The following is a 56,220-nucleotide window of genomic DNA, read 5'->3' as shown; positions in this document are numbered from 1 at the left end:
CATCCGCCAGTACGAGGACTTCTTCAATGCGTCCGGAATGGCGACTCCCGACGACCTCGAGGAGTTTCGGTCGTGCCAGCTCACGTTCCGGGCGCAAGCCGCGCCGTGGAACGACATGAGCCGCGGTGCCGAGCACTGGCTCACCGGTCCCGATCCCGTCGCCGAATCGCTGGGCATGACCGGGGTCATCTCGGCCGGCGTCAAGAACGAGGACGAGGGGCTCTACCCGGTCCAGCACGGTTACTGGCTCGAGCGGATGCGCGCAGCTGCCGCGAAGGAAGAGGCGGCGGCCGAACAAGCAGCGGCCCCAGCCCAGTAGACCGCCGCCCAGCCCACCGCCCTGAAGGAGAGCGCCATGACCACCGCTGAGACCAATTCCGCCGCTGTCGATCCCGCCGGGTCGGGCACATCCACCGGCGGAACGCTCATCACCCAGAACATGATCGAGCAGTTCCTGTACCGCGAGGCCCGCTACCTCGACGACCGCGAATTCGAGAAGTGGCTCGACTGCTACGCCGACGACGTCGTGTACTGGATGCCGGCCTGGGACGACCGTGATCGTCTCACCGAGAACCCGCACCGCGAGATCTCGCTGATCTACTACGGCAACAAGGGCGGCCTCGAGGACCGGGTCTTCCGCATCCGCACCGAGCGGTCGTCGGCGACCTCACTGCCCGAACCCCGGACGAGCCACAACATCGGCAACGTCGAGGTCATCGAGCGGCGCGGTGATCTCGTCGACGTCCGGTTCAATTGGCACACCATGTATTTCCGGTACAACACGGTGGACCCGTACTACGGGACCTCCTTCTACACGATCGACTTCTCCGGCGAGCAGCCGTTGATCCGGCGCAAGACGATCGTGCTGAAGAACGACTACATCCACCACGTGGTGGACATCTACCACTTCTAGGACCCGTCCATGACTGTCACCACCGACAACGGCTTCGGCGCCGACCTGCGAACCCCCGACGGCGAGGCCACCATCCATCAGGTGGCGCTGTCCTTCGAAGACGGTGTCACGCGGTTCATCTCGTGCCGCGAGGATCAGACCGTCGCCGACGCCTCCTACCGTCAGCGGATCAACATCCCGCTGGACTGCCGCGACGGGGCCTGTGGAACGTGTAAGTCGTTCTGCGAGTCCGGCGATTTCGACGGCGGGGTATACATCGAGGACGCGCTCTCCGACGACGAGTCCGCCGCGGGCTATGCGCTCCCCTGTTGCATGAAGCCCAAGTCCGATCTCGTGCTGCAGATTCCGGCGACCTCCGATGTCGCCAAGACCCAGGCGTCCCGATTCACCGGCACCATCGTCGAACTCGATCGACTCTCGGACTCGACCATGCGTCTCGAGGTCCTGATCGAGAACCGCGGGGAGCTGGCGTTCCTGCCCGGACAGTACGTCAACATCGAGATCCCCGGCAGCGACGACGGCGAGGGCACCCCGGTGACCCGGTCGTACTCGTTTGCCAACGGCCCGCACGAGGACTGTCTCGTCTTCCTCATCAAGCTGAGTCCCGGCGGCGCGATGTCGACCTACCTGACCGACCGCGCCGCCCGCGGCGAGGAGATCGCGTTCACCGGTCCGCACGGATCGTTCTTCCTGCGCGAGGCCACCCGCCCCGTGCTGCTGCTGGCCGGCGGCACCGGCCTTGCGCCGATCCTGTCGATGTTGCGGAAGCTGCACGCCGACAACAGCCGTCGAAAAGTCCACCTCATCTACGGGGTGTCCACCGACACCGATCTGGTTGCCCTCGACGAGGTCGAGTTCTTCGCCGAGAAGCTGCCCGGTCTGACGTGGGACCACTGTGTCTCGGACCCGGCCAGTTCCGCGGTCAACAAGGGCTACGTGATGAGCCTGATCGAGCCGGCCCACCTCTACGACGGGGATGTCGCGATCTACCTGTGCGGTCCGCCGCCGATGGTGGAGTCGGTTCGCAAGCACGTCGCCCAGGCCGGCATCGCGCCGACGGGCTTCTACTACGAGAAGTTCGCGCTCGCGGCGCGTCCGGAGGCCGGTGCCGACGACGGCACAGTCGACGAGACCGAGGTGCTCACCGACGAAACCGCCCGGGCGACTACCGCGGCGTCCGACTCGTCCGCGCCGGACGCCGACGACCCGATCATCGTGGCCGCGAACGCCCGGTCGATCGCCGGACAGCAGACTCTCCCGGCCGCAGACATGGCGGCCTGGTCGGGTGCACGTCCGTCGGTCGCCGGCGACGATTCACTGGTCCGGATCGCTGGACAGGTCGTGTGGCACACCGAATCCGATGACCGCGGACTGGAATCCGATGCGGGGTTGCTGCGACCGACGGCGTCGCATCCGGCGGGTCCGGCACGGTCGATCGCCGGGCAGGAGGTGTTCGCGCCGTCGAGCCTGGAACCGCTGCACGAAGCGGTTCCCGCGGTGGCGACCGAAACGCCCACCGTCGGGGACACCGTGGCGGGACCGGCAGTCGTCGGTTCGCAGGGCTACCAGATCGGCGAGGAGCATCCGGCGATCCACGAGTCGGACGCCCTGTTCGAGGCCCGGGCCGCCCTGGAACTGGGCGCACTCGAGCTGACGTTCGGGCGCTTGTCCATGCAACAGCTGGCCGGTTACCGTATGCTCGCCGACGCCACGGTGCCGTACGTGGACGGTGATCGCTTCGTCGATGCCGCGGAGTACACCGAGACCAACGCCGCGTTCCACGACTACCTCTTCGCCCAGACCGGTAACGATCACCTGCTCGAGGCCTACAAGGCGCTCGGCGTCAAGGGCCGCATGAGTGAGGTGCTACGGAACGCGACCTGGTGTCACCCGTTGTGCGCGCAGGACCACATCGATATCGTCTCGGCGTTCGAGGCCGGGGACCACGACGCGGCACGAGCACTCATCACCGCACATGCCGACCGGTCGAAGCAGACCATGCGCCGAGCGATGGCCGACGAATCGGTTTCGCGTCGACCGCGTTTCGTCACCCCGGGCCGGTTCGCCGGCAAGGTCGTCGTCATCACCGGTGCCGCGCAGGGGATCGGCGAGCAGACCGCCCGGCGAATCAGCGCCGAGGGCGGCAAGGTCGTCCTCGCCGACCGATCGGAACTGGTCGCCGAGGTGGCCCGCGATCTCGAAGCGAACGGTCCCGGCGCGGCAGCCGCCATCGCCGATCTGGAGGGTTTCGGCGGCGCCGAGTCGGTGATCCGGCAGGCGTTGTCCACGTACGGTCGGGTGGATGTGCTGATCAACAACGTGGGCGGCGCCATCAACTTCAAACCGTTCGTCGAGTTCACCGAGGAGCAGATCCGGGCCGAGATCGACCGGTCGCTGATGACGACGCTGTACGCGTGCCGGGCGGTCCTGCCGTCGATGACACGCGCCGGGGGCGGGGTGATCGTCAACGTCTCCTCGGCGGCGACGCGAGGCATTCACCGGATCCCGTACTCGGCGGCGAAGGGGGCGGTGAACGCGTTGACCGCGTCACTGGCGATGGAGTACGCCGACGACGGCATCCGAGTGGTCGCCACGGCGCCGGGAGGCACCGAGGCACCGCCGCGTCGGATCTCACGCGGTACACCGGAGCCGCGCAACGAGATCGAGTCACAGTGGTATCAGGCCCACATCGACCAGACGATCGCGTCGTCGTCGCTGCACCGGTACGGCACCCTCGACGAGCAGGCGGCCGCCATCTGCTTTCTCGCTTCCGACGAGGCGTCGTACATCACCGGGACCGTGCTGCCCGTCGCCGGCGGCGATCAGGGTTGAGCTGCTGACTAGTATGGACCGATGATGGTCACCGGCGGGTGCGTCGGCCGCGACCGCGAGATCGAATTGCTCTTCTCGCGGCTCGACGCCGTGTCGGAGTCGGGTTTTCTGGCCGTCACGGGAGATCCCGGAATCGGCAAGTCGACGCTGCTGAGGCACCTGGTCCGGCGGCGGCTGTCCGCTCCGACAACCGGTTCCACGTTGTGGGCCGCGGTCTCACCGTGGCGAGCGCACACGCCCGGCGCACTCATCCGGCAGCTGGTACAGGACCGGCCCGACGCCACACCCGCGACAGCTGCCGACCCGACCCCGGACGACCTGCTCGACGCACTACTCGCAGCGGTCACCACTCCTGCAGAGTCATCGACCGAGGTGCCCGGCGACACCGCCGGACTCATCGCCGTCGACGACGCCGACCTCGCCGACGAGGAGTCACTGCAGGCGTTGGTCTCACTCACCCGAGAACACCGGGATCGCCGAATCCTGGTCGTCCTCACCATGTCTCGGCCGGGTACCCGGCTCGTCGGCAACGCACTCGACGAGCTACGACTCGACGGCCTGGACCCAACGGGTACTGCCGACCTCGCCGCGCAGCGCGGCATCGTGCTGCACCCGGCGATGCGGGAGGAACTGGCCCGGCACACCGGCGGGAATCCCCGCGACATCGTGGCCCTGCTCGACGAGGTCCCGCCAGGCACCTGGTCCCGCACCGGCGTGGGACTGCCTGCGCCGGCCCATGTCATCGCGATGGTGCGGAAGCGATTGCCGGACAACGGCACCTCGGCTCGCGCGCTCATCGAAGCGCTCGCGATCCTCGACCCGGCCGAGCCCCTCGCCACCGCGATTGCGCTCGCCGGGATCACCGACCCCCTGGCCGCGATCGACGACGCGCGCGCAACCGGTCTGGTGACGGACGACAGGGCATTGACACCCGCGGAGGCGCAACCGCGTCTCGCGGGTCCCCTGGTGCGGGCCGCCGTCCTCGAGGTCCTCGGCATGAAGACCGTGGGCGACGCCCACCGTCGGGCTGCGGACCTCGTCGACGACCCTGCCCGACAGCTCCATCACCGCGTCGCGGCCACCTCGACGGTCGGCGCCGCCCTCGCCGACGCCCTCACCGATCTGGCACGCGCCCGCGGCGCCGACGGTGCGTGGGCCGAGGCCGCCGGGCTGTACGGGCAGGCGGGCCGGCTCACCCCCGATCCGTTGCAGCGCGACACTCGGGTGACGCTCGCGGTCGATTCACTTCTCGCCGCGGGCGACTGCACCGGTGCCGGCGCCCTCGTACCGACCGTGGAAAGCCTGCGCGAGACACCGCTGCGCAATGCGACCCTGGCGTACCTCGCCATCCTGCGGGGCCGGTCGGCGGAGGCACAGCTGCGTCTCGACCGGGCGTGGGCGATCGTCAACGTCGAGCGGGAACCCGATGTCGCCGCCCTGATCGCGCAACGTTTCGTCCTGCACAACCTGGTCCGATGCCAGGGCACCGAGTTGGTGGACTGGGCCGATCGCGCGGACGCGATGGCCGACGCCGGATCGGCCGCCCGAGTGGAGGCCGCCGTCATCCGTGGACTCGGACTGGCCTGGTCGGGACACCCGGATGCCGCACGCGCCGAGTACGAGACGGTGTCGGAACGGGTTCGATACGGCGCGCAGGCGCAGCGTGCGATCATGGGTCGCGGTTGGCTCGAACTCGGCCTCGACGAGATCGACGCGGCGCGTACCGATCTCGAAACCGCCGTGTCGATGGCACAGCTCGGCGGGTCCACTCGGATCACGTTGTGGGCGTTGGCCTGGCTCGCCCGGGTCCAGTTCCTCACCGGCGACTGGGACGATGCGCTGCGCGGCGTCGAGACCGGCCGCGCGCTCGCCCGCAACAGCGGCATCGCGCTCACCACACCCCTGCTCAACTGGACTGCGAGCCAGATCTATTCGCTGCGCGGGAACTGGGAGGACGCGCATGGAAGTATCGCGCAGAGCAGCACCTCCATCGGCGACTACGAGATCATGCGGATACCGGACCTGCTGGCCCGGGCCCAACTGGCGGAGGCCGCAGCCGACTACGGCAAGGTCCGGCGGATACTGACGCCGCTCGTCGCGATGGCCGAGTCCGTCCCGGCCCTGTCCGAGCCGGGCCTGTGGCCGTGGGTCGACGTCCTCGCCAACGCACTGGTCCTCGAGGGACGGCACGAGGCCGCCGACGATCTGCTGCGACGCTACGAGATCCGGTCCGCCGAACGGGGCCACCGGTCGTCGGCCGCCCGGATGAAGTACGCACGCGGCCGCCACCTCGGTGCGACCGGTGACATCCACGGAGCACGACGCACCTTCGAGGAGGGCATCGAACTCCTCGACGGTCTCGGCCTGCGCTACGACCAGGCGCGGGTGAACTTCGCCTACGGCCAGACGTTGCGACGTGCGGGCAAGCGCCGGGTCGCCGACGCCGTCATCGGGACTGCCCGCGACCTGTATCTGTCACTCGGCGCGACCACCTACGTCGAACGCTGTGAACGCGAACTGAAGGCGGGCGGTCTCGCGACGTCGCGTGGTGAGAACCACACCGCCACAAAGGGTACCGCCGAACTCACTCCGCAGGAGGAGGCAGTGACCGCCCTTGTCGCGCGCGGCCTGTCGAACCGGGAGGTGGCGGCCGAGCTCTACATCTCACCGAAGACGGTGCAGTACCACCTGACCCGGATCTACGCAAAGCTCGGTGTGCGGTCCCGCGCCGAACTCGCAGCCACCCGCCGGTGACGTCGACCGTGCGTCAGACTCCGTCGACCGTGCGTGTGTACCTGCAGGCGATCTATGCTCCGGCCGTCGCGTAGGCGGCGGTGCGGTCGGTGACCGGCGCACCGGTCCGGTCCTCGACCATCCCCAGGTCCACGCCCGGGGCGAACTCGACGACGTCGAATCCCGTTCCGGCGACGTCGAACACACCGAGGTCGGTGATCACGCGACTCACCACGTCGCGGCCGGTCAGCGGCAGCGCGCAGCCCTCGAGCAGCTTCGGGTCACCCTTCTTGGTGACGTGGTCCATCAGCACGATGACCCGGCCGGCGCCGTTGACGAGGTCCATGGCGCCACCGATGCCCTTGACGAGGGCACCCGGGACCATCCAGTTGGCCAGGTCGCCGTTCATCGCGACTTGCATGCCACCGAGGACCGCGACGTCGACGTGGCCGCCGCGGATCATCGCAAAGCTCGTGGCCGAATCGAAGTACGACGCCCCGGGCAGCACCGACACGGTCTGTTTGCCGGCGTTGATGAGGTCGGGGTCGACCTCGTCGTCGTAGGGAAACGGTCCGACGCCGAGGATGCCGTTCTCGGCGTGCAGGTGGACGCCGGAGTTGTCCGGCATGAGGTCGGGAATCATGGTGGGCAGACCGATTCCCAGGTTGACGTAGTCACCGGGGGTGAGTTCGCGGGCGGCGCGGGCGGCCATCTCGGTACGGGTCCAGGTCATGTCGACACTCCTAGGCTGACGGCGATGCGGTGGGACGTTCACGGACGGTGCGCTTCTCGATCCCCTTGCGCGCGACCTGCTCCGGGGCGAGTTCGACGATCCGCTGCACGAAGATGCCGGGCAGGTGGATCTCGTCGGGTCCGAGCTCGCCGACCTCGACCACCTTCTCCGCCTCGACGATGGTGATGCGCCCGGCCATCGCCGCCGGCGGATTGAAATTACGTGCGGCAGCGTGGAATCGGCAGTTGCCGTCAGTGTCGACGACCGCTGCCCGGATGAGTGCGTAGTCGGTGACGATCGACTCCTCGAGGACCATCTCCCGACCGTGGAAGGTCCGCACCTCCTTGGGCGGCGACGCCTCCGCGATGGTGCCGTCGGAATGGTAGCGCCAGGGCAGCCCGCCCTCGGCGACGAGCGTACCGACGCCGGTGGGGGTGAAGAACGCCCCGATCCCGCTTCCGCCGGCGCGCATGCGTTCGGCGAGGGTGCCCTGAGGCGTGAGTTCGACGGTGACCTCGCCGGACAGGAACTGGCGGCCGAACTCCTTGTTCTCGCCGATGTAGGACGCGACCACCCGGTCGATACGGCGGGCCTCCAGCAGCAGCCCCAGGCCGGCGCCGTCGGCCCCGCAGTTGTTGGAGACGATGGTCAGGTTCGCCGCGCCCTGCTCGAGGAGCGCGTCGATCAGGAAGCCCGGGATCCCGGCCAGCCCGAAGCCGCCGACCGCGATGCTCGCACCGTCGGGGATGTCGGCAACCGCATCGGCGGCCGACGCCGAGAGTTTGATCGGGCCGCCGGGCCGGTCGACGACCGTCTCCGTGGCGGCACTGTCGCGAGTGCTCATTGCTGCTCCAGATGTTCGATGAGTGCGGGAGTGATGGTGTCGGCTTGTTGCGCGTTGGCCAGGTGGGCCGAGTCCGGGACCACCAGCAGGCGGCCGTTCGGCACGGCATCGACGATGTCGCGCAACAGATCCGACGGGGTGGCCGGGTCGTCGGCACCGGCGATCGCCAGTGTGGGCGCGATGATCGACGACAGGTCGGATCGCTGATCCATGGCGGCGATCGCCTCGCAGCAGGCCGCGTATCCCTCCGCAGGAGTGGCGGCGACCATGGCCTCGAACTGTTGTCGGGCTTCGGTGTTCGCGGCGAGGTAGCCAGGAGTGAACCACCGCTGGACCACGGCCGCGGCGACCGCCGAGGTGCCGTCGGCGCGCACGAGTGCGGCACGGTCTGTCCAGCCCTGCGCCGGTGGCAGATACGCCGCCGTGCACAGCAGGGCCAGCCGATCCACTCGTTCGGGATTGCGTGCGGCGACGCGCATCATGGTCATCCCGCCGAGCGACAGCCCGACGAGGTGTGCTCGTTCGATGTCGAAGCGGTCCAGCAGCGCGATGACGTCGTCGGCCAGCTCGTCGATCGAGTACGGCCCCGGCGGCACCGGCGAATCGCCGTGCCCCCGGGTGTCATAGCGCACCACGCGGAATCGCTCTTCGAGCGCGGCGACCTGCGAATCCCACATCCGATGCGTCGAACCCAGCGAGTTGGACAGTACGACCGCCGGTCCGTCGGGACGTCCGGTGACGACGGCGTGGACCTGCGCGCTCATCGGGTCGCCTCGAAGATCGCGGCGAGTCCCTGTCCGCCGCCGATGCACATCGTCTCCAGGACGAATCGCGCGTCGCGCCGGCGCGCCTCGTAGGCCGCGGTGGCGAGGATGCGGGCGCCGGTGGCTCCGATGGGATGACCCAGCGAGATCCCGGACCCGTTGGGGTTCAGTCGTTCATCGGTCGGGTCGACCTTCCACTCCGCCAGGCAGGCGAGCACCTGGGCGGCGAAGGCCTCGTTGAGTTCGATGAGGTCGATCTCGTCCAGCGTGAGCCCTGCGCGGTCCAGTGCGGCGGCGGTGGCCCCGACGGGGCCGATTCCCATCACCTCGGGCTCGCAACCGGTGACGGCCCACGAACGCAGGGCGAGAAGGGGTTCGAGTCCGCGCCGTTCCGCCTCGGCGCGCGTGGTGACCACGGCCATGGCCGCACCGTCGTTCTGGCCCGAGGCGTTTCCGGCCGTGACCGTCGACTCGGCGTCGATCTTGAGCCTGATTGGACGCAACGCTGCAAGCGATTCCGTTGTCGCGTCCGCTCGCGGGTGCTCATCTCGGTCGACGACGGTGTCCGGACGGCCACGTCGGCCCGGGATGGTGACGGGCACCAGTTCGTCGGTGAAGCGGCCGCTGTCGTGCGCCGCGATCGCCCGTTCGTGGGATCGGGCCGCGAACTCGTCCTGCTCGGTCCGCGAGATGCCGTACCGCGCACGGAGATTCTCGGCGGTCTCGATCATCCCGCCCGGAACCGGGTGTGACTCGCCGCCCGCGGTCAGACGCCCGCGGTCGAGGCGATCGCGGAGTTCCACGCCACCCTGCTTGATCCCCGACCGAAGACCCAGCGCGTAGTGCTCGACGGTCGACATCGACTCGGCGCCACCGGCGACGACGAGGCGCGCACCGCCGGTCGCGACCATCGATGCCCCGGTCAGGATCGCCTGCAACCCGGAACCGCAGCGACGGTCGATCTGCATTCCGGGTACGCCGACTCCGAGACCGGCGTCCAGAGCCGCGATGCGACCGAGCGCCGGCGACTCACCGTTGGCATAGCCCTGCCCGAGGATCACGTCGTCGACATCACCCTCCCCGAGTCCGGTGCGTCGGACGAGGTCGCGAAGGAGGTCGGTGGCCAGTCGGGTGACGGGCACGGTCGACAGCGCCCCGCCCATGCGCCCGACCGGGGTACGCAGTGGCGAACAGACAACGATGTCGGTACCCGCGTCCGTGGTGAGAGAAGCCATGAGTCCACCCTAGGAAGCAACAGCGATATGCAGAAGTATCCATATCCCGGCATTTGATATGGAGCAGATATCAACGCTCTAGACTGACTCCATGGAACTGCGACACCTGCGCTACTTCCGCGCCGTCGCCGAGGAGCTGCACTTCGGCCGGGCCGCCGAGCGGCTCCACATGGCCCAGCCACCGCTGTCTCAGCAGATCCGCCAGCTGGAGGACGAGCTCGGTGTCGCACTGCTGGTCCGGTCGACGCGTCGTGTCGAGCTGACCCCGGCAGGTGCGGATTACCTGCAGCGCGCCGTCGCGATCCTGGACTCGGTCGACGCCGCTGCACGACAGGCGCAACGGATCGCCGACGGGCGGCAGGGCAACCTCGCGATCGGGTGCGTGGGTTCGGCCACCTACTCGCTGTTGCCCGCGCTCGTGCGCGCACTGAGCGACGAACTGCCCGATGTGGACGTCCACGTTCGCGGCGAGATGCTGGCACCGGCCCAGATCGCCGCGCTCGAGTCCGGGGACATCGACCTTGCCTTACTGCGCATGCCCATCAACACCACCGGACTGCGGGTCGAGTCGATCCGCAGCGACCGCCTCATCGTGGCACTGCCCCACGATCATCCGCTCGCCCACGGCGCATCGGATACGCCCGTCGACCTCGCGCTGTTGGGCGGCGACGACTTCATCGTGCACGCGGGCAGCGGGAAGTCGGTCATGCACGGGGTCCTGTCGGCGGCCGCCGGACGCGCGGGATTCGTCCCGCGCATCCGGCACGAGGTCGAGGAGACGTCGACGCTGGTGACACTCGTCGCCGCGGGGGTGGGGGTCGCCCTGGTCCCTGAACCCACCTCAGCGCTCGGTATACCCGGCGTCGTCTACCGCCCGCTCGACACCGACGACGAGGTCGAACTGGCCGTCGCGTTCCCCGACGGGCGCCAGTCCCCGCTCGTCGACCGGGTCCTGGCCGTGTTGCGCACCCTCTCCTGAACGCCGCAAACCCACCCCTTTTCGGTATATCCACCCACCACACAGGGGGTGGGAATGCCGAAAAACGGTGGGTCTGCGACTGTCTCGGATCAGCGGTGGGTGAAGTTCGGGTCCCGCTTCTCGACGAAGGCGGCCATGCCCTCGGTCTGGTCGTCGGTCGCGAACGTGGAGTAGAACAGCGCTCGCTCGGCGCGGACACCCTCGACGAGGCTCGACTCGAAGGCGCGATTGACCGCGTCCTTGGCGGCGGCGGAGGCGATCAGCGACTTGGAGGCGATGACCTCGGCGACCTCGATGGCGGCGGCGCGGCAGTCCTCCTTGGGAACGACGCGCGAGACGAGGCCGAGGCGTTCGGCCTCGTCGACCTTCATCTGGCGGCCGGTCAGCACCATGTCCATCGCCTTGGCCTTGCCCACGGCGCGGGTGAGACGCTGCGAGCCGCCGATCCCGGGGATGACGCCGAGGTTGATCTCGGGCTGACCGAAGACGGCGTTGTCGCCGGCGATGATGGTGTCGCACAGCATCGCGAGCTCGCAGCCGCCGCCGAGGGCGTAGCCGGTGACGGCGGCGATGATCGGCGTGCGCGCCCGCGACAGCTCATCCCAGGCACCGAAGAACTGCTCGTTGACCACGTCGGCGTAGGACTTCGACGACATCTCCTTGATGTCGGCACCCGCGGCGAACGCCTTCTCCGAGCCGGTGATCACGATGGCGCCGATCCCCTGGTCGACGTCGAACTCCCGGACGGCACCGACCACTTCGTTCATCAGCTCGGTGTTGAGGGCGTTCAGTGCCTTGGGGCGGTTGAGGGTGATGATGCCCACCCGGCCGCTGGTCTCGACGATGATGGTCTGGTGTTCGGTCACGGTCAGTCCTCTTTCGGTTCGGTGACGGGCGGGATGTTACGGGCTGACTCCCACCCGGGGAAGGTCTCGGTCAGACGGTCGGGAACGTGAGGTCGTCGGGCAGTGGCGCGAAGAAGGCGTCGACGGCGTCCCCGGAGAACGTGGCCCACTTCGGATCGCGGTCCTTGTCGATGACCTGGGCGCGGATGCCCTCGGCCATGTCGGGATGCAGCAGGCAACGCACCGACACGCGATACTCGCGCACCAGGGTGTCCTCCAGGGTCGCGTCGCCGGCCGCCTCGCGCAGCGAACGCAGGGTGACGGCCAGTGCAGTCGGGCTCTTCGCCTCGATCGCGTCGGCGGTCTTGTCCGCGAAGGGCGAGCCCACCGCGCGGCATCGTTCGATGATCTCCGAGACCGAATCGGCCGCAAACGCTTCCGCGATCCATCCGCGATGTTCGGCGAGTTCGGAAGCCGGCGCGTCGACGGCGTGCGCGGACAGTGCCGCCTCGATTCCCGACTCGCCGATCACGGCGAGGAACGCCGGCAGCGACTCCGACGGGACGAAGTGATCGGCCAGGCCCATCGCGATGGCGTCGGCGCCGCGCAGGTGACCGGCGGTGAGGCCGGCGTAGGTTCCGAGCCCATCCGGAACGCGCGAAAGCAGATGCGTACCACCGACATCGGGCACGAAGCCGATACCCACCTCGGGCATCGCGAGTTTCGTACGGTCGGTGACGATGCGGATGTCGCCGTGCGCGGAGACCCCGACACCGCCGCCCATCACGATGCCGTTCATGATCGCGACATACGGCTTGGGATAGCCCGAGATCAGCGCGTTCAGACGGTATTCGTCGAACCAGAACCTCGCCGACGGCGACTGCTCGGCGTCACGATCGGTCGACTCGGGATTACCGCTCAACGCGGACGCGTCGCGATGGATGGCGACGATGTCGCCACCGGCGCAGAGGCCCCGCTCACCGGCGCCGGAGAGAACGACGGCCTCGACCGCGTCATCGGCGGCCCAGGCCGCGAGGTGCTCGGCCATTGAGCCGACCATCTCGTGATCGATCGCGTTGATGGACTTCGGACGGTTCAGGATCAGCGACCGCGCCGACCCGTTCTCCTCCGTCAAGACCGATGGTTCCGACACGGGCGAACTCCTCTCCACACCGACAGTTCTCCGATGGTTGCATATCCTAGTAACCGGGGTCCAGCCCGACTCAGGTTAGGGTTACCTCATGGGCTATTCCAGAGCACGCGTTGCCGACGTCGCCGACCTGACGCCCAATCTGCGTCGCATCGTCTTCGACGTGAACGATCTGCCAGGACTCGGCTTGCCCGGCGGCGCCGACGAAGCCGTGGGCATCTACTTCCCACACGACCCCGAGCGTGTCACACCGGATATGGAATGTCGCGACGGCACGTGGGCCTATTACGACACCGACCCCGCACCCGACGGCCGCAACTACTCGATCCGCTCGGTCGACCACTCCGCCGGCACCATGGTCGTCGACTTCGTCATCCATGCCGCCGGCCCTGCAACGCTGTGGGCCCAGCGCGCCGAAGCGGGGCACGACGTGGTGATGACGCACGCGCGGTGCTGGTACGCACCACCCGCCGGCGTCGAACGCCTGATCCTCGCCGCCGATCTGGCCGGACTCCCCGCCCTGGCCCGAATCCTCGACGAACTGCCGTCGACCGACGGTGTCACCGCCGTGGTCGAGGTGCCCGCCCCGACCGAACTGGCCTATCTGCCCGAGCGCGACGTCGAGCTGATCACGCTGGTCGGCGGCAACTCCCGCACGCCGAGCCGTCTCGCGGACACGGTCTGCGGACTCACCCTGCCGACCTCGGGCGCGTACTGCTGGTTCGCCGGCGAGGCGGCGGAGTCGCGTGCGATCCGCAAGCACCTGCGCGGCAATCTTCGCTGGGACCGCCGGTCCTACGACGTCATCGGCTACTGGCGTGTCGACGCCGAGCGATGGACGCAGGCCTATGTGGAGCGGGGCGCGGAACTGTTCGCCGTCTACCGCCAGGCGCTCGACGACGGCAAGAGCGAGAAGCAGGCGTCGGAAGAGTTCGACGAGGCGCTCGAGCGGGCCGGCCTCTAGTACTCGGCGACCATGCCCTTGTCGGGGGCACGATACATCGTCCACAGGAACCAGGGTATGGCCCGCAGGGGCAGCCGAGCGGGCCAGTCGCGTGCGCGCATCAAGGCTTCGGTGCCGCCGTCGACGGTGACGACCGCGCCGGCCATGAAGTCCGCCGCCGGTAACAGCATCAGGATGACCCAGGCGGCGAGCTGGTCAGGAGTTCCGTACTCGCGCACCGGAACCGGAAACGACTTCACGTGCCCGGCCTGCGGACCGTCGAGTTGCGACTGCAACAGCGGCGTCATGACCGGCCCGGGAGCGAGGACGTTGACCCGGATGCCCTCACCGGCCCATTCGGTCGCCGTCCCGTGCAGGCGGCACCACTGCGTGACCGCGATCTTCGACGACGCGTACGCCACCGGGCCCGTGACGCCGCGCCGGCGTCGGATCACCCGGACGGCCCCCTCGGGGTCGCCACCCAGCAGGCGTCGGATGGCGGATTTCGGGACCAGCGGCGTGACCGTCGTCGAATTCGAACCGAAGACAACCACTTTCGCCTTCGCCGCGGCGGCCAGGGCGGGCCGCCAAGCGGTCAGCAGCTCGGTCACCCCGAACACGTTGACCTCGACGATCATCCGCTCCCGTCCGGCCGCGGGGCCCATGCCCGCGGCCAGCACGGCCCCGTCGAGTTGCCCGCCGGATCGGGCGAGGACCTCGTCGGCCGCGCGGCGTCGGCCATCGGGTGTCGACAGATCGGCGACGACGTCGGCATCGCGCTGATCGACCCCGATCACGGTGTGACCGTCCGCGCGCAAGGCGGCGGCCACCGACGCACCCATCCCCGACGCCGAGCCCGTCACCACGTATGTGCCGGCCGATGTCATGTCACGCCAATCCCCTCTTCCCGCGGTCGGATTCATCGGCCGCACCGTGCCGGTGCTGGGTCCGCTCGTAGGCGTCGTTGAAGGCACGCAGCTCGTGGAGCAGGGCCTGCGGCGAGCCCGGGGCCAGATCGGCGAAGACCTGCTCGAGCCGTTCGGCACGCAGCAGACCGTCGCGCCGGAACGCCTCTCGCCCGGCTTCGGTCGGGCGGATCAACTTCGACAACGAGTCCTCGACCTCGAACCGCTCGACGTAGCCGTGTTTGATGGCGGCGTTGACCTGCCGGTTGACCGTCGACTGCTCGAGCTGGAGGTCGGCGGTCAGCTCCCGCAACGTCCGCGGCCGACCGTCGGAGAGAATCCAGAGGATCGCGAAGGCCGAGCGTTCCAGCCCGACGCCGGGGTGTACCAGGCTGCGACGCCGCGACATCCGCAGCAACTCCTGCGCCAGGTCACGATGTACCGGCGACTGCCAGGGCGCATGGTCCTCCGACATCTCTCCTCCATCTGTCGACGTGGACAATCTACTGTCCGATTTGCTTGTGTACATTACATATGTATGCTGCATACCTCGAAGGAGGTCTCCCCATGAGCCAAGTACGAGGTTCCGCGCCCGAGCTGACCGACGACGCGTCCGACGCCGTCGAGAAGGCACCCGCCGGCGCGATCGGCAGCGTCGTGGTGTTGTGTTTCGGCGGCCTGGTCGCCTCGCTGATGCAGACGCTGATCATCCCGATCCAGCCCGACCTGCCCCGTCTGCTCGGGACATCGATCGGCAACGCATCGTGGATCATCACCGCGACCCTGCTCGCCGCCGCCGTGGCCATGCCGATCGCCGGACGCCTCGGCGACATGTTCGGCAAGCAGCGGGTCCTCCTGGTGAGTGCGGTACTGCTCACCCTCGGTTCGCTGATCTGCGCGCTGGGCGACTCGCTCATCCCGCTGATCATCGGACGCGGCGTGCAGGGTCTGGCCATGGGATTCATCCCCGTCGGCATGAGCCTCATCCGCGAGATCACCCCGCCCCGGATCACCTCGATGGCCGTCGCCGCAATGAGTGCCACGCTCGGCGTCGGCGGTGCGATCGGCCTACCGCTGGCGGCCTGGATCGTGCAGACCTGGGATTGGCACGCCCTGTTCTACGTGGCAGCCGGTCTCGGCGTCCTCGTCACGGTCGCAGTCCTCGTCCTGGTCCCGCGCGTGAACGACGCCGCGGGCGGCCGCATCGACATCCCCGGCGCGATCGGGCTGGCCGTGGGACTGTCCGCCTTCCTCATCGCCGTCTCGAAGGCCAACGACTGGGGTTGGACGTCCGGCGCCACACTGGGACTCGGTATCGGCGGAATCCTGGTGTTGATCGGATGGGGATTCTTCGAACTGCGACAGCGTGAGCCGCTCGTCGACCTGCGCACCACCGCACGGCCCGCCGTCCTGCTGACCAACATCGCCGCCGCGGCGATCGGCTTCGGCATGATGGCCCAGTCCATCGTGCTGCCGATGCTGCTGCGCCTCCCGGAGGCCACCGGTTATGGTCTGGGACAGTCGCTTCTGGCCGCGGGGCTGTGGATGGCGCCCGGCGGACTGATGATGATGATCTTCGCGCCCATCTCGGGCATCCTCATCAACCGGATCGGCGCCAAGATCACCCTGGCGATCGGCGCCGCCATCCTGGGATGCGGCTACCTGCTCGCCTTCTTCCTCATGGACGCGGCCTGGAAGCTGATGCTGGCCTCGATCGTGTGTGCCATCGGTGTGGGGGTCGGCTACGCGGCGATGCCGACCCTGATCATGGGATCGGTGCCGGCCACCGACGCCGGTGCCGCCGTGGGACTCAACGGACTCATGCGTTCGCTGGGCACCACCGTCGCCTCCGCCGTGATGGCACTGATCCTGGCCAGTGCCACGATCTCGCTCGGCGGCACCGAGGTGCCCGACCAGTCGACGTTCACCTGGTGCTTCCTCGTCGCCGCGGCCGCCGCCTTCGTCGGCATGGCGATCACACTGACCATCCCCTCGCGTCGCGGATCGTCGAATGTGCCGGAGGAGCAACCCCTCCCGGCTCGGGGCTGATGTAAAAAGTGCTAACTCGAGTCCCCGCGAGCCACCAACTGCTCCCTGAGGAGGCCGGAGCTTGCGGAGGCCGTCACGAAGGGTCCTGGTGAGATACGTCGCCAAGCCCTTCGTGGCTCGTCGCTTGCGCTCCTCGCACCTCAGGGAGCAATGGCTATGTCGTTCTTTCGGATAGGGAGCAGGGGGTCGCGCTCCTCAGGGAGCAGGGGGTCGCGCTCGCCAGGGAGCAGAGGGCGCCGGCTCACTCCGGCCGCGGGTCGGCGGTGCGACGGAGCGTCACCCGATACGTGTAGTGCTCGGGAAGGAAGTGGCTGACCGCGAGTTCGACTGCCCGGCCGCGTGAATCGGTGTACAACCGGTCCACCCGGAGCACCGTGTGCCCCACCGGGCATCCGAGCCGGGCGGCGGTCTCGGCATCGGCGACGGTGGCGGTGATCGACTGCGCACACTCCTCGATCGGGTGCACCAGGTGAGGTTCCAGCAGGCCGATAATCGTGTGATCACTCCGCGCTCCGGTCTCGATTTCCGGGGCGTCGATCACGAGGCGTGCGACCGACTCCGGCCACCACACGGTGGTCACCACGAACGGGACGCCGTCGTGGAATCGCTGGAAGACGATGCGGTACACCACGTCGGTGTCCAGTCTCAGGCGACCGGCCGCCTCGAGATCCACGCGACGCGAGGGTGATTCGATCACCTGCATCTCGGTGTCCGTCGACAGGTTCATGAGGTCCTCGATCGAACCCAGCTGGCGCAGGTACTGACCCGCGGTCTCGGTCGCGAATGTTCCCCGGCCGGGCACGCGGTACACCGAGCCCTCGGTCACGAGTTCGAGGAACGCGCGGCGGACGGTCTGCCGGCTGAGCCCGTACTCCTGGGAGAGCTCGGATTCGGTCGGCAGCCGCACACCGCCGGCGTATCTGCCCGCGACGATCTGCGCGCGCAATTCCGCGGCCAGCGTCTTGTACGCAGGTGCGGACTGCTCGGACTCGCGCATGGAACCCACTCTCCCGCCGGACGACGGCGTGCCGCTCAGATCCCGCCGCGCGACACGAGTTGCGCCGCAATGACGTTGCGCTGGATCTCGTTGGTGCCCTCGCCGACGATCATCAGGGGCGCGTCCCGGAAGTATCGCTCGACGTCGAACTCGGTGGAGTACCCGTAACCACCGTGGATGCGGACGGCGTTCAGGGCGATTTCCATCGCCACCTCGGAGGCGTAGAGCTTGGCCATCCCCGCCTCCATGTCGCAGCGCTCACCCTTGTCGTACTGCTCGGCCGCGTGCCAGGTCAGCTGACGCGCCGCGGTGAGCTTCGTCGCCATGTCGGCCAGGTAATTGCCGATCGACTGGTGCTTCCAGATGGGCTGACCGAACGACTCCCGCTGCTGCGCGTAGGCGAGCGAGTCCTCCAGCGCCGCGGTCGCCACCCCCAATGCGCGGCACGCCACCTGGATACGACCGGTCTCCAGCCCTTTCATCATCTGGCCGAACCCCTGGCCGGGAACCTCGCCCAGGATCGCCGACCGTGGCGCACGATAGCCGTCGAAGGACAGTTCGCAGCTCTCGACACCCTTGTAGCCGAGCTTGGGCAGGTCGCGCGAGACGGTCAGTCCCGGACCGTGTTCGACGAGCACGATGGAGATGCCCTTGTGCCGCGGCTGCGCGCCGGGATCGGTCTTGCACATCAGGGCGATCAAGCCGGAGCGCCGTGCGTTGCTGATCCAGGTCTTCGCGCCGCTGATGACCAACTCGTCGCCATCGGTCTTCGCCACGGTGGTCATCGCCTGCAGATCGGAGCCGCCACCCGGCTCGGTGAGCGCCATGGTGGCGCGCAGTTCGCCGGTCGCCATCCGCGGCAGATAGCGCTGCTTCTGCTCGTCGGTGCCGAACAGCGTCAGCAGTTTCGCGACGACGGTATGCCCGCCCATCGCACCGGCGAGGCTCATCCACCCGCGCGCGAGTTCCTGGGTGACCCGCGCGTAGCACGGCATCGACACCGGTGAGCCACCGAACTCCTCGGGCACAGCGAGACCGTAGATCCCGATCTGCTTCATCTGGTCGATCCACTTCTCGGGGTATTCGTTGGCGTGCTCGACCTCCTGGACCGACGGCTTCACCTCTCGGTCGACGAAGGAGCGCACGGTGTCGACCAGAAATGTCTCTTCGGCGGAAAGCGAGCTCATGACGGTGCCCCTACGATCTACGGCCAGATTTGTACGGCCATTTTGTCGATCCCCTCCGCACCTGTCAACACTTCCCATAGCTCGGCGCGGTCTGATACAACCGGAAAGGCATCACATATGGCCGCACATTTGATCTCGACCCCTGGAGCAACCGTGCAGAGAAGACGAGCCGTCCTGGTCGCGCCCGCCTCCGACGACCGCAAGGCCCGCAAGGCGCTGGCTTCGATCGCCGATGAGGTCGTGCTCGACCTCGAGGACGCGGTGACCCCGGCGAACAAGGACTCCGCACGCGCGGCGGCCGCCGACCTGGTCGCCGAGTTCGGCGCCGACCGCGCGATCTCGTTGCGCATCAACGCGATCGACACGCCTTGGGCCGGCGCCGATCTCGCCGCCTGCGCCCAGATGCCGAACCTGACGTCGGTGGTGCTGCCGAAGGCCGACTCGCCCGCCGACCTCCGGTCGGCCGACGAGCAGCTCGGCCGAGCGCCGGTCCGCCTGCAGGCGTTGCTCGAATCACCGCGCGGCATCCGTGACGCCGGCGCCATCTGCGCGGCCACGAACCGGCTCGATGCCGTCCTCATCGGTTACGCCGATCTCGCCGCATCATTGGGACGCAGCCCCGGCCTGCCGATGCAGACGTGGCACGTCGTCCAGGACTCGGTGTTGCTTGCCGCGCGCGCGGCCGGCGTGGACGTCATCGACGGACCGCATCTGACGATCGCCGACGACGACACCTTCCGCGACTCCAAGCGCTGGGTCCGCGACCTCGGCTTCGACGGCACCTGGGTGATCCACCCGGCTCAACTGCAGTCCGCCATCGACATCTTCACCCCGGACGCCGCCGCCGTGGAGGACGCTCGACGGGTGCTCAACGCACTCGAGCAGGCAGCCGCCGCGGGTGCCGGTGCGGCCGAGCTCGACGGCCGAATGCTCGACGAGGCGCTCGCCGTGTCCGCGCGGCGCGTCCTCGCCAAGGCTGCGTCCGAATGAGCGCGTCCGAGCCGATCGCCGTGGGCGGCCCGTGCTTCGACGAACTGTCCCATGGACAGTTGTTCGACGACGCGCCGTCGCTCACGTTGACATCCGGTCTCGCCGCGACGCACCAAGCAATTCTCGGTGACCGCCTTCGACTTTCGCTCGACGCCCATCTCTCGGATCGCGTGGTGGGTGGCGTCCTCGCCCATCCCGGCCTGGTCACCGACGTCGCGATCGGTCAATCCACGCTGGCCACCCACCACGTGAAGGCGAACCTCTTCTACCGCGGCCTGCGGTTCCTGAGCCACCCCCGGATCGGCGACACGTTGACGACCGTCACCGAAGTGGTCGGGCTGCGGGAGAACACACCGAAGCCAGGACGTACGCCGACCGGGCTCGCCGCGCTGCACATGGTCACCACCGATCAGAGCGGCGTCACCGTCCTCGACTTCTACCGGTGCGCGATGCTGCCGTTGTCACCCGACGCCGATCCCGGGCGGACCGTGCACGCGGACGACCTGAGCACCATCGGACCGGGAATCGACGCGGAACCCGTCATTCCCGAATTTGACCTCGCCGCCTACCGCGAATCCGCACGTGGACAGCACTTCTCACCCGAACTGGCCGGACGGGCCTTCTCCTCCAGCGCCGACGTGGTGTCCAGCGCACCCGAACTCGCCCGGCTCTCGCTGAACATCGCAGCCACGCACCACGACGAGCGGGTGGCCGGTGCGGCCGCCGGCGGTCGGTTGGTCTACGGCGGGCACACCATCGGACTGGCCCTCGCGCAGGCGAACCGGGCGCTGCCGAACCTGGTGACGGTGACCGGCTGGGACTCGTGCGACCACACCGGACCGGTGCACGAGGGCGACACCCTCAGTTCGACGATCCTCGTCGAGGAGGCGACGCCGCTCGCCGCCGGCGGCGGCGTCCTGCGCCTGCGCTCCACCGTCGTCGCACACGGCGACGACTCCGATCGCGAGGTCCTCGACTGGCGTTTCCGCGTCCTGATGGCCTGATCGTCTGCCGAATCCCCCATTCCACACTCCAGGAGTTTCCGCGCATGAGCTCGCATCCCCGTCCGCTCGAAGGCCTCCGCATCGTGGAGGTGTCGAGCTTCGTCGCCTCACCGCTGTGCGGCCTGACCCTGTCGCAGCTCGGCGCCGAGGTGATCCGGGTCGACCCGATCGGTGGGGCCGCCGACGTCAACCGCTGGCCGGTCACCGATGACGGCAACTCGATCTACTGGACCGGACTCAACCGCGGCAAGAAGTCCGCTACCGTCGACTTCCGTGACCCCCAAGGACAGCGGATGATCCAGGATCTCGTCACGGACAGCGGGCCGGGCGGCGGAATCCTGGTCACCAATGCGGGCGGACGGTCGTGGATGAGTCACGAGACGCTGTCGGCGCGGCGCTCCGACGTCATCACCCTGGAACTGCTCGGCCGGACCGACGGCACTCCCGGAGTCGACTACACGGTCAACGCGGCACTCGGATTCCCGTCGATCACCGGCCCCACCTACTACGCCGGCGTCGTCAATCATGTACTGCCGGCGTGGGATGTCGCGTGTGGCCTCTATGCCGCATTGGCGATCACGGCCGCTGTCCGGCGCCGCGACCAGAATGGGGTGGGGGCGCAGATCACCCTGCCCCTCGAGGACACCGCTCTCGCCATCGCCGGGACGCTCGGATATCTCACCGAACCGCAGCTAAGTGGCGGCACCCGACCGGCCACCGGGAACGACGTATACGGCACGTACGGAACAGATTTCGTGACCGGCGACGGCGGCCGGTTCATGCTCGTCGCGCTGACCCCGCGTCACTTCCGCGGGCTGGTCGAGATGACCGGGACCAGCGAGGCGGTCGCGGCCGTCGAACGGGCGCTGGGAGCGGACTTCGCCAGGGAGGACGACCGGTACATTCACCGCGGTGTCCTCACACCGCTGTTCGCGGCGTGGTTCGCGCGACACACGTCTGCCGAGGTCGAGGCCGCGCTGGCGCAGAACTCCGTGCTCTGGGAGCGCTACCGGACTTTTGACAAGGTCGTCGAATCAGGTGTCCTCCAGCGCAATCCGCTCTTCACCGAGCTGGAGCAGCCCGGCATCGGCACCTACCTGGCCGCCGGCCTGCCGGCCATTTTCGACGGTGAGCACTACTTCGCCGGGCCGGCCCCAGAGCTGGGCTCGTCGACGGGGTTCTGAAGGTCGTTCACCCGTGACCCCTCCGCTCCTTGAGGAGCGCCCAGAGCTCGCGGAGGGCGCGGCCACCCCCGCTCCCTGAGGAGGCCGGAGCTTGCGGAGGCCGTCACGAAGGGTCCTGGTGAGTCGGGTTGCGAAGACCCTTCGTGACGCGCCCTCCGCAAGCTCCGGGCGCTCCTCAGGGAGCAGGGGGCAAGTCGTTCTCTCGGATTAAGGAGCAGGGCCGTGCCGCTCACACCTCAGGGAGCAGGGGACGACGAACTCACCTGTGCGCCAGATGATCCGGGCGTGGCGCGGTCCCGCCGAACGGCGCCCGGAGGGCGTTCGATTTCGCGTTGAAGACGACGAACAGATTGCTGCGCGGGAAGGGCGTGATGTTCCCGCCGGACGCGTGCAGGCAGTTCGAGTCGAAATACAGTGCGGACCCGGCGGGGCCGGTGATCGTGTCGATGCCCAGTTCGTCGGCGAGGCTCGCGACATCCTCCTCCTCCGGTGTCCCGAATGGCGGCCGATACGACGTCAGCGATTCCCGGTGGTAGTCATCAGGTGTCTCGCCCACACAGCTGACGAACCGGCGGTGCGAACCCGGGATGATCATCAGCGGACCGTTGGTGGTGTGGTTCGGCGTCAAGGCCAGCGAGACGCTCAGCGCACGTGGGGCGGGCATGCCGTCCTCGGCGTGCCACGTCTCGAAGTCCGAGTGCCAGTAGAACGGACCGCCCGCGAACCCGGGTTTCAGGTTGATGCGGCTCTGGTGGATCGTGACGTCGTCGTCGAGGATCTGCCGGGCCACCCCGGCAATCGTTTCACGCGAACATATCTCGGCGATGACGTCACTGAGCTGATGCACCGCGAACAGCGATCGCACCTGCCCGCTCGATGATTCGCGGATCACCCGATCGTCGTCGCCGAGCCGCTCGGTGATGGACTCCACCTCGCGTAGGCAGTCGGCGATGTCGGCGTCCGAGAGAATGTTTGTCTCCGTGTGGTATCCGCGATCGGCATAGTGCCGGAGTTCGGGCGCGGACAGCGGGCCCGGGTTTCCCATGCTCCCCCACACGGTGTTGTGTGGGCGCGGTTCGATCTGGCTGCGCTGCGCGAGCCGGGTGCGGTAGACGTCGACGGGTGTGCTCGTCGACTGCGCGCCGGGCGAGACATCGGCGGCTTCTGGAGTTCTGGCTGCTGTGTGAGTCACCACGATCGCAACGATCCTTTCCCTCATCCGGCGGGCCGCTCGCGGAGCAGTTCTGCCCCGGCGGCAGGCAAGGTGATTGTGTTGTGCGCGACCGTCGCACGACGACGCGTCGCGAGGTACGGCGTCCGCGGCGCGGAGTTCTGCACGCCCTTCGGGAAACGGCCGTATATGTGCACCCTGCCAGGGACGACAAACCCCCGCAACCATGCTGGTATGCGCCGCGGAGAAAGTCCTCGACTCAACCGAGCCGGGCGAACTCCAGGATGATGTCGACGGCCCGCGCCGCGCTCTGACACGCGCCCTCCATCGTCGTGGTCCAGTCGGTGCGGGTCCAGTCACCGGCGAGGGCGAGGCCGTCGACCTCGGTGCGCTGGTCTGGGCGGAGGCCGGCGGTCCCGGGTCGTTGCGCGAAGGTCGATTTCGGCATCCGGACCACGTGGCTGTGGACCACCTGCGCGTTCGCCGCCTGCGGGAAGTAGCGGCGCAGCATGTCCATCTGGATCTCGGTGATCTCGGCGTTCGTCTTCGAGATCAGATCGTAGGACGCCGACACCGTCGTCGAGTAGAAGTAGTTGTCGCGTGGTTCGCGCCCGTGCATGCGCTGGCGGTCCCAGACCTGTTCGAGCACTCCCTCACCGCCGTAGAGGATCTCGCCCCAGTCGGTCATCCCGATCGAGCGGTCGAGATAGAGGTTCACACTGACGATGGGCACCGGGGTCAGGTTCTCGACGGCGCGATAGATCCGCTCGTGCCCGGGCACCTGGTCGAGCAGACCCTTCACGCTCCACACCGGTACCGCGCAGATGACGGCATCGGCTGCGATCTTCTCGCCGTCGGCCAGCGTCACCCCGCTCACCGTCCCGTCGGTGACGTCGATCGACGAGACCACCGCCCGGTGTCGGACCTCCACACCGGCGTCGGCGAAGCGCTTCTCGGCGCCGTCGATGAACAACGTGTCGAGATCGACGGTGGGATACCCGATCGAGATCGGCGTACGCGTCTCCCGCGCCCGGCGGGCTCCCGTGACGAGCAGATCGGCCGGGACCTTGGCCGAGGAGATGTCGGGCTTGTCGCCGGTGAGACCGATGACGATGCCGTCCCACAACGCATCCCGGGCCGACTGCGGCAGTCCGATGCGACGGAACCACTCGTCGGCGGTGACCTCGTCGAGCCAGTCGGGTTGCCGAAATGCCTGCCGTATCAACCTGATCTGCGCACGCGCCGTGCGCAACCGGTCGAGGCCGGTCACCCCGGGCAGGTCGCCGAGTGCGGCCCGCAGTCCGGGCAGGCCGGTGAACGCCGATCGGCGCGTCGACCCACCGGGCATCCGGACCGTCATGTGACCCGGGAAGGCCACGTGCTCCCGCGTACCGACGCTGTCCAGATAGCGCATGAGGTGCTCGTACCCGCTGGCGAAGACGTGCTGCCCGTTGTCGGGCACGTCGTCGACGGCGTGCAGCGGCATCGAGATGGTGCGTCCGCCGAGTGAACCCCGCCGTTCGAGCAGGGTGACGCGTTGCCCCGCCTCCGACAGCCAGACCGCCGACGCCAGTCCGGCCAGTCCCCCACCCACGACCACACAATGCATGGCGACAGATTAGCGGTCAGGGCTGACCGATACCGGCTGTGCGACGAATCGTCCGGGGCCCGGCGCAGACCTCGTCAGCCGGTCATCTTGACGTCCTTGGCGGCGCCGAGGACGGAGAGGGCCTGGGGCACCAGCACGAGACCGAGCACCGCCATGGCCAGGGTCCACGAGCCGGTGACGTCATGGATGCCGCCGATGATGATCGGGCCGGCCGCCGCCGCCAGGTAGCCGACGCACTGCGCCATCCCGGACACCTGGCCCGTCTGTTCGGATCCCGAGCTGCGCAGCACCATGAAGAGAAGGGCCAGACTGATCGACGAACCGGGCCCGACCATCACACAGGCCGCCCAGAATCCCGGCCAGACATCAGTGCTCAGCAGACCCACGAAGCCGACGGCGCAGACCGCGATCACCGACAAGGTCACCACCCGCTGACCGGCGAAGCGGCCGGCGACGATCGGCGCGACCAGCGACATGATCAGGGCGACCACCTGCGCCGACGCCAGGACCGCACCCGCCCGCAACGGCGACATGCCGTCGTCGACGAGGTACTGCGGCAGCCAGGCCACGAACGTGTAGAAGATCAGCGACTGCGTGCCCATGAAGACCGTGATCGCCCACGCGATCGGGTTCGTCAGCAACGACGATGTCGGCGCCGCCGAGGTCACCCGGTGAACCAGCGGCAGCTGCGGAATCCAGACGACCACGGCGACCACCGCGAGCAGCGACCACGCGGCCAACGCCAGCCGCCAGTCCCCGCCGAGTGCGTCGTTGATCGGCACGCTCACCCCGGACGCGACCGCCGCCCCGCCGGAGAGAGTCATCGAATAGAGGCCGGTCATGAGCCCGGAGCGGTGCGCGAAGTCGCGTTTGATCAGCGCCGGGAGCACGACGTTGCAGGTGCCGATGGCGGCGCCGATGACCGCCGAACCCCCGAACAGGGCGGCCGGCGACGGGATGAGCCGGACGAGGATGCCGACGATCAACACGAGCAGGGCCCCGAAGATGACCCGTTCGATTCCGAACCGGTTGGCCAGACGGGGAGCCACCGGCGCCGAGACCCCGAAGAACAGCACCGGCAGCGCGGTCAGCAGACCGGCGACGGCGCTGCTGAAGCCGGCGTCATCGGAGATCACGCCGATGAGCGGTCCGACGGCCACCACGGCCGGTCGCAGGTTCGCGGCGACCAACATCACTCCGACCGCGGTGACGATGACCCCGACGGCGGACTTCTCGCGCGTGGACAGAGCCTGCGCACTCATCCCCCCACCTCGGTGGAGTCGACGTAGGCGTACACCGCCGCGCGCGCTGCGTCGGCGTCGCCGCGCTCGATCGCGTCGACGACATCTCGATGACCGCGCGGGTGCGACTGCTCGGCCAGCGGACGTCGCAAGACCGACGGATGAGTACGGGCGATCGCCTCGGCGATTCCGTCGTACATCGCGATGAGCAGCGCGTTGCGGGACGCGACGACGAGCTCGGCGTGGAATGCGATGTCCGCCTCGGTGTATCGATCCAGATCACCGTCGGCCATCGCGCCCTCGGTGCGCGCCAGCAACAGCCGGAGGCGTTCGACGTCGGTGGTTTCGCCCCGGGCGGCCGCACCGGCCGAGGCCTCGCTCTCGAGTGCACGTCGCACTTCGAGCAGATCCCGGAGCTCCGACGGCGCGGAGGTCCGCGCGATCGCACCGGCGAGTGGGCTCCGGCCGCGCACATACGTGCCGTCGCCCCGCCGGGGCTCGAGCATGCCGGCGTGTTCCAGGGCCCGGGCGGCCTCCCGGATCGTGTTGCGGCCGACGCCGAACTGCGCCACGAGCTCGGGCTCGGCGGGGATCCGTTCGCCCAGGGGCCAGGTGCCGTCCGCGATCAACTCCTGCATGCGCTGCACGACGAGCTCACTCGTTCGGCGAGGTGGGGTGATCTGACCGGACACCCAAACAACCTAACATCCCATGTTTCAGTCCCGGTCGGTGCCGCACGGTCTCCCCCGCCCGTAGCCTCAGCCGGTGGCCGCCCGTTCCAGCGCTCCGGTCAGGTCGTCGACGGAGGTCGGCACCAAGCGCTGGTCGTCGAGAAAGAACGTAGGGGTGCCCTGTACGCCCAGGGCCAACCCATCGGCGACATCGGCACGAATCCGCTCCAGCGTGGCGGGACTGTCGTACGCGGCGTCGAAGGCCGTCATGTCCAGCCCGAGATCGATCGCGAAACCACGGAACACGTCGTCGGCGGGAACCCGCTGCTCCCCCCATCGGGCCTGGGTGGTGAACATGCGCTGGTACATCTGCTCGAATCGGCCCTGCTGTGCAGCCGCTTCGACGGCGCGGGCCGCGCGCTCGGCGTTGAGATGCCCGGGCATCGGGAAGTAGCGGACTACGAAGGTGATCCGGTCGCCGTAGGTGCGCCGGAGATCTTCGATCATCGGGTAGACCGCGCCACAGGCCTCACACTCGAAGTCGAGGAACTCGACAAAACGCGCCCGCTCACGTTCCGGCGACGTCAGGCGGTGGCTGTCCGGGCGCACCACGAGATCGGCCGCGACGGCGGTGTCTGCCGGGGCAGGCGCGGGTTCGCGGTCGATGAGTACCGCGACACCGAGGACGACGACGACGGCCGCGAGGGCCGTCCATGCGATCTTGGTCGGTCTGCTCACTCCTGCCCTGCCCACCCGTACACCGTAGGGGTGACAGAGCCGAAAACGGACATCCGCCTGCTCGATCGCTGACGCAGACACCCATTCGGTGCTTAGATGAGCCATGTCGTTCGGGGTGCGCACGAGTTGGCTGCGCGTGGGTGTCATCGGTGTGGTCGTCGGCGTGCTGCTCGGCGTGTTCGCGGGCACGCCCCCCGCCCAGGCCGCACCCGGGCCGGGCTCGCCACTGCCGTCGGCCGACCCGTTCTACCGTTACAACGCCTCACTGTCGGGCGTGGCTCCCGGAGCGGTGCTCCGCAGCCGTCCCATGCGGTTCCAGACGCCCACGATGTCCACCCCGATCACCGGCTCCCAGGTGCTCTATCGCACCACCGACCAGTTCGGCGGGAGCGTGGTGACGGTCGCGACCGTGCTACGACCGCTGATCCCGGGCCCGACGCGCCTGGTCTCGTACCACATGGCCTACGACGCGCTCGGGTCTCAGTGCGATCCGTCGTACACGCTCAGCGGGGGTTACACCAACGGCACCGCAACCGCCGAACAAGGCGTCATCGCAGGCTATCTCGCCGCTGGGTACACCGTCGTGGTCCCGGACTACGAGGGCGAGAAGCTGCAGTGGACCATCGGCCGGCAGTCGGGCTATGCCGCACTCGACGGCGTCCGCGCCGCACAGTCGTTCCTGCGGCTGCCGCGGTCGACCCCGGTCGGCCTCGTCGGATATTCCGGCGGGTCCATCCCCACGCAGTTCGGCGCCGAGGTCGCGCCGCGCTACGCGCCCGAACTGAACATCGTCGGCGCCGCCGCGGGCGGATTGCCGGTGGACCTCGCGCACAACCTGCCCTACATCAACGGAAGTGCGAAGTGGGCGGGTGTCATCCCGGCGCTCGTGGTCGCCTACCAGCGGACCTACCGGCTCGACACCTCGACGTTCCTCTCGACCCGCGGCCGACAGGTCGCCCAGGACGTCAGCGACGAGTGCATCTCGGAGTTCGCGTCGAAGTATCCGGGACTCACCAGCGCGGACATGGTCAAGCCGCCGTACGCCGGCCTGCTCGACGTGCCGCAGGTGGTGCGGGCGATCAACGACAACATCATGGGACGGTCGGGCACCCCGTCGACGAAGATGCTTCTCGCGGTGGGCCACTACAACGCGATCGGGGACACCCTGATGATCACCGGTGACGTGATCGGCCTGGCGAACGAGTACTGCTCACGCGGCGTGGACATCACCTACCGGCAGCTCAACGGCCTGACCCATCAGGAGGCGTTCCTCCCGTTCGAACCGCTGGCACTGCAGTACCTCACCGAGCGGTTCGCGGGTGCCCCGACACAGAGCAACTGCGGCTCGCTGCCGCACGGGAACAGCCTGGCGCCGCTGCCGGTGCCCTGACCCGGCGGCCTACCCCGGCAGCGTCTCGCCGCCGATCGGGGCCAGCACCTCGCCGGTGTAATACGACGAGAGCTGCTCGGCCGCGAAGAACACGTACGACGGTGCGATCTCGTCGGGCTGGGCCGCCCGTCCCATCGGCGCCTGGGTGCCGAAGTCCTTGACCGCCTCGGCCGGCATCGTCGCCGGGATCAGCGGCGTCCAGACCGGGCCCGGCGCGACGCAGTTCACGCGGATCTTCCGTTCCATCAGCGCCTGCGCCAGCGAGTAGGTCAGGGCCAGCACCGCGCCCTTGGTCGCCGAATAGTCGATGAGGCTGTCGTTGCCACGCAGACCGTTGATCGACGAAGTGTTGATGATGGCGCCGCCGCCGGTCAGGTGCGGCACCGCCGCTCGCGTGGTGTGGAAGAAGCTGTCGATGTTGACGTCGAAGGTGCGTCGCCACTGCTCCGGCGTCAGCTCCAGGAAGTCGTCCACGATCTCCTGATAGGCGACGTTGTTCACCAGGATGTCCAATGCGCCGAGCTCGTCGACGGTCCGCTTCACGATGTCGGCGCAGTGCGCCGGGTCGGCGAGGTCGCCGCGGTACGCGCGGGCCTGCCGTCCTTCGGCCTCGATGAGCTCGACCGTGTGGCGGGCGTCGTTATCCTCCTCCAGGTAGGCGATGGCGACATCGGCGCCCTCCTTGGCGAAGGCGACCGCGACCGCGCGACCGATACCCGAGTCGCCGCCCGTGATGAGGGCGGTCTTGCCGGCCAGCAGATCGCGGCCGCGATAGTCGCGCATTTCGTCCCGGGGGCGTTCGCCCATCTCGTCGGTCTCACCGGGGTAGGAGATCGTCTTCGGTTCGTGCTCGGGGTTCTCGTCGCTCATGGTCGAGATAGTGCCCGCTGAGAAGCGTGCGGAAACATCGGCGCGGACCGGGGCGCGGACGTCGTCAGGGGTTCGGGTCGGGGATCTCCTGGTCGAGTTTCTCGTCGAGGGACTCGCCTTCCCGCTGTTCCCGGGCGGTCGTGCCGGTCCGATCACTGGCCGACCAGTCCTCGGGCGGGTCCATCCCCTCCTCGAGCGGGTCCTGACCGAGCCGGTCCTCGTCGAGATCCTCGAAACCGGCTGTCGACGTCAGATCGGGGTTGATGCCCTCGGATGCCGCTGTCGCACTGTCGCCCACGTTGTCGGTACTCATTCTCGTCCTCCTGGCCGTAGCCGAGATCGGTGTCGGTCGGGCCTGGTCTCGCCGTCGGCCCTGCGAGTACGGCGGATACCCGCGAGACACGGCACCGAAACGATCTCCGCGAGTCCTGCCCCGGGACACGCACCGGGTCGATTCCCGCCAAATGCGTCAGCCAGGTAAGCTCATCTTTCGCCCGAGACCGCTGGCATTCCTGTTGATTTGTGGTTTGTAGGGGTGAGGGTGACAGACGCCAACGATCACACCGCCGGCGAGTCCCGTATCAGTCACGTCGGCAGCTTCCGGTTCTTGTTCGACACCCAGGAATGGGAGTGGTCCGACGAGGTCGCCGAGATGCATGGTTACCGGCCCGGTGAGGTCACTCCGACGACCGAGCTGATCGCGGGGCACAAGCACCCGGACGACCGGCAGTCGTTCGAAGAGCTGCTCGCGACGATGCTCGACCGCCGGATCCCGTTCTCGAGCCGTCATCGCATCGTCGACACCAAAGGTGAGGTCCGCCACGTCGCGGTGGTGTCGCAGCAACTCACCGACGAATCCGGCGCCGTGATCGGCGCCGAGGGGTTCTATCTCGATCTGACGGCAATCGAGGAGAAGGCCGTCAAGGACCGCGTCGACGAGCACGTCGCGCGATTCCGCGAGCACCAGGGCGTCATCGAGCAGGCCAAGGGCATGATCTCGCTGGCCTACGGCGTGAGCGCCGATCGCGCGTTCGAGGTCATGCGTTGGCGTTCGCAGACGGCCAACGTCAAGGTGAACGAGCTCGCGCGGTCGATCGTCACCGGCGTCCACCGATACGTGGTGCTACCGGACCCGGTCCGGCAGTCGTTCGACCATCTGCTGCTCAACGCACACCGCTCCGACAACGAGAACGCCTCGTCCTCGAAGTAGCACCGACGCACCACCGTTCATCGCGTCCACGGGCGGTTTCACCGCCGACATTCCGGGGTATCCGGACCGGCACGAGACAGGTGCCGGAAACCGGCAGTCATCTGCGGCTCGCCGAAGCCGCGATCGTGCAGGCCCGGTTGAGAACACAGCCGTTGCGACCCTAGTGAACGGATGTGGCAGTGAGCAGTGCGCAGCCAGGCGGAACAGCAACCCTCGAGACAACGGGGTCGAACACGACACGAGGTCTGTCGACGATGTCGGCGGGCCTCGGTTCGCAGAGGGGCGGTGCGACCCGCGTGCGCGTCGCGTCGGTGCCGCACTCCCATGTGTACGTCCGCCACCTGTCGCCGCTGAACGGGACGGTCAGCGGGCTCGACTCCGGCCCGGTCTCGGTCGTCCGCCTGCCCGACCCGGTTCCGGCCGACGGCGCCAAGGTGCCGGGCGGCTGGTGGCCCCCGCTGATGCTCGACCCCGCGTGGATCGCCCGCAACCACAACGAGTTCGACGTCTTCCACCTCCACTTCGGGTTCGACGCCGTCGAGCCGGCCGAGATGTCGAAGGTGATCGACGAGCTGCGCACCCACGGCAAACCACTCGTGTACACGCTGCACGATCTGCGCAATCCGCACCACGCCGAACCGGGACGCCACGAGGAGGTCCTGGACCTCCTCGTACCGGCGGCGGATGAGGTCATCACCCTGACCCCCGGCGTCTCCCGGGAGATCGCGCGCCGCTGGCAGCGCGAGGCGACCGTGCTGCCTCACCCGCATGTCGTGCCGCCCGGCCGATTCGGTCCGCGCGCGCCGCACGCCGACGACTTCGTGGTGGGGGTGCACGCCAAGAGCATTCGCGCCAACATGGATCCGCTGCCGGTGATCATGACCCTGCTCGAGGCGGCCGCGGACTACCCGGACATGACGGTTCAGATCAACCTGCACGACGAGGTGTTCGTCCCCGGAAAGCACGCGTACAACCCGGACTTCGGCACCACTGCGCTGGCACTCTCCCGGCACCCCTATGCCCGCGTGCTCGTGCATGAGTACTTCACCGATGATCAGTTGTGGGACTATCTGCGGAGCGTGTCCGTGTCGGTGCTGCCGTACCGATTCGGAACCCACTCCGGGTGGCTCGAGGCCTGCCACGATCTCGGTACCACCGTGATCGCGCCGAGCTGCGGCTACTACCGCGAGCAGCAGGACTGCCTGTCCTTCGGGTTCACCGAGGACACCTTCGATCCGGACTCACTCGTTTCTGCCCTGGCACAGGCCTATTCGGCTCGTCCCGCGGCGGCCTCATGGCCCGACCGGCGCGCGCAACGCGAGTCCCTCGCCGACCAGCACGCCGCCCTCTACACCAGGGCTCTGGATGCCTGACACGTTGCGGATCGCCATCGTCGCGTCGAGCCGCTACCCGATCGCCCAGCCGTTCGCGGGCGGACTCGAGGCCCACGTCTGGCATCTCACTCGCGCCCTCACCCTCGCCGGTCACGAGGTCACGCTGTTCGCGGGCGCGGGCAGCGATCTGCCGGTCGATTCGGATCGCCTGCGCGGCGAATTGTTCGAGCCCTCCGCGGCCGCACGCTCGGATGTGTCGATGCCCCAACTCGAAGCACTGCAGGATCATCACGCGTACCTGTCGCTCATGCTGTCGTTCACGAACAACCCCGGCGACTACGACGTGATCCACAACCACAGCCTGCACTACCTCCCAGTCGCCATGGGTCCGGCCGTCGAGACCCCGATGGTCACCACGCTGCACACCCCGCCGACGCCGTGGCTCGAGTCGGCCCTGACCCTTGCGCCCGGTACGCGTTGTGTCGCCGTCAGTCGGCACACGGCACAGTCCTGGTCGCATGTGCTCGGCGATATCCCGGTGGTGCACAACGGGGTTCAGTTGGACCGCTGGCCCGCCGGCCCCGGCGGAGACGACCTGGTGTGGTTCGGCCGGTTCGTACCGGAGAAGGGCGCCCACCTCGCGATCGAGGCCGCCCAGCGCGCGGGTCGTCGGCTCCGGTTGGCCGGACCCATCAGCGACACAAGGTATTTCGAGCAACAGATCGCCCCGTCGCTGGGCGGGCTCGTCCACTATGAGGGACACCTCCACCAGCACGACCTGGCGCGATTGGTCGGCTCCTGCGGCGCGACCCTGGTGACCCCGGTGTGGGACGAGCCCTACGGCCTCGTGGTGGCCGAATCCCTCGCCTGCGGCACCCCGGTGGCGTGCTTCGCCCGTGGCGGTATCCCCGAGATCGTCGGCGAGCACGCCGGCGTCCTCGTGCCTCCGGGCGACATCGATGCGCTGGCCCTCGCGGTGGACGATGCGCTCACCCTCGACCGGGGCCTCGTACGTCGGCGCGCGGAGGACCACTGCTCGGACATCGCGATGATCGATCGGTACCTCGACATCTACGCCGATCTGGTCGCCGGGCGGCCGTTGGCCGACTCCTCGCTCCCCCGGGAGGTCGGGGTGTGATCGGTTACTACGTCCACCATCAGGGCCGCGGACACTGTTCCCGGGCCACCGCCGTCGCCGGCCATCTCGGCACCGACGTCGTCGCGCTGACCAGCGCGTCGCTGACCGCCCCGGTGTTCAGCGAGGTGATCACGCTCGAGCGCGACGACTCCGACCCGCAGCCGCGGGACGTCGACGCCGGCGGCCTGCTGCACTGGGCACCACGGCACGATGGCGGACTACGCACACGCATGGCGCAGCTGGCCGAGTTCGTCGAGACGCGCCGACCGGCCGCCGTCGTCGTCGACGTATCGGTGGAGGTCACCTTGTTCCTCCGGCTGATGGGCGTGCCGGTGATCGTGACGGCGCAGCCCGGCGTTCGCGACGATCTGCCGCATCAGCTCGCCTACCGGGCGGCCCATGCGATCATCGCGCCCTGGCCCGCCGAGCTGTATCAACCGGACTGGCTCCGGGAGCATCTGCCGAAAACGGTCTTCACCGGCGGTATCTCGCGGTTCGACGGACGACTCCCCGTGTCCCACCCCACCTTCGCCGCCGACATCCTCGTCGTCACCGGCGCGGGCGGGGTACCGGGTGCCCCGCATCCGGCGACCACACTCGGCGAGGAGCTCCCGGAGCACACCGTCGTCGGGCTCGGACCCGCCTTCGGAACGTGGGTCGACGACCCGTGGCCCTTCCTGTGCAGTGCGCGGGTGACCGTCATCGGCGCGGGTCAGGGAAGCGTGGCCGACGCCGCCGCGGCCGGGCGCCCGGCGGTGGTCATCCCCGAGGACCGACCCTTCGCCGAACAACGGGCAACCGGCAACACCCTCGCACGCTCCGAACTCGCTCTCGTCACGTCGTCATGGCCGTCCACCGAACGCTGGCGCTTGATCCTCGACACCGCCGGGAGTTCGTCGCCGGAGTGGTCGCGGTGGCACACCGCCGGCGCCGCCGAACGTGCGGCGCGGGCGATCGAGGCGGTCGCGCACCGATGACCGGCGTCCCCGAGGTGGTCGCCGTCATCACGATCGTGTCGGGGCGGCACCGCCACCTTCGACGACAACTAGAGGCGTTCGCCCATTCGACCCGGCGGCCCGACCTGCACTTCGTGGTGGCCATGGACGACCCCGACATCACATCCGTCACCGACGGTCACCCGGTGGAGGTCATCCGGTTCGCCAACGACGACCCGGACACCCTGCAACTCGCCGATGCCCGGAACGCCGGCGCCACGGCCGCCATGACCGCGGGGGCCTCGCTCCTGGTGTTCCTCGACGTCGACTGCATCCCCGCCCCGGACATGCTCGAGCGCTATCTCCGCTCCTGCACGGCCACACCGGGCCTGAAAGTCCTCTACTGCGGCCCGGTCACCTATCTCCCCTGCGACCAGCCGACCTTCGATGCGCGCGAGCTCGCCCGGTTCACCGATCCACACCCGGCGCGTCCGTCGCCGGGAGCCGGGCAGACACAACTCTCGTCGGAGCTGATGCTCTTCTGGTCACTGTCGTTCGCCGTCCGGGCTACCGATTGGCTCGCCCTGGGCGGCTTCCACCCCGGCTACCGCGGTTACGGCGGCGAGGACACGGACTTCGCGATGTCCGCGCGCGACAACGGGTTTCGCATCGCCTGGGTCGGCGGCGCGCACGCCTACCACCAGCACCATCCGGTCTCGAACCCGCCGGTCGAACACCTCGCGGACATCCTCCGCAACGCACGGGTGTTTCATCGGCGATGGGGCACCTGGCCCATGGAGGGGTGGCTGCGCGCGTTCGCCGACCGCGGCCTGGTCGCCTACGACACCGCAGGCGACGAGTGGCTCCGGGTCAGCGACGGAACTTCGAGAACCCGATGACGACGCCGCGGGAGGCGGCACCCGGGAGCGGTTCGTCGTAGGAGATCGTGTGGGTGTCGGTGACGGTCTGCACGATCCGCCATCCGAAGGTCGACTGCTTCAGGGTCACGTCCGGTACGAGCTCGCCCCGGATCTCACCGATCACGCCCTGCGACGACATGTGCAGAGTCAGTTCGATGGACGACTCCTCCGCGGCGGCGGAGATGATCTGCGAGCAGATCTCGTCCACCGCCACCTTGGCGTCGATGACGTCGTCGAGAGCCCAGTCGTCGATGTACAGCGCGGTCTCGACCAGAGCGCGTACCAGTGCGAGGCGATCGGTGGCGGCCGGAACCCGCAGGACCGTCGGCGTACCGCCGTCGATCGATAGCTGGGACGTTGCGTCGGAATCGGTCATCGAATGAGTCTTCTTCGCCCGTTGATTGGTGGTGCCGATCTCGGCTGGTCTGGTCATGAGTGCCCCGTGATTCCGTGTTCCAAACCGCGGCCGGAGGACCTTGCCGCGCTGAACGTGCCCCCCGAACACGTGTCGACACGTTAGCAGAGCGTTTACCCAGATCATGACTCGATGAGATTCACGTCTCCATCCGTCCCATGAACGACCGCGGTCGCGGCGCGGCGACGTTTCATCGTCGGCCGCTCGCGGTAAACCCTCCGCACCGAGGCCGGTGTCGAGCACGCCGGCCACCGAGCCCCGACCAGACAGCGCAGGGAGTGCACCATGCCAGATCTGACACCCGAACGAGAAGTCGCGTCGCGTGAGGCCATCGCCCGGCGCCCGGCACGAAAGTCGCGAGGACTGAAGGCCGTCGGCCTACTCGGCTTCGTCTGCCTCGGACTCATGCTGGTGCTCGCCGGCATCGCCATCGCCGCCGGTGCGACCGACCGCGATGCGACGGTGTGGCTGGCGGTCGGCGCCGTCGTCATGGGTCTGCTCGCGATCGGACTGCTGATCGGCAGCCGTGTCCTGCTGCGACGTCGCGCAGCCCGCGACGGCGATCGGGCCCATCAGGACCCGATCCAGCCCGAGACCACCGCCGAGGAAGCCGAACGCTATGAGGAGCGGTTCCACGACTTCCCGGTGGAACACGCCGGAAAGAGTGAACGAGGACGAGACGACCGCCTCGAGGAGATTCGCGACGAGCGTCGAGCCGACAACGGAAAGGCCTAGAGAATGCGTGCAGTCACCTGGCAGGGCAAGCGAAACGTGTCGGTCGAGACCGTTCCCGACCCCAAGATCATCGAGCCCACCGACGCCATCATCAAGGTCACCTCGACCAACATCTGCGGGTCGGACCTCCACCTCTACGAAGTTCTCGGCCCGTTCATGCAGGCCGGCGACATCCTCGGGCACGAGCCGATGGGGATCGTCGAGGAGGTCGGCAGCGACACCGGCGACCTGCGGGTCGGCGACCGGGTGGTCATCCCCTTCCAGATCGCCTGCGGCACGTGTCTTTTCTGCCACGACGGACTCATGACGCAGTGTGAGACGACCCGCGTCACCGAACAGGGGACGGGTGCCGCACTGTTCGGCTACTCCCAGCTCTACGGCTCCGTGCCCGGCGGGCAGGCCGAGTACCTGCGCGTGCCGCAGGCCCAGTTCACCCACATCAAGGTGCCGCTGGAGAAGCCCGACTCGCGGTACGTCTATCTCTCCGATGTGTTGCCGACGGCTTGGCAGGCCGCCGCCTACGCCGAGATCCCCCAGGGCGGAACCGTCACGGTGCTGGGCCTCGGCCCCATCGGCGACATGGCTGCCCGCATCGCCGCGCACCAGGGAGCGCGGGTCATCGGCGTCGACCGCGTGCCCGAGCGACTCGCCCGCGCGGAGGCCCGCGGCATCGAGACCGTGAACTTCGACGCCGTCGACAACGTCGGCGACGCCATCCGCGACCTGACCGGAGGACTGGGTACCGATTCGGTCATCGACGCTGTCGGCATGGAGGCCCACGGGTCGCCGATCAACAAGGCGCTGCAGAGCGTCGTCGGCCTTCTACCGGACGCCGTCGCCCGCAAGGCGATGTCGGAGGTGGGTACCGATCGGCTGGGCGCGCTCTACTCAGCGATCGACATCGTCAAACGCGGCGGCACGATCTCGCTCTCCGGGGTGTACGGCGGCGCGGCCGACCCGCTGCCGATGCTGACCATGTTCGACAAGCAGATCCGGCTGCACATGGGTCAGGCGAACGTGAAGCGCTGGGTCGACGACATCATGCCGCTGCTGACCGACGACGACCCGTTGGGCGTCGACACCTTCGCCACCCACGAACTACCGCTCAGCGAGGCCCCGCAAGCCTACGAGACATTCCAGAAGAAGGACGACGGGATGGTCAAGGTGATTCTCAAGCCGTGAACCCGCGTGGCGTGCCGCGGCTCTTCGTCGCGGCACGCTCGCTGTCGGCCTGCGATCCACCGCCACCGTTCTCGTTCCCGGTGTCGTCCCCGTCGACGACGACCTCGGACCGTAGGGTTTCGAGAATCCGCGTCAGCAAGCGCGACACATGCATCTGGGAGATCCCCACCTGACGCGCGATCTCGCTCTGCGACATGGACTTGAAGAACCGCAACGTGAGGATGGTGCGCTCGCGTTCGGTCAGCCGCTCGAGGGCCGGCTGCAGCGTGACGAATTCCTCGACGAGTTCCAGTCGCGCGTCCTCGTCGCCGAGGGTGTCGGCCAGCGTCCAGCCATCGGTCGACGAACCGGCTTCGGCATCGATCGAGCTCGCCGTGTAGGCCGACCGGGCGACCATGCCCTCGATCACCTCGCTCACCGGCAGCCCGAGGTGCTGCGCGATCTCACTCGGGCGCGGCGACCGTCCGAGGGACTGCAGCAACTCCTCGCTGGCCTTGGCGATGTTGAGCGACGCCTCCTGGGCCCGGCGTGGCACGCGGATGGACCAGGTGCTGTCGCGGAAGTAGCGCTTGACCTCGCCCATGACGGTCGGGACCGCGAAGGCCAGGAAGTTGTTGCCGCGTTCGACGTCGAAGCGGTCGACGGCATGCATGAGGCCGATCCGCGCCACCTGACGCAGATCGTCGATGGGTTCACCGCGCTCCGAGAAACGCCTGGCGACATGGTCTGCCAACGGCAGGCACCTCGCGATGACGTCCTCCCGCAGCCGGGCACGGCGATCGTCGTCCTTCTCGTCGTGCATCTCCCGAAGAGAAGGAAGGACGTCACTGTAATCGTCGTGATCGCCCCGGTCACCCGACGCCATTCTCACCACCAGACTTCGAAGACAGCTCGAGATCGATGCGCAGACCTCGTGCCGCATCCAGAACAGGACTGATGTGCGCACCGGGTTCGACGCATATCCGAGTCCAGCCAACCACGGTCGCCCGGCGGCGTCCAGCCACAGCGGCCCTCGGCTGGTCAAGGCGTCGCATGGCAGGAACAGACCGCATAGAAGCTGCCGAAGTGGGCACAACCTTGTCGGCAATGCCTGGGCAACGTAGGGTAAGAGATGCGGTTCAGGTAGAAGCTGCGTTCTAAGCGTTGGGCGCCCAGGGCCTTCTCGCTTCCCACCATCACGTCCAATCCCCCTTACCGGGTGATCGTGAACTTGGGGTACTGGCGCCTATCGGCGTAGCACCAAGGCTTCCGATCCAGAAGTGACGGTCGTGGCCAGACGCACCCTGACTGAATCGAGAACATCATGGCTCTCACCTCTTCAACCATCTTCCGTTCGGCGTTCGATCCCACGACGGAGTCCACGCCGAATCCGCACCCGCACCAGTTGGTCTCTCCCAAATCGTATTGCGTGCAGGGTTTTTCCGGCAGCGTCGACCGCGACTCGGCGGCTGACTTCGCGGCCGCTCTCGATCGCGTGATCAGCGGCCCCGTCGACGGCATCGTCCTCGACTTCTCGGGCCTGAACTTCTTCGGGACCGTCGGATTGGTGCTCTTGCGCTCCTTCATCGACGACGCCGGCCGCCGGTTCGTCCCAGTGGTGTTAGTGGGTGGCCGCGCGGTGACCCGCCCCCTCGAACTCTGCGGAATGGCGCCGTATGTCAAGACTTTCGAGTCCATCGAGGACGCGGGACGTGCTCTGACCCAGGATCAGGTCGGCCCGAGCACGATGGAGTTCACCGTCACCGAGTGACCGCCCCTGCCCCGTGAGATGCAGGGAGTGCAAGCGACTACCCCTGCCCCCTGAGGTGCGAGGAGCGCAAGCGACGAGCCTCGAAGGGTCGCGTCAGGTCACCGTGTGACAGTGATCTGCCGCGCGATGTCGACCAGCTTGGTGTTCGAGTCCTGCGACAGGCGCTTCAGCAGGTCGAAGGCGGCCACCGCGTCGATGTCGAACCGTTCCATCAGCATGCCCTTGGCCTGACCGATGACGTCCCGGTTGGCCAGGGCGCTGTGGAACTGCTTGTCCTTCTTCACCTTGTTCCACGCGAGGGCGGCATGCGTCGCGAAGACCACGCCGATGTCCTCGGCGTGAAGGTCGAAGGCGAACGGCTCGTCGGCGTAGAGGTTCAACGCCCCGATCGACGTGGTGTCGGCGAAGAGCTGGAACGACAGGACGGAACGAATCGGCGTCTCGACGAGCGCGCGGCGGCGGTACTCGGGCCAGCGCTGCTCGTTCTCGAGGTCGTCGACTCGGACGATGCGATCGGCGAGCGCCGCCGAGATGCACGGTCCCTCACCGAGTTCCGCTTGAATACGGTCGTGTACGTCGGCAACGTCGTGCGTGGACCCGAACGACGCGATCGATTTTCGTTCGATTGCGACGGTGAGGCCGGCGTACGCGACTCCGGGGATGTCGACCAGCGCGTTCTCGACGATCGTCTTCGCAACCTGCTCGTCGGAGTCGTCGCCGTGGAGTTCACGCGCCAGATCCGCGATCTTGCGGTGAACGTCATCGTCAGCCGGATCGGTCATGGTCGAACCCCTTTCGACGCCCGACGTGACCGAACGACCACGGACGCGCATTGTTCGGCGTGCTCGTCCAACGTAACCCACTGCGCCACGTTCCGTGGGCGCCGGTGGTTACCGCCAGGCGCCTGACTGCCTCAGCGAAACGCCGCCGACCCGGTGAGTGCACGACCGATCGTGAGCTGGTGGACCTCCGAGGTCCCCTCGTAGGTGAGCACCGACTCCAGGTTGTTGGCGTGCCGGATCACCGGATATTCCAGCGTGATGCCGTTCGCGCCCAGGATGGTTCGGCATTCGCGGGCGATGGCGATCGCCTCGCGTGTGCTGTTGAGCTTGCCGGTGCTGACCTGTTCGGGTGTGAGTTCGCCGCGGTCCTTCAGGCGGCCGAGGTGGTAGGCCAGCAGGTGACCCTTGCCCACCTCGAGCGCCATGTCGGCGATCTTGGTCTGGGTGATCTGGTAGCCGGCCAGCGGCTTGTCGAACACCTGGCGGGACTGCGCGTACTCGATGGCCGCCTCGAGGCAGTCGCGGGCGGCACCCATCGCCCCGAAGATGATCCCGAAGCGGGCCTCGCCGAGAGCGGTCAGCGGTCCGCGCAGCCCCTCCGCCTTCGGCAGCATCGCCGAGGCGGGAAGGCGCACGTCGTCGAACACGAGCTCGGAGGTGACCGAGGCGCGCAGCGACATCTTCTTGGTGATCTCCGGCGCCGAGAACCCCGGCGTGTCGGTCGGGACGACGAACCCGCGGATGCCGCCGGGACTGTCGGCGAGGTCGGTCTGCGCCCACACCACCGCGACGTCGGCGATCGAACCGTTGGTGATCCACATCTTCGTCCCGTTGAGCACCCAGTCGTCGCCGTCCCGCTTGGCGTGGGTGCGCATACCGGACGGGTTGGACCCGAAGTCGGGCTCGGTCAGGCCGAAACAGCCGATCGCCTCGCCCGCCGCCATCCGCGGGAGCCACTCGTTCTTCTGCTCCTCCGAACCCCAGTGGTGGATGGAGAACATCGTCAGCGAGCCCTGCACCGAGACCAGACTTCGGATGCCGGAGTCGACGGCCTCGAGTTCCAGGCACGTCAACCCGTAGGACATCGCGCTCATCCCGGGGCAGCCGTAGCCCTCGAGGTGCATGCCGAGCGCTCCGAGCCCGCCCAGCTCGCGGGCGATGTCGCGGGCCGGAAGCCGGGCATCCTCGAACCAGTCGGCGATGTGCGGACGCAACTTCGACGCCGCGAAGTCCCGCACGCTGTCACGGATGGCGATCTCGTCGGCGTCGAGCAACGAGTCCAGGGCGAAGAGCTGGGTCAACGTGCTGGTGCGGGACATGGCGGACCTCCGTCGAGAATGGGACTCGCGCGGACCGAGGGCCGTCGACGAGAACGTTTGCACGAACGTTTGCATCGCCTAAGGTAGGTGTTCGATGCCCATCGGGTCAATGAGGAAGAGAGAGGATCAGCGTGGTCAGTGGTCAGCGCGCCCCCACGCTGAAGGAGATCGCCCGACGTGCCGGCGTACACGTGTCCACCGCCTCCCGGGTGCTGCGACAGTCCGAGCCCGCCGACGGGTGGTCGGCGTCGGCTCTGCGGGTGCGGGAGGTGGCCGACCAACTCGGTTACCAGCGCAATGTGTGGGCGGCCAGCCTGCGGACCCGCCGAACCACCACGATCGGGGTCGTGATGACCCGCCTCACCGACGGCGTCGTGGCCACGACCTACCAGGGCATCGAACAGGCGGCCACCCGGGCCGGGTACTCGGTCCTGCTGTCGTCCCCGCCCGACGAGGAGGCCGCTCAGCGACGGGCCATCGAACTCCTCGTCGGCCGGCAGGTCGACGGTCTGCTGCTGAGCGGATTACACCTGCCGGGCCGGGACTTCGTGGAGTCCCTGCGGGTCGGCGACCTCCCGATGCTCACCCTCACCCGGCACGCCGAGGCCGGACTCCCCTTCGTCGGCGGCGATGACGTGCGCGGCGGACGCATCGCCGCCCGACATCTCCTGGAGCGCGGTCACACCGACCTCGCCGTCATCGGCGGACCCGGCCACGCCACGACGGCCACCGACCGGCTCCGCGGGTTCCGCGCCCAGCTGGCTGATGCCGGGATCACGCTGTCCGACGACCGCATCGTCGCGTCCGACTTCGAGGTTCACGGCGGGACGGCGGCCGGGCGTGCACTGCTCGATCGTCCGGACCGTCCCCGGGCGATCTTCGCGGTGTCGGACACCATCGCCATCGGAGTCCTCGGTGTCGCCCGCGACCTCGGACTCCGCATCCCTGACGACCTCGCCCTGATCGGCTACAACGACATCCCGGTGGCCGCCCAGCTCCCCGTGCCGCTCACGACGGTCCGCTCCCCCGCTCGGGAGATCGGCGAGACCGCGGTGCGCGGCCTCCTCGACCTCGCGGCCGGGCGGAACGTCGAATCCCGCCGCCTCCCGGTCGAACTGATGGTTCGCGGGAGCACGTGACCCTCAGGGCGCAGAGGTACCCGAACGTTCTTGCGCCGCAAGGAACATCGCGACGACCGCGGTGCGGACGTCGCCACGATCGCGGACCGGGCGATCCCAGGCGAGCCGCACCCCGACGACCCCCTCGGGAACCGTGGCGTCGAACGTCGCTGCCTCGTGGTCGAATCCGGTCATCCGCGCCGCGACCGCATCAGGCCGCCCGCCCAGCACACGGCAGATCAGTAACGAGTCGTCGGCGTGGTCGTCATTCATGTGTGCAAGTACGGCTGCCACGACATCCGGGCTGAATTGCGCTGATTCCGAAGTGTTCTCGTCAGTCACGCCCGGCCTCCTCGCCCTCGGGACGCACGAACCTCGAGACCCAGCCCCGGAAGTGGTCGACGTCGCCGCCGTGCTCCTCGAACCATCCCCACGCACCGCCGCGCGCACCGGTCACGTCCTCGACGACGAGTTCGATGGCCTCGCGCGGGGTGCGCAGGATCGGGGCGTCCAGCGTGGTGCCCGCCGGGATCCGCTTGCGGGACCGCAGACGCGCGAACACCCCGGCGATGCCGTCCTCGGTCCGGTGATAGTCGGTGACGACCGCTTCCTCGTCGACGCCCGCCAACAGCAGGGCGATCGCGATGATCACCCCGGTCCGGTCCTTGCCGGCAGCGCAGTGCACGAGCGTCGCGCCCTCGGAGTCGAACTCGTTCAGCGCGGCGGTGAGTCGATGCCCGCCCGTGCGCATCATCGCGGTGTAGATCTCGACGAGCGCGGTGTCGGCGAGGCGGTCGACGCGGGCACCCGAGGACACCGGACGGTGCACGACGCGAACGTTCGGCGGCCAGGTGACGGCCATCCGGCCCAGCTCGGTGGGGTCGCGCAGATCGACGACGGTCGCCGGCGGCCAGGGCAGGCCGACGGGGTCCTCGTCGTCGGGATACGGGGCATCGCTGCGGATCAGCACGTTGGCGGCGGTGACGCCGCCGCCGGCGACCCGCATACCGCCCAGGTCCCGGATGTTGGCGAAGGTCCGCAGGTCAGAGGCGGAGGAGAGGGTCACGGCGGTCCCGATCGTCGATGTGCGCGGTGGTCGGTCGCACCTCACCCTACGCAGGCGATGGAACGGGTGACGGCTGACGTACCGTGGCGATGGTGACGACCTACCACTCCTACGAGCCGTCGCAGGGCCACCGGCTCTCTCACGACCCGGTGAATGCCATCGTCGCGCCGCGGCCGATCGGCTGGATCTCGACGGTGTCCGACGACGGCGTCGGCAACCTGGCTCCCTACAGCTTCTTCAACCTCTTCAACTACACGCCGCCGATCGTCGGTTTCGCCAGCGTCGGATACAAGGACACCGCGGCGAACGCGATCGAATCCGGCGAATTCGTGTGGAACCTCGCCACCGACGATCTCGGCGAGCAGATGAACGCCACCTCGGCTGCGGTGCCCGCCGGCGAGGACGAGTTCGACGTCGCCGGCCTCACGCGCCTCGCCTCTGATCTCGTGGCCCCGCCACGGGTCGGCGAAAGTCCGGTGAGTTTCGAGTGCCGAACCACCCAGTCGTTCCAATTACGTACGGCCGCAGGCGACCTCGTCGACACCTGGATGGTGCTGGGCGAGGTGGTCAAGATCCACATCGCCACCCATCTGTTGCGCGACGACCAGACCTACGACACGGCCGGCGCCCGACCACTGCTGCGTGCGGGCGGGCAGGGCGACTACTTCCTGCCCAGCGACGACCACCACCGGTTCATGAAACGGCCGAAACCGGCCACCCGCTAGCGGCTCCCTCCCGGCCGGTTCCGCTCACATCGCGCGGCGGATCTCGTCGTCGCTCGGCATCCCGGTCCGGGCGCCGACCGCGGCGACGGACAGCGACGCCGCCGCGACACCACGTCTCGCCGCCTCGACTACCGTCGAGCCGGCGGCGAGCGCGGCCGCGAACACGCCGTTGAAGGTGTCACCCGCACCGGTCGTGTCGACGACCCGCACGACCTGTCCGGCGGGGAGCGAGATCACCTCGGACGCGGGGTCGGCGATCAGTACGCCATCGGCACCGAGGGTCACGAGAACCGGTGCGCCCGTTCGGGATGCGACCGCCGTCGCCTGTGCGGCCGCCGATATCTCAGGCGCGGCCACACCCTCGGAGACGAGTCCGTACAGGTCCCGAAGTTCAGAGGAGTTGGGCGTCAGTACCGGCGCCGACGCCATCAGGTCGACGGTCGACGGCAACACCGGGGCGGGGTTGACGACGCAGCGGATACCCCGGGCGGCGGCCGTCGTGACCGCCGCGGCGACGGCGTCGGCCGGGATCTCGGTGCTGACGAGGACACAGCCGGCCCAGCCCGCCGCACGGTCGACCGCGGCACGGACCTCGTCGGTGCCGAGGACGGCATTCGCGCCTGCCCCGACGGCGATCTGGTTCTCCCCGTGCGGATCGACGACGATCAGCGCCATCCCGGTGGCGACGCCGTCGAGCACGTCCACGTCCGTCACGTCGACACCGGAGTCCCGCAGTTCGGCGAGTGCGCTCGCGCCCATGTCGTCGGAACCCACAGCGCCGCAATATCGCACCCCGGCACCCGCACGCGCCGCGGCGACGGCGGCGTTCGCACCCTTGCCGCCGCCGTGACGTGTCACGGTCGGACCGACGACCGTCTCACCGGGCCCCGGCAGACGGTCGGTCGCCACCACGAGATCGACGTTGACAGCGCCGACGACGAGAAGCCGGCCGGCTCGATCGAGGGAAGTCATCGTGCCTTCGTATCCGTCAGCGCACCCGGCGTCCAGTCCGGCCAGTCGGGTACGCCGGCGACCAGACCGTCGACGTACCGCGCGACGATGCGCGTGGTCGGTTGCTCGTTGGCGTACACGGTTGCCAGGTCACTCCGCGCGATGGCCGTCCGGACGAGCGGCCACAGGCGTCGGAACCGCTCGCGGATCTTGACCTCGGGGACCGCGTGCCCGCCACTGTCCACGCGCAATCGGACGCGATGGACCGCGAGAGCCTCGGGGATCATCACGACGTGCAGCGCGACTCGGTGTCCGGCGGTATGCGCACGTTCGATGAGCTCCAGTTTCGAGGGGTGCGAGAAGACCGTCTCGGCGATGAACGAGGTGCCGCGCTCGATGAGAGTGTCGCGGGTCGCCGCCGCCAACCGGGCGGCGTCGTAGGAATGGGCTTCCGCGGAGTCGGGCCACCGCTGCCGGGCGATCAGGTCGGCGTTGACGAAGGGCACATGCAGCAGGGGTTGCAGATGACGCTCGACCAGCGTCGACTTGCCCGCGCCGTTGCATCCGACGACCAGATCGAGCCGCGGAGTCACTGCTCGAGGATGACGCTCGTCCCGTCGGGGCGGTGTTCGACGAGCCGTCCGGCGTCATCGACGACCACCGAGGACAACCCTGCCGAGGCACGACGAACCACATGGTCGTCGGTCGTGAGCCGCGCTTCGAGATGAGCGTCGATCTCGGCGTCGTAGACGACGGCTTCCTCTGCGGTCAGCACCTCTCCCGGCAGATCGCCCGCCAGCGCGGCCTCGACCCGCTGACGCGACGCGGTGGTGCGCTGCGAGACGCTGCGCCCCAGACGCGCCCAGTGTTCGAGTTGCTGCCGCGCCGACCGCTGCTCTCGCGCGCCCTCCCGGGCCGCATCGGTCACCAACGCGGCAGACAGCCGGGTCACCTTGTCCGTACCGGTGCTCATCGCACACCTCCCACGCGTGTGTAGCAGAGTGCTACATCGCCCCAGCATACGCCGACGAACCCGTCGACGGTCGTTGTCGCATGACCGTCGACGGGCGTCGGCACTGTCAGCCGGCCTCGCGCGTCACCGCGTGGACGCCGCGTCCCGCTTCGGCAGCTCCCATCCCGGGCGCGGGAAGTGGCAGGTGTACCCGTTCGGGAAATTGAGCAGGTAGTCCTGATGTTCGGGCTCGGCCTGCCAGAACGGACCCAGCTCCTCGATCGTCGTGACCGCCTTGCCGGGCCACAGCCCCGACGCATCGACGTCGGCGATGGTGTCGCGGGCGACCTTCTCCTGTTCCGGTGTCACCGGGAAGATCGCCGAGCGGTAGCTCGTGCCGACGTCGTTCCCCTGCCGGTTGCGCGTGGTCGGGTCGTGGATCTGGAAGAAGAACGCCAGGATGTCGCGATACGACGTCTGGGTCGGGTCGAACACGATCTCGACGGCCTCCGCGTGACCGGGGTGGTTGCGATAGGTGGCGTGGTCGTTCTGTCCGCCGGTGTAGCCGACCCGGGTGTCCAGGACGCCGGGCTGCTTGCGGATCAGGTCTTCCATCCCCCAGAAGCATCCGCCCGCGAGGACCGCGGTCTCGGTGCCGGGACGGACGGTGATCTGGCCGGGGTCGGTCGTCATGCGTTCTCCTCCTGGGTATCGGTGGTGTGGGAATTCGTGGTGTGCGTGCCGCCGAACAGGCCGGCGTACTCGCCGTACCCCTCTGCCTCGAGCTCGCCAACCGGGATGAACCGCAACGAGGCGGAGTTCATGCAGTAGCGCTGTCCGCCGGCCTCGCGCGGCCCGTCGTCGAAGACGTGCCCGAGGTGACTGTCGGCGCCGGACGAGCGCACCTCGGTGCGTCGCATCCACAGGGTGCGGTCGGTCTTGGTGGCGACCGCGTCGGGCTCGATCGGCTTGGTGAAGCTCGGCCAGCCGGTGCCGCTGTCGTACTTGTCGGTGGACGAGAACAGCGGTTGTCCGGACACGACGTCGACGTAGAGGCCGGGTTCGTGGTTGTCCCAGTACTCGTTGTCGAAGGCACGCTCGGTGCCGTCACGCTGGGTGACGCGGTATTGGATGTCGGTGAGGCGGCTCAACGCCTCGGGGGTCTTGCGGTAGGTGTTGCTCACGTTTCCTCCTGCTGACGCTCCCCCGGCTCCGTCGAGCGACGGCGCTCGGAGGGCGTCACCGTGCACAACACCACCATGCCCCGATTTGGTCCCGCGACGCCAAGGGCCGCCGCCCACCGGGGTGGACGACGGCCCGGAGGGTCGTCAGCGCGTCGATCAGCCCACGACGTCGCGACCGAAGATCTGCCGCGCGAGCACCCACCGCTGTACCTCGCTGGCGCCCTCGTAGATCTCCCCGATCTTGCTGTCCCGGTACAGGGCCTCGACCGGACCCGACGAGTCGTCGTCGCCGAGCTCTTGCGTGAATCCGAAGCCGCCGAACGCCTGGACCGCGTCGCGGGCCATCTGGACCGCGACCTCGGTGCCGCGCAGCTTGGCCATCGCCGCCTCCGGTTCGGGAAAGCGCGTTCCGGCGTCGAGCCGCATCGCGGCCTTGATGTACAGGTCGCGCGAGATCGCGATCTCGGTCGCGCGGTCGGCCATCAGGAACTGCCAGTGCTGCCGGGCTGCGAGCGGTTCGCCGAAGGCCACCCGGGTGCGCAGGTGGGCAGCGGTGCGGTCGAAGGCGGCTTGCGCCATGCCCACACCCGCCGCCGCGATCCCGATACGTCCGTAGGTCAGCGTCTGCAGGGCGACCTTCAGCCCGCCGCCCTCGGTCCCGAGCAGGGACTCACGCCCCAGCTCCACCTCGTCGAGGTGCACGTCGGCGGTGATCTGGCCCTTGTTCCCGAGCTTGCGATCCGGCGTACCCACCCGGACCCCCGGGGTGTCGGTCGGGACGATGAACGTCGAGAGCCGGTCACCGGTGCGAGCGAGGACCACGACGAACGCGGCGACGACGGAATTGGTGATCCACCGCTTGCGCCCGTTCAGCACCCATCCGTCGCCGCGGCGGTGCGCCACGGTCTGGACCGCCTCGGGTGAGAGATCGCTCGACGCGGCCGGCTCGCTGGTGGCGAAGGAGCCGACGATCTCGCCGGCGACGACCGGGGCCAGCCACCTGCGGCGCTGCTCCGGCGTGCCCTGGTTGACGGCATTGCCCGCGAGGATGCAGTGGACGTCGAAGATCGCGGCGACGCTGTTGGAGAAGTACGCCACTTCTTCGACGGCGGTGGCCGTCGCGGTGGCCGGGTGAGCCAGTCCGTCGCCGCCGACATCGGCCGCGAAGGGGATGCGGTAGATCCCCGCCGTGGCCAGCCGATCGAACACGTCACGTGGGAAGCCGTCGAGTCGCTCGTCGCCCCGCGCGACCCGGTCGGCCACCGGCGCGACGTCGCGAAGCGCGACCTGCCGAACCCTGCGACGGACCTCGACTACCTCCTCGGGCGACACGAGGTCGTGGTACAGGGTGTCGGCGATCCGCGGCGGATGGTCGGGCATGTCGTCGGACGACGACACCCTGGTGATGTCGATGACAGTCAAGGAGTCTCCTGTTCTGATCGAACCGATCGACCCGGCTCAGACCGGCGCATCGGCCACGGCACGGGAGTGCTCGATCTCGTCGGGCATCAGTTCGACGACCGCCTCGGCCTCCGGCGCGGGCCCGCCCGGTCCGAAGTCGGCGAAGGCGGTGATGTGCTCGTCGAGCGGGAGCGGATTGGGCGTGCCGTAGGTGAAGTAGGTCTCCCACGGCAGCTTCGCACCGCCGACGGCCAGACCGGTGTCGATGTCGGACATCTGCCAGGTCTTCGTCTCGGCGGACGGATCGAGATGCAGATATCCGGACTCGCCGAACAACTCGATGCGGTTGCCACCCGGTTCGAACACGTAGAGGAACTGCCCCTGGGTGATCCCGTGCCGGTCCGGACCGGCTTCGATGCGGATGTCGTACTCGCGGAACATCTCCACGGCGTCGATGTTGTGCTGACCCGTGCCGTAGTAGAAGGCGAGGTGATGCAGTTTGCCGCGCCCGCCGGTCATGTCGCGCATGCAGGCGACCTCGTGGCCGAGGATGTTCGAGCTCATCCAGGCGCCGATCTCGACGTCACCGTCGACAACGCGCTCGGTGGTTCGGAACCCGAGGTGGCGTTCGAACTCGGTCTTGAGCGCGGTGACGTCCGAGGCCATCAGGTTGAGGTGGTCGATGCGCTTGACCGGAATCCCCTGCAACGGCTTCTTCGACGGCCGGGTGAGGATCTTGCTCTGCAGTTCCGGTGGCGCGACGTAGGTCTCGGCTTCCCACACCAGCGCGAAGTCGTGACCGTCGGCGGTCTTGTACGCGAGCGTCTTGCCGTAGCCGAACTCGTCCTCGTGCCACGAGGTCTCGATGTTCGCACCCTGCAGCGAGGCGGCACGGCGTTCGAGCGCCTCGGGGGAGCTGGTCCGCATGCCGGCATGGCCCATCCCGGGTTCGGCGGACTCGGTGATCTTCAGACTCCACGGGTAGGGGTCCTCGTAGGCCCGGAGGTAGACGGACTGGCCTTCGCGCTGGGTGACATACATGCCCAGGAACCTGGTGAAGAAGTCGAGGGTCTCCTGGGGCTTGGGGCTCAACAGTTCGGCTCGCGCGAGGTGCGCGACATCGAAGCGTGCGGCGTTCTCGGTCATCGGTTCTCCTGTGGATCGTGCGACACCGGATCTCGGTGGCTGCTGGCTGATGGGCCTCAGCATGGCGACGAGTTGTGACTGCCGTCACCCCCATTCGGTATATCCGAACAACGGTGCCGCCGATGCGCTCCGCGTTCGGACTGCCCGTGCCTTGACCCCGGAGACGGCAACCGCTCCTTACGTTCGGTGTCGAGCACGCCGACGGCAACCGAGACCGAACGTGCGCACGAGCAGAGGAGACATGCGATGAGCCGGTTGACCGCCGCCATTGTGGGATCGGGCAACATCGGGACGGACCTGATGTACAAACTGCTGCGGTCCGAGTACGTAGAACCGGTCCACATGGTCGGGATCGACTACGCCAGTGAGGGTTTGCGCCGGGCGCGCGAGGAAGGACTCGAGGCGTCGGCCGAGGGCGTGGACTGGTTGCTACGGCAGTCCTCGCCCCCCGACCTCGTCTTCGAGGCCACCTCCGCCAAGGTCCACGCCGCCGTCGCGCCCCGCTACGCCGACGCGGGGATCACCGCGATCGATCTGACGCCCGCCTCGGTCGGCCCTTACGTCGTCCCCGCGGTCAACCTCCGCGAACACGTGAACGCGCCCAACGTGAACATGGTGAGCTGCGCCGGGCAAGCCACCATCCCGATCCTCCACGCGATCAACCAGGCCGCCGACGCCGCCTACGGAGAGATCGTCGCGGCCATCGCGTCGGCGAGTGCGGGTCCGGGAACGCGGCAGAATCTGAGCGAGTTCAGCGAGAAGACGGGGCGCGCCCTGGCGCAGGTCGCGGGAGCGGACCGGGCCAAGGCGATCTCGGTGATCAACCCGGCCGAACCGCCCATGAACATGCGCGACACGGTGTATGCGAAAGTGCGCAACCCTGATCCCGTGGCCATCGAACGCGCCGTGGTCGACATGGTCGCCGAGGTCCAGCGCTACGTCCCCGGTTACACCCTCAAGCTCGTCGACACCGATGGCGATCTGGTGACCGTGATGCTCGAGGTCGTGGGCGCCGGCGACTTCTTACCCACGTACGCAGGCAATCTCGACATCATCACCGCGGCCGCCGTGCAGGTCGCCGAGGTGATGGCGCAGGAGAGGGCCGCAACAGTGACACTTCAGACAGGAGCACTGCGATGACCAGCCAGTCCCCGGCCCGCGGGCCACGATCGGTCACCCTAGTCGACACGACGCTGCGTGACGGGATGTCGAGTGTCTCGCACCGGTTCACCACACGCGACGTCGCCGCCATCGCGGCCGGCCTCGACCGGGCCGGCGTCCCGACAATCGAAGTGGCACACGGCATCGGTCTCGGTGCGTCGTCGGTCCAGTACGGCTTCGCCGCGGCCACCGACCCCGAGTACGTGCGCGCCGCCGTCGACGCGGTCGACAACGCTGACATCGCGGCCCTCTACGTACCGGGCATCGCGACGCTGAACGAACTGCAGGCGGCGGTGGACGCCGGCATCTCGACCGTCCGCGTCGCCGTCCACTGCACCGAAGCCGATTGCGGGCAGCAGCCTGTCGAATGGGCGAAGGAGAACGGTCTCACCGTGATGACCTTTCTCATGATGAGCCACAAACTCGAACCCGACGCACTCGCCGAGCAGGCGGCCAAGCTCGACTCCTACGGCGCCGACGTCGTTTACGTCGTCGACTCCGCAGGTGCGCTCGTCCCGCGGCAGGCCGGCGAGCGGGTCGCGGCACTGCGCGAGGCGATCTCCGCGGACATCGGTTTCCATGCCCACAACAACCTCGGTGTCGGGATCGCCAACGCGCTCACCGCAGCCGAGAACGGTGCCACCTACATCGACGGCTCGCTACGGGGGCTCGGCGCCAGTGCCGGCAATGCCCAGACCGAAGTCCTCGCCGCCGCATTCGAACGCGCGGGCTGGGACACCGGCGTCGAGCTGTTCCCGCTCATCGACACCGCCGAGAACGTCGTGGCCCCACTGATGACCGAGCCGCAGATCGTCGACGAGACCGCGCTCGTGCTCGGCTACGCGGGTGTGTATTCCACGTTCTTCCACCCCACCAAGCGCGCTGCGAAGAAGTTCGGGGTCCCGGCCCGGGACATCCTGCTCGAACTCGGCCGGCGCGGGGTGATCGGCGGCCAGGAAGACATGATCATCGATGTGGCCTCGGAACTCGCGGGTCGCACGTACGAGACGCCCGTCGCGGCGGAGGTGTGAGGAAATGACTCTTTCCAGCCATCTGAAAAACACCGATCAGAGCGGTACTGCCGAGGTTCGCCACCTCATCGGGAACGAGTGGCGGACGGCCTCGGACGGCGCGACGTGGCCGCAGATGTCACCCAAGGAACGCGCGGCGATCCTGCATGCGGTCGCCGACGCCGTCGACGAGCACCGAGAGGAGCTGGCACAGCTCGAAACCCGTGACGGCGGCAAGACGATCACGCAGTCGCTGCACGCCGAGATCCCGCGGGTGGCCCACAACCTGCGCTTCTTCGCCGATTACGTCTCGATGGCCGCGAACGAGGCCTACCCGGACGGCGATCTGCTCTCCTACGTCCTCTACCCGCCCGCCGGGGTCGTGTCCGCGATCAGTCCGTGGAACGCGCCGCTGATGCTGGCGACATGGAAGATCGCGCCCGCACTTGCCTTCGGCAACACCGTGGTCCTCAAACCGGCACCGCAGACACCGTTGACCGCCAACCGTTTCGCGCAGATCGCGCTCGAGGCGGGTCTGCCGCCCGGGGTGCTCAACGTCGTCCACGGCTTCGGTGGTGAGGCCGTCGCCGGACCGCTGACCTCCGATCCGCGCGTCGACCGCATCACCTTCACCGGATCGAGTGCCACGGGCGTGAAGATCCTGCAGGCGGCCGCCGCGAACCACACGCCTGTCTCGGCCGAGATGGGTGGCAAGTCGGCCAACATCGTGTTCGCCGACGCCGATCTCGATGTGGCCGTGCCGATGTCCCTTCGGGCCATCTTCGGCGGCAACGGGCAGGTCTGCCTGTCGGGTTCGCGACTGCTGGTGCAGAACTCGATCCGCGAGCAGTTCGTCGAGCGCTTCGTCGAGGAGGCGCGGAAGCTCGTGGTCGGGGACCCGAAGGACCCGACGACGTTCATGGGGCCGCTCATCGAGCAGCGTCACCTCGACAAGGTGCACAGCTATGTCGAACTCGCGCAGGATGAAGGCGGCAAGATCATCACCGGCGGCGAACGACTCACCGACCCCGATCGGGCGGGCGGCTTCTACTATCCGCCGACCGTCATCACCGGCCTGACCAATGACTCCCGCACGGCACGTGAGGAGATCTTCGGTCCCGTCGAGACGGTTCTGGGCTTCGACACCGAAGAGGAGGCGCTGCGCATCACCAATGACTCCCCCTACGGTCTCGCCGGAATCCTGTTCACGCAGAACCTCGATCGGGCTCATCGGATGGCGGCTCGCTGGAAGGCCGGCACGGTCTGGATCAACACCTTCTTCGAACGCGATCTCCGGCTGCCCTTCGGCGGTGAGGGCATCAGCGGCCTGGGTCGCGAGGGTGGCCAGTACTCCCGGGAGTTCTTCACCGAGCCGCGCGCGGTGACGCTCCGCATCCGGAAGTAGGCCCGTGTCCACAACCGAGACATGTGTGGTCGTCGGCGCGACCGGCGCGATGGGGACCGTGTGCACACGACGCCTGGTGGCACGCGGGATGCGGGTTCTCGCGGTGGGGCGCCGTGCCGAGGAACTCGAACAGCTCGCGGCAACAGACGAGCTGATCATCCCGTGCGCGGCCGACATCGCCGAGGACTGGTCCGTGGACGCGATCCGATCCTGCCTCGACGGGCCCGTACGACTCGCGGTGTTCGCGGCCGGTCTCCCGGTGCGCGGCTCCGCGGACGCGATCGAGCCATCGCTGCTGGCCACCGCGGCCAACATCAAGGTGGCCGGCACCGTCCGGTTGCTGCGAGCAGTCCGCGACCATCTCGCCGACGGCTCGCGGTTCGTCGCGGTCGCGGGTTCACTCGGACTCGAACCGGGGCCCCTCGACGCGGGACCGGGTACCGCCAATGCCGCGTTGTTCAATCTGATGCGACAAATCTCGGCACTCTATGGACCCCGGGGTGTCACCGTGCACACCATCGCGCCCGGGCCCATCGACACCCCTCGGCTCCGCGCCTTCGTCGACACCGAATCGCGTGAGACCGGTGCCGCGCCGCAGGAGATCTGGGACAGGTACACGGCCAAGACCTCGCTGGGTCGCCTGCCCACACTGGACGAGATCGCCTGGCTCGTCGAGATGCTGCTCGAGCCCCAGGCCGCCGTGCTGCACGGCAGCGTCCTCAACGCCGACGGCGGAACTCGCCACGGCATCCAGTAGCCCGGTCCGAAACGGACGCAGGCACTTCCCGAACGGAGCCAACATGCCGGTTGCACACTTCCACATCCCCGTCGGCAGCGCGTCCACCGAGCAGCGCGCCGCTCTGCTGACCGCCGCGAGTGCGGCCTACTCCCGCATCCTCGACTCACCGATCGAGCGGGTACGCGCCTTCGTCGTGCAGTACGACCCGACCGACCTCGCCGTCGGCGGACAGCTCGTCGCCGACGGCGGGTCGGCAGCCCCCTATTTCACCGCCATCGTGCTCGCAGGCCGTCCGCCGCAGCAACGTTCGGAACTTCTGGCCGCGTTCACCGACCTCGTCGTCGAGCACCTGGACGTTGAACGCTCGGGCGTCCGTGGACAGATTGTCGAGGTGGCGCCGGAGAACTGGGGCATCGCCGGCGTGCCGGCGAGTGATGTCCGGGCGTCGGAGATCGCACTCCGCGCGGCTCGCTGAGCCCGACACATCCACCCTGTGGAGTTGTCAAAGGTCGTGTGGCGCCGGAGTCGACGCCGGAGAGTCTGGGCGCGGTGGTTCTAGGGTTGGCGACTACACGAGGGCGTCGTCGAGTCGCATGGTGCGGCGGTTGTAGGCAGGCCGGGGTAACCGTCGGGGGTCGATGTCGGCCGGCGGGATCAGCCACGGATGCCGATCAGGACCCATCACCACCTCCCAGCCATGGTGATGGACCTGGGTATGGCAGCGCTGACACAGCAAGCACCCGTTGTCCAGTTCAGTCGGACCACCATCAGCCCAATGGACGAGACGGTGGACCTGCGTATGCGCCGCGGGGGCAACGCATTTCACACAGCAGATATCGCGAACGATGATCGCTCGACGTAAGTGGTGTGGGAACAGCCGATTCGTGGTGCCCATCCGCAACGGCACGCCCTCGGTGTCGAGCACGATCTCGGCCACCCCACCGTCGCAGGACAGTCGTCGTGCCGTCGACGCCGTGACCGCACCGACCCACGGCAGCCGCGCCGGATCGGTGTTGTCGGCCGGGATGGTCACCAGCACCTGGGTGCGGGGCGCGCCAGCGGTGGTCATCGCCGCACCGACCGCCGCCTGATTCAGCAATAGTTCCAAACCGTCGGCGCGGCGTTATCCGACACTGCGACGATCCTCGGCGCCGTCGGGTTCCGGCCGCGGGCAGGATCGTTCGTCGATCATCGACAGGACTTCTCCCCGATCACCGCGGTCACGTCCGCGGCGATCGCGACTCTGCCCTGCTCGGTCACCCGCATGTGCACCGTGTTTAACGACGCATCATCAGCGGGCGCAACACTCTCGGGATCGACGTCGGCGACCCGGACGGCCAGGGAGCAGAGCTGACGCGCCGCGTGACCAACAGACTTCAACTCGACTCCTAGACTTCGATCGAAGTCCATCGGTCGAGTTGAAGTCTGCCGGTCATCGGCCGGACTGCAGGTATAGCGGCGGTTTCGAATCAGGGACCATTTGTTGCAGTTCCCGTGGACAGTAGCGAGCAGCTCCTCCCGCGCCTCACGATTCCGTGATCGCCGCCTGACGTTCGGCAACGGTGACGTCGCCCGCCGACCAGTGGGTGGTCGGGACCTCGCGGACGCATACTCGGATGTTCGCGATCGGCGCGCCGATCGCACGGTGGGCGGCCGCCGTCAGTT

The 56,220-nt window shown here is 68.3% G+C and carries 57 protein-coding genes and 1 pseudogene (2 of these 58 only partly in view); 26 read left to right on the top strand and 32 right to left on the bottom strand.

The annotated features are described in order from the left end of the window. The 4 genes in view from benA to AS181_RS01025 are tightly spaced (at most 36 nt apart) and all read left to right on the top strand, a layout consistent with a single transcriptional unit that may run on beyond the window. Window positions 1-319 carry the final stretch of a benzoate 1,2-dioxygenase large subunit gene (gene benA, locus AS181_RS01040; protein WP_058249758.1) on the top strand. 1,079 nt of this gene lie to the left of the window's left edge, so the window shows 319 of its 1,398 coding nt (coding positions 1,080-1,398); its start codon lies beyond the left edge, outside the window; the stop codon is at window positions 317-319. 36 nt (window positions 320-355) lie between these two features. Further along, window positions 356-913: a benzoate 1,2-dioxygenase small subunit gene (gene benB / locus AS181_RS01035; protein WP_058249757.1), complete on the top strand. Its 558-nt coding sequence runs from the start codon at window positions 356-358 to the stop codon at window positions 911-913. A 9-nt stretch (window positions 914-922) separates the two neighbouring features. After that, window positions 923-3,745: a benzoate 1,2-dioxygenase electron transfer component BenC gene (gene benC / locus AS181_RS01030; protein WP_058249756.1), complete on the top strand. Its 2,823-nt coding sequence runs from the start codon at window positions 923-925 to the stop codon at window positions 3,743-3,745. 21 nt (window positions 3,746-3,766) lie between these two features. Then, window positions 3,767-6,499, top strand: a complete 2,733-nt coding sequence (locus AS181_RS01025) for a LuxR family transcriptional regulator (RefSeq protein WP_058249755.1) — start codon at window positions 3,767-3,769, stop codon at window positions 6,497-6,499. A gap of 52 nt (window positions 6,500-6,551) precedes the next feature. On the opposite strand, the gene AS181_RS01020 is transcribed toward AS181_RS01025, so the two are convergent. Genes AS181_RS01020 through AS181_RS01005 form a run of 4 tightly spaced genes read right to left on the bottom strand, consistent with a single transcriptional unit; the run spans window position 6,552 to window position 10,054 of the window. Further along, the gene (locus AS181_RS01020; protein WP_058249754.1) at window positions 6,552-7,211 is read right to left on the bottom strand and encodes a 3-oxoacid CoA-transferase subunit B; all 660 of its coding nucleotides are present in this window, start codon (window positions 7,209-7,211) and stop codon (window positions 6,552-6,554) included. A gap of 10 nt (window positions 7,212-7,221) precedes the next feature. After that, window positions 7,222-8,055, bottom strand: coding sequence for a CoA transferase subunit A (locus AS181_RS01015; RefSeq protein ID WP_058249753.1), 834 nt, complete (start codon window positions 8,053-8,055; stop codon window positions 7,222-7,224). Further along, a complete protein-coding gene (gene pcaD, locus AS181_RS01010; RefSeq protein ID WP_058249752.1) occupies window positions 8,052-8,819 on the bottom strand; it encodes a 3-oxoadipate enol-lactonase in 768 nt (255 codons plus the stop codon). The genes AS181_RS01015 and pcaD overlap by 4 nt, the downstream gene beginning before the upstream one ends. Beyond that, window positions 8,816-10,054 carry an acetyl-CoA C-acetyltransferase gene (locus tag AS181_RS01005; RefSeq protein ID WP_058249751.1) on the bottom strand — a complete coding sequence of 413 codons (1,239 nt, stop codon included), beginning with the start codon at window positions 10,052-10,054 and terminating at the stop codon, window positions 8,816-8,818. The genes pcaD and AS181_RS01005 overlap by 4 nt, the downstream gene beginning before the upstream one ends. 91 nt (window positions 10,055-10,145) lie before the next feature. On the opposite strand from AS181_RS01005, the gene AS181_RS01000 reads away from it, so the two are divergent. Then, window positions 10,146-11,033, top strand: a complete 888-nt coding sequence (locus AS181_RS01000) for a LysR substrate-binding domain-containing protein (protein ID WP_058249750.1) — start codon at window positions 10,146-10,148, stop codon at window positions 11,031-11,033. Between the two features lie 89 nt (window positions 11,034-11,122). Here the strand turns inward: AS181_RS01000 and AS181_RS00995 are convergent, their stop codons facing one another. Further along, window positions 11,123-11,899 carry an enoyl-CoA hydratase gene (locus AS181_RS00995; protein ID WP_058249749.1) on the bottom strand — a complete coding sequence of 259 codons (777 nt, stop codon included), beginning with the start codon at window positions 11,897-11,899 and terminating at the stop codon, window positions 11,123-11,125. Between the two features lie 70 nt (window positions 11,900-11,969). Further along, complete coding sequence (locus AS181_RS00990; protein ID WP_058249748.1) at window positions 11,970-13,031, bottom strand: enoyl-CoA hydratase/isomerase family protein; 1,062 nt, start codon at window positions 13,029-13,031, stop codon at window positions 11,970-11,972. An 88-nt stretch (window positions 13,032-13,119) separates the two neighbouring features. On the opposite strand from AS181_RS00990, the gene AS181_RS00985 reads away from it, so the two are divergent. Further along, window positions 13,120-13,992 carry a siderophore-interacting protein gene (locus AS181_RS00985; protein WP_058249747.1) on the top strand — a complete coding sequence of 291 codons (873 nt, stop codon included), beginning with the start codon at window positions 13,120-13,122 and terminating at the stop codon, window positions 13,990-13,992. Here AS181_RS00985 and AS181_RS00980 read toward each other — a convergent pair. Further along, window positions 13,989-14,858: an SDR family oxidoreductase gene (locus AS181_RS00980; RefSeq protein ID WP_058249746.1), complete on the bottom strand. Its 870-nt coding sequence runs from the start codon at window positions 14,856-14,858 to the stop codon at window positions 13,989-13,991. The two genes, AS181_RS00985 and AS181_RS00980, sit on opposite strands and share 4 nt — an antisense overlap. Before the next feature lies 1 nt (window position 14,859). Next, window positions 14,860-15,351, bottom strand: a complete 492-nt coding sequence (locus tag AS181_RS00975) for a MarR family winged helix-turn-helix transcriptional regulator (protein ID WP_058249745.1) — start codon at window positions 15,349-15,351, stop codon at window positions 14,860-14,862. Between the two features lie 92 nt (window positions 15,352-15,443). Between AS181_RS00975 and AS181_RS00970 the strand changes: the two genes are divergently transcribed. Continuing rightward, the gene (locus AS181_RS00970; RefSeq protein ID WP_058249744.1) at window positions 15,444-16,925 is read left to right on the top strand and encodes an MFS transporter; all 1,482 of its coding nucleotides are present in this window, start codon (window positions 15,444-15,446) and stop codon (window positions 16,923-16,925) included. Window positions 16,926-17,166: 241 nt separating this feature from the next. Here the strand turns inward: AS181_RS00970 and AS181_RS00965 are convergent, their stop codons facing one another. Together AS181_RS00965 and AS181_RS00960 are read right to left on the bottom strand one after the other, a co-directional pair. Further along, entirely contained in the window at window positions 17,167-17,922 is a 756-nt protein-coding gene (locus AS181_RS00965; RefSeq protein ID WP_058249743.1) for a GntR family transcriptional regulator, read from the bottom strand. A 35-nt stretch (window positions 17,923-17,957) separates the two neighbouring features. Beyond that, a complete protein-coding gene (locus AS181_RS00960; protein ID WP_058249742.1) occupies window positions 17,958-19,109 on the bottom strand; it encodes an acyl-CoA dehydrogenase family protein in 1,152 nt (383 codons plus the stop codon). Window positions 19,110-19,226: 117 nt separating this feature from the next. Here AS181_RS00960 and AS181_RS00955 point away from each other — a divergent pair, with 117 nt between their 5' ends. From AS181_RS00955 to AS181_RS00945, 3 genes are read left to right on the top strand one after another with little or no spacing between them, the layout of a single operon-like run. Further along, window positions 19,227-20,099, top strand: coding sequence for an HpcH/HpaI aldolase/citrate lyase family protein (locus tag AS181_RS00955; RefSeq protein WP_058249741.1), 873 nt, complete (start codon window positions 19,227-19,229; stop codon window positions 20,097-20,099). Further along, the gene (locus AS181_RS00950; protein ID WP_058249740.1) at window positions 20,096-21,103 is read left to right on the top strand and encodes a MaoC family dehydratase; all 1,008 of its coding nucleotides are present in this window, start codon (window positions 20,096-20,098) and stop codon (window positions 21,101-21,103) included. Before AS181_RS00955 ends, AS181_RS00950 begins: the two co-directional genes overlap by 4 nt. A gap of 44 nt (window positions 21,104-21,147) precedes the next feature. Next, on the top strand, window positions 21,148-22,287 hold the full coding sequence (locus AS181_RS00945; RefSeq protein ID WP_058249739.1) for a CoA transferase: 1,140 nt from the start codon (window positions 21,148-21,150) through the stop codon (window positions 22,285-22,287). Between the two features lie 259 nt (window positions 22,288-22,546). On the opposite strand, the gene thpD is transcribed toward AS181_RS00945, so the two are convergent. From thpD to AS181_RS00920, 5 genes are all read right to left on the bottom strand, one after another. Then, on the bottom strand, window positions 22,547-23,482 hold the full coding sequence (thpD, locus tag AS181_RS00940) for an ectoine hydroxylase (RefSeq protein ID WP_058249738.1): 936 nt from the start codon (window positions 23,480-23,482) through the stop codon (window positions 22,547-22,549). Between the two features lie 235 nt (window positions 23,483-23,717). Beyond that, the gene (gene hpnE, locus AS181_RS00935) at window positions 23,718-25,067 is read right to left on the bottom strand and encodes a hydroxysqualene dehydroxylase HpnE (RefSeq protein WP_058249737.1); all 1,350 of its coding nucleotides are present in this window, start codon (window positions 25,065-25,067) and stop codon (window positions 23,718-23,720) included. Window positions 25,068-25,141: 74 nt separating this feature from the next. Next, window positions 25,142-26,329: a CynX/NimT family MFS transporter gene (locus tag AS181_RS00930; RefSeq protein ID WP_058249736.1), complete on the bottom strand. Its 1,188-nt coding sequence runs from the start codon at window positions 26,327-26,329 to the stop codon at window positions 25,142-25,144. Further along, the gene (locus AS181_RS00925; RefSeq protein WP_082652830.1) at window positions 26,326-27,000 is read right to left on the bottom strand and encodes a FadR/GntR family transcriptional regulator; all 675 of its coding nucleotides are present in this window, start codon (window positions 26,998-27,000) and stop codon (window positions 26,326-26,328) included. The genes AS181_RS00930 and AS181_RS00925 overlap by 4 nt, the downstream gene beginning before the upstream one ends. Before the next feature lie 66 nt (window positions 27,001-27,066). Then, complete coding sequence (locus tag AS181_RS00920) at window positions 27,067-27,717, bottom strand: DsbA family protein (protein ID WP_058249735.1); 651 nt, start codon at window positions 27,715-27,717, stop codon at window positions 27,067-27,069. 103 nt (window positions 27,718-27,820) lie between these two features. Between AS181_RS00920 and AS181_RS00915 the strand changes: the two genes are divergently transcribed. Beyond that, on the top strand, window positions 27,821-29,107 hold the full coding sequence (locus AS181_RS00915) for a lipase family protein (RefSeq protein WP_058249734.1): 1,287 nt from the start codon (window positions 27,821-27,823) through the stop codon (window positions 29,105-29,107). Window positions 29,108-29,116: 9 nt separating this feature from the next. On the opposite strand, the gene AS181_RS00910 is transcribed toward AS181_RS00915, so the two are convergent. After that, on the bottom strand, window positions 29,117-29,977 hold the full coding sequence (locus tag AS181_RS00910) for a glucose 1-dehydrogenase (RefSeq protein ID WP_058249733.1): 861 nt from the start codon (window positions 29,975-29,977) through the stop codon (window positions 29,117-29,119). Window positions 29,978-30,041: 64 nt separating this feature from the next. After that, window positions 30,042-30,290: a hypothetical protein gene (locus AS181_RS00905; RefSeq protein WP_058249732.1), complete on the bottom strand. Its 249-nt coding sequence runs from the start codon at window positions 30,288-30,290 to the stop codon at window positions 30,042-30,044. A 228-nt stretch (window positions 30,291-30,518) separates the two neighbouring features. Between AS181_RS00905 and AS181_RS00900 the strand changes: the two genes are divergently transcribed. From AS181_RS00900 to AS181_RS00880, 5 genes are all read left to right on the top strand, one after another. Further along, window positions 30,519-31,187, top strand: coding sequence for a PAS and ANTAR domain-containing protein (locus tag AS181_RS00900; protein WP_058249731.1), 669 nt, complete (start codon window positions 30,519-30,521; stop codon window positions 31,185-31,187). Between the two features lie 254 nt (window positions 31,188-31,441). After that, complete coding sequence (locus AS181_RS00895; protein WP_058249730.1) at window positions 31,442-32,560, top strand: glycosyltransferase; 1,119 nt, start codon at window positions 31,442-31,444, stop codon at window positions 32,558-32,560. After that, window positions 32,553-33,659 carry a glycosyltransferase family 4 protein gene (locus AS181_RS00890; protein ID WP_058249729.1) on the top strand — a complete coding sequence of 369 codons (1,107 nt, stop codon included), beginning with the start codon at window positions 32,553-32,555 and terminating at the stop codon, window positions 33,657-33,659. Before AS181_RS00895 ends, AS181_RS00890 begins: the two co-directional genes overlap by 8 nt. After that, on the top strand, window positions 33,656-34,636 hold the full coding sequence (locus AS181_RS00885; protein WP_058249728.1) for a hypothetical protein: 981 nt from the start codon (window positions 33,656-33,658) through the stop codon (window positions 34,634-34,636). The genes AS181_RS00890 and AS181_RS00885 overlap by 4 nt, the downstream gene beginning before the upstream one ends. Beyond that, a complete protein-coding gene (locus tag AS181_RS00880) occupies window positions 34,633-35,493 on the top strand; it encodes a glycosyltransferase family 2 protein (RefSeq protein WP_058249947.1) in 861 nt (286 codons plus the stop codon). Before AS181_RS00885 ends, AS181_RS00880 begins: the two co-directional genes overlap by 4 nt. Here AS181_RS00880 and AS181_RS00875 read toward each other — a convergent pair. Then, the gene (locus AS181_RS00875; RefSeq protein ID WP_058249946.1) at window positions 35,465-35,890 is read right to left on the bottom strand and encodes a hypothetical protein; all 426 of its coding nucleotides are present in this window, start codon (window positions 35,888-35,890) and stop codon (window positions 35,465-35,467) included. The two genes, AS181_RS00880 and AS181_RS00875, sit on opposite strands and share 29 nt — an antisense overlap. A 324-nt stretch (window positions 35,891-36,214) precedes the next feature. Between AS181_RS00875 and AS181_RS00870 the strand changes: the two genes are divergently transcribed. Both AS181_RS00870 and AS181_RS00865 read left to right on the top strand, forming a co-directional pair. Then, complete coding sequence (locus tag AS181_RS00870) at window positions 36,215-36,664, top strand: hypothetical protein (RefSeq protein ID WP_058249727.1); 450 nt, start codon at window positions 36,215-36,217, stop codon at window positions 36,662-36,664. A 3-nt stretch (window positions 36,665-36,667) separates the two neighbouring features. Next, window positions 36,668-37,846, top strand: coding sequence for a zinc-dependent alcohol dehydrogenase (locus AS181_RS00865; protein WP_058249726.1), 1,179 nt, complete (start codon window positions 36,668-36,670; stop codon window positions 37,844-37,846). Here AS181_RS00865 and AS181_RS00860 read toward each other — a convergent pair. Beyond that, window positions 37,836-38,711 carry an RNA polymerase sigma factor SigF gene (locus AS181_RS00860; protein ID WP_058249725.1) on the bottom strand — a complete coding sequence of 292 codons (876 nt, stop codon included), beginning with the start codon at window positions 38,709-38,711 and terminating at the stop codon, window positions 37,836-37,838. The genes AS181_RS00865 and AS181_RS00860 overlap by 11 nt on opposite strands. A 438-nt stretch (window positions 38,712-39,149) precedes the next feature. Between AS181_RS00860 and AS181_RS00855 the strand changes: the two genes are divergently transcribed. After that, window positions 39,150-39,596, top strand: coding sequence for an STAS domain-containing protein (locus tag AS181_RS00855; protein ID WP_058249724.1), 447 nt, complete (start codon window positions 39,150-39,152; stop codon window positions 39,594-39,596). A gap of 98 nt (window positions 39,597-39,694) precedes the next feature. Here the strand turns inward: AS181_RS00855 and AS181_RS00850 are convergent, their stop codons facing one another. Both AS181_RS00850 and AS181_RS00845 read right to left on the bottom strand, forming a co-directional pair. Next, window positions 39,695-40,378, bottom strand: a complete 684-nt coding sequence (locus tag AS181_RS00850) for a GAF and ANTAR domain-containing protein (protein ID WP_058249723.1) — start codon at window positions 40,376-40,378, stop codon at window positions 39,695-39,697. Between the two features lie 131 nt (window positions 40,379-40,509). After that, the gene (locus AS181_RS00845) at window positions 40,510-41,697 is read right to left on the bottom strand and encodes an acyl-CoA dehydrogenase family protein (RefSeq protein WP_058249722.1); all 1,188 of its coding nucleotides are present in this window, start codon (window positions 41,695-41,697) and stop codon (window positions 40,510-40,512) included. 131 nt (window positions 41,698-41,828) lie between these two features. On the opposite strand from AS181_RS00845, the gene AS181_RS00840 reads away from it, so the two are divergent. Continuing rightward, window positions 41,829-42,836 (top strand): LacI family DNA-binding transcriptional regulator, encoded by a 1,008-nt coding sequence (locus AS181_RS00840; protein ID WP_058249721.1) that lies wholly within the window; start codon window positions 41,829-41,831, stop codon window positions 42,834-42,836. Window positions 42,837-42,839: 3 nt separating this feature from the next. Here the strand turns inward: AS181_RS00840 and AS181_RS00835 are convergent, their stop codons facing one another. Next, complete coding sequence (locus AS181_RS00835) at window positions 42,840-43,157, bottom strand: DUF2470 domain-containing protein (protein ID WP_058249720.1); 318 nt, start codon at window positions 43,155-43,157, stop codon at window positions 42,840-42,842. Beyond that, window positions 43,150-43,881: a tyrosine-protein phosphatase gene (locus tag AS181_RS00830; protein ID WP_082652829.1), complete on the bottom strand. Its 732-nt coding sequence runs from the start codon at window positions 43,879-43,881 to the stop codon at window positions 43,150-43,152. Before AS181_RS00830 ends, AS181_RS00835 begins: the two co-directional genes overlap by 8 nt. A 92-nt stretch (window positions 43,882-43,973) precedes the next feature. Between AS181_RS00830 and AS181_RS00825 the strand changes: the two genes are divergently transcribed. After that, entirely contained in the window at window positions 43,974-44,606 is a 633-nt protein-coding gene (locus AS181_RS00825) for a flavin reductase family protein (RefSeq protein ID WP_058249944.1), read from the top strand. A 24-nt stretch (window positions 44,607-44,630) separates the two neighbouring features. Here the strand turns inward: AS181_RS00825 and AS181_RS00820 are convergent, their stop codons facing one another. From AS181_RS00820 to AS181_RS00790, 7 genes are all read right to left on the bottom strand, one after another. Continuing rightward, on the bottom strand, window positions 44,631-45,578 hold the full coding sequence (locus AS181_RS00820) for a PfkB family carbohydrate kinase (protein WP_058249719.1): 948 nt from the start codon (window positions 45,576-45,578) through the stop codon (window positions 44,631-44,633). Continuing rightward, window positions 45,575-46,150, bottom strand: coding sequence for a zeta toxin family protein (locus AS181_RS00815; protein WP_058249718.1), 576 nt, complete (start codon window positions 46,148-46,150; stop codon window positions 45,575-45,577). Before AS181_RS00815 ends, AS181_RS00820 begins: the two co-directional genes overlap by 4 nt. Continuing rightward, window positions 46,147-46,530: a TA system antitoxin ParD family protein gene (locus AS181_RS00810; protein ID WP_058249717.1), complete on the bottom strand. Its 384-nt coding sequence runs from the start codon at window positions 46,528-46,530 to the stop codon at window positions 46,147-46,149. Before AS181_RS00810 ends, AS181_RS00815 begins: the two co-directional genes overlap by 4 nt. A gap of 123 nt (window positions 46,531-46,653) precedes the next feature. Next, a complete protein-coding gene (gene msrA, locus AS181_RS00805) occupies window positions 46,654-47,202 on the bottom strand; it encodes a peptide-methionine (S)-S-oxide reductase MsrA (protein WP_058249716.1) in 549 nt (182 codons plus the stop codon). Beyond that, window positions 47,199-47,693 carry a peptide-methionine (R)-S-oxide reductase MsrB gene (gene msrB / locus AS181_RS00800; RefSeq protein ID WP_058249715.1) on the bottom strand — a complete coding sequence of 165 codons (495 nt, stop codon included), beginning with the start codon at window positions 47,691-47,693 and terminating at the stop codon, window positions 47,199-47,201. Before msrB ends, msrA begins: the two co-directional genes overlap by 4 nt. Window positions 47,694-47,849: 156 nt before the next feature. After that, window positions 47,850-49,073, bottom strand: a complete 1,224-nt coding sequence (locus AS181_RS00795) for an acyl-CoA dehydrogenase family protein (RefSeq protein WP_058249943.1) — start codon at window positions 49,071-49,073, stop codon at window positions 47,850-47,852. Between the two features lie 78 nt (window positions 49,074-49,151). Continuing rightward, window positions 49,152-50,240: a VOC family protein gene (locus AS181_RS00790; protein WP_058249714.1), complete on the bottom strand. Its 1,089-nt coding sequence runs from the start codon at window positions 50,238-50,240 to the stop codon at window positions 49,152-49,154. A gap of 246 nt (window positions 50,241-50,486) precedes the next feature. On the opposite strand from AS181_RS00790, the gene AS181_RS00785 reads away from it, so the two are divergent. Genes AS181_RS00785 through AS181_RS00765 form a run of 5 tightly spaced genes read left to right on the top strand, consistent with a single transcriptional unit; the run spans window position 50,487 to window position 55,030 of the window. After that, window positions 50,487-51,380, top strand: coding sequence for an acetaldehyde dehydrogenase (acetylating) (locus AS181_RS00785; RefSeq protein ID WP_058249713.1), 894 nt, complete (start codon window positions 50,487-50,489; stop codon window positions 51,378-51,380). Further along, window positions 51,377-52,432 (top strand): 4-hydroxy-2-oxovalerate aldolase, encoded by a 1,056-nt coding sequence (dmpG, locus tag AS181_RS00780; RefSeq protein WP_058249712.1) that lies wholly within the window; start codon window positions 51,377-51,379, stop codon window positions 52,430-52,432. Before AS181_RS00785 ends, dmpG begins: the two co-directional genes overlap by 4 nt. A 4-nt stretch (window positions 52,433-52,436) precedes the next feature. After that, a complete protein-coding gene (locus AS181_RS00775) occupies window positions 52,437-53,816 on the top strand; it encodes an aldehyde dehydrogenase (RefSeq protein ID WP_058249711.1) in 1,380 nt (459 codons plus the stop codon). Between the two features lie 4 nt (window positions 53,817-53,820). Continuing rightward, on the top strand, window positions 53,821-54,573 hold the full coding sequence (locus AS181_RS00770) for an SDR family NAD(P)-dependent oxidoreductase (RefSeq protein WP_058249710.1): 753 nt from the start codon (window positions 53,821-53,823) through the stop codon (window positions 54,571-54,573). A 43-nt stretch (window positions 54,574-54,616) separates the two neighbouring features. Further along, window positions 54,617-55,030: a tautomerase family protein gene (locus AS181_RS00765; RefSeq protein ID WP_058249709.1), complete on the top strand. Its 414-nt coding sequence runs from the start codon at window positions 54,617-54,619 to the stop codon at window positions 55,028-55,030. A 93-nt stretch (window positions 55,031-55,123) separates the two neighbouring features. Here AS181_RS00765 and AS181_RS00760 read toward each other — a convergent pair. Then, window positions 55,124-55,854 (bottom strand): annotated as a pseudogene (locus tag AS181_RS00760) (DUF222 domain-containing protein); the annotation flags it as partial. A 226-nt stretch (window positions 55,855-56,080) separates the two neighbouring features. Then, a protein-coding gene (locus AS181_RS00755) for a tautomerase family protein (protein WP_058249708.1) crosses the window boundary here: on the bottom strand, window positions 56,081-56,220 show its 3' portion. The gene runs 67 nt beyond the window's last position; 140 of the gene's 207 nt are visible here — the last part of the coding sequence; the start codon falls outside the window, past its right edge; its stop codon occupies window positions 56,081-56,083.

The sequence above is a fragment of the Gordonia sp. SGD-V-85 genome (genome assembly GCF_001456905.1).
GTDB lineage: Bacteria > Actinomycetota > Actinomycetes > Mycobacteriales > Mycobacteriaceae > Gordonia > Gordonia hongkongensis.
Note: the sequence above shows the minus strand (reverse complement) of the source record. Positions and strands in the feature narration are given on the sequence as shown.

Bases quoted from the DNA above. Each gene is read 5' to 3' on its own strand.
- AS181_RS00810 (WP_058249717.1), bottom strand. From the start codon at position 46,530: ATGAGCACCGGTACGGACAAGGTGACCCGGCTGTCTGCCGCGTTGGTG.
- AS181_RS01015 (WP_058249753.1), bottom strand. From the start codon at position 8,055: ATGAGCACTCGCGACAGTGCCGCCACGGAGACGGTCGTCGACCGGCCC.
- AS181_RS00880 (WP_058249947.1), top strand. From the start codon at position 34,633: ATGACCGGCGTCCCCGAGGTGGTCGCCGTCATCACGATCGTGTCGGGG.
- AS181_RS00975 (WP_058249745.1), bottom strand. From the start codon at position 15,351: ATGTCGGAGGACCATGCGCCCTGGCAGTCGCCGGTACATCGTGACCTG.
- AS181_RS00820 (WP_058249719.1), bottom strand. From the start codon at position 45,578: ATGACTTCCCTCGATCGAGCCGGCCGGCTTCTCGTCGTCGGCGCTGTC.
- AS181_RS00980 (WP_058249746.1), bottom strand. From the start codon at position 14,858: ATGACATCGGCCGGCACATACGTGGTGACGGGCTCGGCGTCGGGGATG.
- AS181_RS00875 (WP_058249946.1), bottom strand. From the start codon at position 35,890: ATGACCGATTCCGACGCAACGTCCCAGCTATCGATCGACGGCGGTACG.
- AS181_RS00915 (WP_058249734.1), top strand. From the start codon at position 27,821: ATGTCGTTCGGGGTGCGCACGAGTTGGCTGCGCGTGGGTGTCATCGGT.
- AS181_RS01020 (WP_058249754.1), bottom strand. From the start codon at position 7,211: ATGACCTGGACCCGTACCGAGATGGCCGCCCGCGCCGCCCGCGAACTC.
- AS181_RS00775 (WP_058249711.1), top strand. From the start codon at position 52,437: ATGACTCTTTCCAGCCATCTGAAAAACACCGATCAGAGCGGTACTGCC.
- hpnE (WP_058249737.1), bottom strand. From the start codon at position 25,067: ATGCATTGTGTGGTCGTGGGTGGGGGACTGGCCGGACTGGCGTCGGCG.
- AS181_RS00955 (WP_058249741.1), top strand. From the start codon at position 19,227: ATGGCCGCACATTTGATCTCGACCCCTGGAGCAACCGTGCAGAGAAGA.
- AS181_RS00855 (WP_058249724.1), top strand. From the start codon at position 39,150: ATGGCTCTCACCTCTTCAACCATCTTCCGTTCGGCGTTCGATCCCACG.
- AS181_RS00845 (WP_058249722.1), bottom strand. From the start codon at position 41,697: ATGTCCCGCACCAGCACGTTGACCCAGCTCTTCGCCCTGGACTCGTTG.
- AS181_RS00905 (WP_058249732.1), bottom strand. From the start codon at position 30,290: ATGAGTACCGACAACGTGGGCGACAGTGCGACAGCGGCATCCGAGGGC.
- AS181_RS01000 (WP_058249750.1), top strand. From the start codon at position 10,146: ATGGAACTGCGACACCTGCGCTACTTCCGCGCCGTCGCCGAGGAGCTG.
- AS181_RS00910 (WP_058249733.1), bottom strand. From the start codon at position 29,977: ATGAGCGACGAGAACCCCGAGCACGAACCGAAGACGATCTCCTACCCC.
- AS181_RS00785 (WP_058249713.1), top strand. From the start codon at position 50,487: ATGAGCCGGTTGACCGCCGCCATTGTGGGATCGGGCAACATCGGGACG.
- AS181_RS00865 (WP_058249726.1), top strand. From the start codon at position 36,668: ATGCGTGCAGTCACCTGGCAGGGCAAGCGAAACGTGTCGGTCGAGACC.
- AS181_RS00870 (WP_058249727.1), top strand. From the start codon at position 36,215: ATGCCAGATCTGACACCCGAACGAGAAGTCGCGTCGCGTGAGGCCATC.
- AS181_RS00950 (WP_058249740.1), top strand. From the start codon at position 20,096: ATGAGCGCGTCCGAGCCGATCGCCGTGGGCGGCCCGTGCTTCGACGAA.
- AS181_RS00890 (WP_058249729.1), top strand. From the start codon at position 32,553: ATGCCTGACACGTTGCGGATCGCCATCGTCGCGTCGAGCCGCTACCCG.
- AS181_RS00965 (WP_058249743.1), bottom strand. From the start codon at position 17,922: ATGCGCGAGTCCGAGCAGTCCGCACCTGCGTACAAGACGCTGGCCGCG.
- AS181_RS00860 (WP_058249725.1), bottom strand. From the start codon at position 38,711: ATGGCGTCGGGTGACCGGGGCGATCACGACGATTACAGTGACGTCCTT.
- AS181_RS00930 (WP_058249736.1), bottom strand. From the start codon at position 26,329: ATGAGTGCGCAGGCTCTGTCCACGCGCGAGAAGTCCGCCGTCGGGGTC.
- msrA (WP_058249716.1), bottom strand. From the start codon at position 47,202: ATGACGACCGACCCCGGCCAGATCACCGTCCGTCCCGGCACCGAGACC.
- benB (WP_058249757.1), top strand. From the start codon at position 356: ATGACCACCGCTGAGACCAATTCCGCCGCTGTCGATCCCGCCGGGTCG.
- AS181_RS00790 (WP_058249714.1), bottom strand. From the start codon at position 50,240: ATGACCGAGAACGCCGCACGCTTCGATGTCGCGCACCTCGCGCGAGCC.
- AS181_RS00970 (WP_058249744.1), top strand. From the start codon at position 15,444: ATGAGCCAAGTACGAGGTTCCGCGCCCGAGCTGACCGACGACGCGTCC.
- pcaD (WP_058249752.1), bottom strand. From the start codon at position 8,819: ATGAGCGCGCAGGTCCACGCCGTCGTCACCGGACGTCCCGACGGACCG.
- AS181_RS00765 (WP_058249709.1), top strand. From the start codon at position 54,617: ATGCCGGTTGCACACTTCCACATCCCCGTCGGCAGCGCGTCCACCGAG.
- dmpG (WP_058249712.1), top strand. From the start codon at position 51,377: ATGACCAGCCAGTCCCCGGCCCGCGGGCCACGATCGGTCACCCTAGTC.
- AS181_RS00945 (WP_058249739.1), top strand. From the start codon at position 21,148: ATGAGCTCGCATCCCCGTCCGCTCGAAGGCCTCCGCATCGTGGAGGTG.
- AS181_RS00960 (WP_058249742.1), bottom strand. From the start codon at position 19,109: ATGAGCTCGCTTTCCGCCGAAGAGACATTTCTGGTCGACACCGTGCGC.
- AS181_RS01005 (WP_058249751.1), bottom strand. From the start codon at position 10,054: ATGGCTTCTCTCACCACGGACGCGGGTACCGACATCGTTGTCTGTTCG.
- AS181_RS00795 (WP_058249943.1), bottom strand. From the start codon at position 49,073: ATGCCCGACCATCCGCCGCGGATCGCCGACACCCTGTACCACGACCTC.
- AS181_RS00850 (WP_058249723.1), bottom strand. From the start codon at position 40,378: ATGACCGATCCGGCTGACGATGACGTTCACCGCAAGATCGCGGATCTG.
- AS181_RS00895 (WP_058249730.1), top strand. From the start codon at position 31,442: ATGTCGGCGGGCCTCGGTTCGCAGAGGGGCGGTGCGACCCGCGTGCGC.
- benC (WP_058249756.1), top strand. From the start codon at position 923: ATGACTGTCACCACCGACAACGGCTTCGGCGCCGACCTGCGAACCCCC.
- AS181_RS01025 (WP_058249755.1), top strand. From the start codon at position 3,767: ATGATGGTCACCGGCGGGTGCGTCGGCCGCGACCGCGAGATCGAATTG.
- AS181_RS00985 (WP_058249747.1), top strand. From the start codon at position 13,120: ATGGGCTATTCCAGAGCACGCGTTGCCGACGTCGCCGACCTGACGCCC.